The organism is Grimontia indica (assembly GCF_000333895.2).
GTDB lineage: Bacteria > Pseudomonadota > Gammaproteobacteria > Enterobacterales > Vibrionaceae > Enterovibrio > Enterovibrio indicus.
In genome coordinates this window covers 1-57,671 of the sequence record NZ_ANFM02000015.1, presented here as the reverse complement: position 1 = coordinate 57,671, position 57,671 = coordinate 1, and the positions used below count along the sequence as shown (strand labels likewise).

Genomic DNA, 57,671 nt, shown 5'->3' with positions numbered 1-57,671 from the left:
TGCGCGTAGATTTCTGCATACGCACGCAGGATGGAGTTTGAACCGAACACCAAATCAACACGGCTTGCGGTGTATTTCACTTCGCCGCTCTTACGTGAAACGATGTCGTAAGAGTTACGGCCCGTTGGTTTCCACGCATAGTTCATGTCGGTCAGGGTCACGAAGAAATCGTTACTCAGGGTGCCGACGCGATCTGTAAATACGCCGTGTGCAGAGTCACCGTGGTTGGTGCCCAGAACACGCATACCACCCAGCAGCACTGTCATCTCTGGTGCGGTTAAGCCCAACAGCTGTGCACGGTCCAGCAGCATTTCTTCTGGCGCGACAGCGTAGTGCTGTTTCTGCCAGTTGCGGAAACCATCTGCCAGCGGTTCCAGCACAGCGAAGGATTCCACATCAGTTTGTTCTGCCGTTGCATCACCACGACCTGCTGCGAATGGCACTTCCAGTTCGAAACCAGCAGCTTTCGCGGCTTGCTCCACACCCAGGTTACCCGCCAGCACAATCACGTCTGCGACGCTGATACCGAACTCGTCCGCGATTGGCTCAAGCACAGACAGCACTTTTGCCAGACGCTCGGGTTCGTTGCCCTGCCAGTCTTTCTGAGGCGCAAGGCGGATACGTGCGCCGTTTGCACCACCACGTTTGTCAGAGCCACGGAAGGTGCGTGCGCTGTCCCACGCAGTAGATACCATTTCACTGATAGACAGACCGCTTTCTGCGATTTTCGCTTTGACAGCTGCAACATCGTAATCCGCTTTACCTGCTGGGATTGGGTCTTGCCAAATCAGATCTTCTGCCGGTACATCTGGACCTACATAGCGAGATTTAGGCCCCAAATCACGGTGCGTCAGTTTGAACCAGGCACGTGCGAAGACTTCTGAGAAATAAGCCGGGTCAGCGTGGAATTTCTCTGAAATCTTGAGGTAATCCGGGTCGATTTTCAGCGCCATGTCCGCATCTGTCATCAATGGGTCATGACGAATGCTTGGGTCTTCCACGTCTACCGGCTTGTCTTCTTCTTTAATATCGACAGGTTTCCACTGCCACGCACCTGCGGGGCTCTTAGTCAGTTCCCACTCATGCTTCAACAGCATGTCGAAGAAGCCGTTGTCCCATTGCGTTGGGTTGGTCGTCCACGCCCCTTCAATACCACTGGTGACGGTGTCGCGACCCACGCTGCGGGTCGTGTGGTTCTGCCAACCAAAGCCTTGCTCATGGATATCTGCGCCTTCTGGCGCTGGGCCCAGATTTGCCGCATCGCCATTACCGTGTGCTTTACCTACGGTGTGGCCGCCTGCTGTCAGCGCAACGGTTTCTTCATCATCCATGCCCATGCGAGCAAATGTCACACGCATATCCTGCGCGGTTTTCAGAGGATCTGGGTTACCGTCTACCCCTTCTGGGTTAACGTAGATAAGCCCCATCATCACGGCAGCCAGTGGGTTTTCCAGATCGCGCTCGCCTTCTGCCGCGTAGCGACCATTCTCACCGCCGCTTGGTGCCAGCCACTCTTGCTCTGATCCCCAATAGATGTCTTTTTCTGGGTGCCAGATATCTTCACGGCCAAACGCAAAGCCAAAGGTTTTCAGACCCATGGACTCATAAGCCATGTTACCCGCCAGGATCATCAGATCACCCCAGCTGATTTTATTGCCGTACTTTTGTTTGATAGGCCAAAGCAAGCGGCGTGCTTTATCCAGGTTGGCGTTGTCTGGCCATGAGTTCAGGGGAGCAAAACGCTGGTTACCTGTGCTCGCACCACCGCGGCCATCACCGATACGGTATGAACCTGCTGAGTGCCACGCCATGCGGATCATTAAACCGCCGTAGTGACCCCAATCGGCAGGCCACCATTCCTGACTTTCTGTCATCAGCGCTTTCAGGTCAGTTTTCAGCGCTTCTACATCAAGCGTTTTGAGTGCCTCTCGGTAATCAAAGTCTTCACCAAGAGGGTTAGATTTGTTGTCGTGCTGATGGAGGATGTCCAGGTTGAGCGCCTTCGGCCACCAGGCCACGTTTGAGGTTCCGGTACTTGTCATTGCGCCATGTACTACAGGGCATTTTCCTGATGCATTGTGTTTATTGTCCATAATCCCGCCTTTTGTTTATTGTCTCTTTTGGTTTAAAGGTAGTCTGCTACTTACCTCAGCAATGCATCAAAAATAATCCCTTATTGATAATGGTAACAATTGCTTTTTCCTATACCTGCAATTGGCTTGATCTAAGTTAATTTTTGGAGGGGTTTTGGACACTTTTAATACACTGTATTCGTTAGTATTCTGTCGTAAAGGAAGTGCTGCTTGCTTAGGCAGGGGGAGTGTGAGTGGGTGTTTGGAGCTGGTCTGTGCCGGTGGAAGCGAGTAAAAATTTGGATATTGAGAAAAAGGCCACTTCACGTAGGGCATGAAGCAGCCAATGACATTATTTATCTACGTCATTTATCTGTATCGCCAGCCACACCTTCATGTGAAAGGTCGCCTGAAAGCTCTGCTTGGATTTCTGCCAGGCTTTCTTTTTCAGCGGCTACGATTTTGCCACTGACTGCATCAACTTCCACTTCGTAAGCTTGCTCGCCAGATCTTACAAACACGTCCCACTGAGTATCTGGTTCGTCAAAACGGATACCTAGCACTTCAACACCCACTTCCGCCAGCGCTGCTTTGATTGCCGCTTCTTCAGTAATCAATTTGGCGTCTGCTGCGTAGCTGGAAACGCTGAATGCGCCCACAGAAGCCAGAAGTGCACTACCTAAAATCAGTTTTTTCATTTGTCTGTCCTTAATTCCATTTTAATCAAAGTACCTTGCCTCATGAGGTGTTGAAGGTTTGAGTTCCTGAGAGCGCCTTCAGCAAAAATGGGCAATGCCTCGTATCATCAATGGCAGATTAAAAGACGTGGTGTGAAAAAAATGTGAAAGCGCTTTTTCACATTTTTCCACAGTGTGCTTACAGAGGAAGAGAAAGCACTTAAGCGATTGAAGTAATTGAAAATAATAGAAAAAGACAGACACATAAGATGTTGTGAATTGGGCACAACATGTATTGACTTGCTGTGTCTGTCTTAAATTTCTCTACCAATATTTAGTTTAAGCAGAGAGTTCTTTTCGGATGATTTCCGCACCTGCACTCAGTGCATTGAGCTTGGCTGTTGCCACTTCGCGGGAAAGCGGTGCCATACCACAGTTGGTGCATGGGTAGAGTTTATCGGCATCAACATATTTCAGCGCTTCGCGCAGCGTGTCAGCCACTTCTTCCGGAGTTTCGATAGTGTTTGTCGCCACATCAATGGCACCTACCATGACTTTTTTACCGCGGATAAGCGATAACAGCTCGATTGGCACGCGGGAGTTATGACATTCCAGCGAGATAATATCGATGTTGGATTGCTGCAGCTTTGGAAAGACTTCTTCGTACTGTCGCCACTCTGAACCCAGCGTCTTTTTCCAGTCGGTGTTGGCTTTAATGCCGTAGCCATAACAGATGTGAACAGCGGTTTCACATTTCAGCCCTTCGATGGCGCGTTCCAGCGTGGCAATGCCCCACTCGTTCACTTCATCAAAGAAGACATTAAATGCAGGCTCATCGAATTGGATGATATCCACGCCGGCGGCTTCCAACTCTTTCGCTTCCTGGTTCAGGATTTTCGCAAATTCCCACGCGAGCTTTTCGCGATCTTGGTAGTAGCCATCGTAAAGGGTATCAATCATGGTCATAGGACCGGGTAGCGCCCATTTGATTGGCTTGTCGGTTTGCTTACGCAGGAACTTGGCATCTTCTACAAACACGGACTTTGGACGGGAAACCGGCCCGACTACTGAAGGCACACTCGCTTCATAGCGGTTTCGGATTGTCACGGTTTCGCGCTTTTCAAAATCAACGCCATTTAAATGTTCAATAAACGTCGTCACGAAGTGCTGTCGTGTTTGTTCGCCATCGCTGACAATATCTACGCCTGCGACTTGTTGTTCCTGCAATGCCACACGAAGCGCGTCTTGTTTGCCATCAATTAATGCATCACCTTCTAATTTCCATGGTGACCATAGTTTTTCTGGTTCTGCCAACCACGAAGGTTTCGGTAAGCTTCCTGCTGTTGAAGTCGGTAATAGTATTTTCATAATAAATGCTGTCTTTTCTCTTTATTTGTTATTGTTTGATCGTAATTAGGCGTAATTCGCAGACCATTGCTCAAGAACATTTTGGTAAGGCTTGATGAAGTTTTCTTCTGCAAACTTACCTTGTTCAATCGCTAATCGACTGCGCTCTTCACGGTCATATACAATTTGCGTTAAAGAGTGGTCAGCATTTTTCAAGTTTGGCTGATAACATTTTCCGGCCACTGCATTGGCATTGTAAATTTCAGGGCGATAGATTTTCTGGAATGTTTCCATGGTGCTAATGGTGCTGATTAACTCAAGGTTGGTGTAATCATTCAGCAAATCGCCAAAGAAATAGAAAGCTAAAGGTGCAACGCTGTTTGGCGGCATAAAGTAGCGAACCTGAAGGCCCATTTTCTTGAAGTATTGCTCGGTGAGTGAAGACTCATTTGGCAGATATTCCACGCCCAGCACCGGGTGTTGGTTTTCTGTCTGACTGTAGACTTTGTTGTCTGACACGCTCAAACAGATCACTGGCGGCTTCTTGAAGTTTTGCTTGTAAGCCTCTGAGTTCACGAAGTGTTTGAACAGCTTGCCATGTAGCTCGCCAAAGTTCTCTGGGATGCTGAACTTAGGCTGGCCCTTGTTGTGATCAAGAAGCAGAACACTGAAATCATAATCACGCACATAAGATGAGAAGTTGTTACCCACAATACCTTCAATGCGCTCGTTGGTTTGACGATCAAGAATGTTGGTTTTCAGAATCTCAATAGACGGGAATGCCTCACCACTGCCTTCGATATCCATATCAACGGAGATAATTTCCAATTCAACAGAATAACGATCGCCTTTTGGGTTATCCCAATTAGCGAGAGAGTTAAAGCTGTTATCAATCATTCGCAGTGCATTGCGCAGATTACTCTGACGACTATCTCCTCGCGCTAAATTGGCGAAGTTAGTGGTAATTCGGGTATTGTCTTTTGGCTGATAGTTTTCATCAAAACTAATGCTGTTAATCGCGAACGTAAAATTCTTATTCATGGTGATCGGGTTCCTGATCTAAAGCTGACTTAATTCCTTACTGTTACTGGGCTTTATTTTTGATTGTCACTTTCCCAGTCAGTCGTATTCACTGTTTTTCAGTGATACTTGCATAGTGAGATTTATACGTGCCTCATGGATTTAATGAAAACTCTTTTCCTTCACCTTCATCATGAGAAATCTTCATGATCTATTTTTATTTGTTCGTGTAGGATTTCAGCCTCTTGAAAATAAGCAGAGATGAAATGGATGAGTGATTTGCTTTTATTGTTTATATATTGTGCGCTGCTCGGCAGCGGCGTAGGTTTTCTGGCAGGATTGTTAGGTATTGGCGGCGGGTTGGTGATTGTGCCAATTCTCAGCGTGATTTTGCTTCACTTTGACGTATTGCCAGCACAGCAGGTCGTGGTTGCGGCCATCGCGACTTCATTAGCCTCGATACTCTTTACTTCTACTTCTTCGGCTATCGCTCATCATAAAAACGGTAATGTTCCTTGGGATTTGGCCCCTTGGATCATGACTGGGGTGGCGCTTGGCGCACTTATCAGCGGTTTTCTGGCCGCCTTGTTACCTGAGCAAATTGTTCGCATGGTGTTTGCGGTGAGTGTGGTACTCATTGCATTGAAGATGATTTTCAGCGGCAAGAGCGATGATGACGCTGAGCGTAAACTGCCAAACAAACCCCTACTGACTTTCTTCACCACGATTGTCGGTGGCCTGTCGGCCATGATTGGTATCGGCGGTGGCGCCCTTTTGGTGCCTATGTTGAGCTTCTTTTCTATCGACATGAAGAAAGCGATTGGTTGTGCGTCAGCCTGTGGCATCGTTATCGCTTTGTTTGGCTCGGTAGGTTATATAACGTCTGGCAGTGCCCATTTTGCATTGAGCGACGGTTTCGCTGGATTTGTGTACTTACCTGCGCTGCTGGGTATCGTCTGCACGTCTTGGTTCACTGCGCCATTAGGCGCGAAGGCGACCCAAACCTTGCCTGTTGCCACGATAAAGAAAGTCTTCGCGCTACTTTTGTTGGCGATGGCGGCGAATATGGCGCTACGTTAAACGAAACTAAGGGGGAAAGATCGTCGGTATCTTTCCCTTTGTTTTCTCTCCACCTGCCTTTTGCTTCCTTTTTAGCTTCTTTTCCTGGGTCTCTTTTCAAAGTTACCGCTCTCTTTTATTTGCGATTGATTCTCATTTACATTAATTTGTATTTTTAATAATTCAATCAATAAATAACCTCTCTAATGGTTCAGTACACCTCTTGAAATTGTTATATCATAACAATTAATGTCAGCAGAATTCGATATAGTGCTTTCTTTTCAAAGTCTTAAAGGGAAACAGTTTTGGGTGTTTTTGCTTCTTGTCCTGGCTTTTGGATTGAGCACGGTTTCTGTGCTCCATGCATTGGAACACCATGAAGACATTCACGCAGGACATCAATGCACGATCTATGAGTCGATTCATCACGCTGTTTTGCACGCTGACTCGGACGTTTTGATTTTGCCGGAACCTCAACCAGTTAGGTCATTCGAAGATAAAACCACATTGAGAACGGCAAGTGTTCGCCCGAGAACCCGCTCTCCCCCAGTATCCTAAAGCACTCTCCTTTTAATACATGTAATACATCACTCAATTTTTTATGACGTTAAGGAATACGTTAGGGGCTGTTATGACTGAAATTTCGTACGCCAATGTGGCAAAGAAGAAGAAAATGGTTCGACTGGGCGTGCTCGCCGCAGTTGTTATTGCGGGTGCTGCGTTCTGGTTTTCAGGGCAAAAAACAACGGAACTGACACAAGATAAATCCAACACCTTGTCCATCAGTGGTCCTTGGGAGATAACCAGCTTGGACCCTTCTAAACAAGGCTACATTCTCACCCGTATGCAGGTGATTGAGACATTATTGAACGTTGACCAAAACGGTAACATCACGCCGGGACTAGCTTCAGAATGGACAGTTAGCGACAACGGATTGGATTGGACGCTCACCATTAAAGATGGCGTGACCTTTCATGATGGTACGCCAATGGATATCGAGGCTGTAGTAAACAGCTTAAACCAGTCTTTGGCTAAACACGGTACGCTGGGTAAAGCCTCTATCAAAAGCATTGATGCGTTGGGCAACAATCAGGTTGTGTTCCAACTGAATGAACCTTATGTCGCCTTCCCTGCCTTGCTGACCAACTATTCAACAGCTATCGTGGCACCCTCTTCTTTCAAGGAAGATGGTCAAGTTGAAACCCTGTATGGTACAGGCCCTTATGAAATGGCTAACTTCCAACCACCGCATAAGCTATTGGTGAAGAGGTTTGATGGTTACTGGGGCGATAATGCCAACATCCCCTTTGCTTCTTATCTGACGGGTCACCGCGCGGAAAGCCGGATCCTGCAAGCGAAATCCGGTGAAGCAGACATTGTTTTCACACTCGACCCATCTATGCTCCCGCAACTTGATGGCGCGGATCAGGTTAACGTTCATAGTAACCTCATCCCTCGAACGCTGTTTGTGAAGCTCAACAATGGGCATCCATTCTTGAAAGAAACCGAAGCACGTAAAGCACTTAGTATGGCGATTGACCGCAGTGGCATTGCAAAGAATGTACTTTATGCAGAAGGTTCTGAAACCGCGCAACTGCTTCCTAGCTCGATGTCCAAGTGGTATCTCGATGGTGTCACCAATCAAGAATATGACCTGAGCGAAGCAAAAGCGTTACTTGCAGGTCTTGGTTGGGAGTTAAACGAAGCCGGCGTGCTGGAGCGCGATGGCAAACCTTTCAGATTGACACTGATCACTTATGCGGACCGTCCTGAGCTTGCTACAGTCGCAACTGCCATTCAGGCGCAATGGGCTGAGCTTGGTGTGGATTTAAAAGTAGATATTACCAACTCAAGTATGATCCCTGCCGGTCATACGGATGGCTCACTGGAAGTCGCGTTGATTGCACGTAACTTTGGTTTTATCGCAGATCCTCTGCCTATCATCAGCACCGATTTTTCTAATGGTGGCGGTGATTGGGGCACCATGAACTGGCAAAACGCCGACGTTGACGCCGCGATTGCGGAGCTGGTGCAAACGCGGGATGCAGAAAAAAGCCTGATGCTCAGTCAAAAAGTCGCGAAGGCTATTCATGACGATTACCCTGTGCTGCCGATTGCGAGCTACAGCCAACACACATCGGTCAACAGTCGTGTTGCCAACTTCAGTTTCGACCCGTTCGAACGCGACTACTTTATCAATCAAATGGACATTAAGTGATCATGATTTCGCTGATTAAAAAGCGGCTGATCCAGCTTGTTCTTGTAGCGTGGGGGGTTGGCACCCTCACGTTCATTATGATGAGGAGCCTTCCGGGTGACATGGCGTATCGCATTGCCGCCAGTCGTTATGGTCAGGATAATGTGGATTCCAACGCCGCAGAGTTAGTGCGTAATGAACTTAACCTCGACCAAGGCTGGTTTAGCAGTTACGTCAGTTGGCTGACTGACTTGCTCCAGTTCAATCTTGGGAACTCTCTGGTGAGTGGTTTACCTGTGAGCGGTGAAGTCGCGCATCAATTGGGGTATTCGTTGTTGCTGGCAGTAGCAGGCATTTCCCTTTCTGTGCTGATTGCCATTCCCCTCGGTATCTGGTCTGCCAAAAAAGGGGGAGCCGTCAATACCACGCTTGTCTGGCTTTCGACCTTCACCAAAGCGTTGCCTGTTTTTGTGTTGGGTTTGGTGCTGATTTTGGTCTTCGCCATGAACTTCACGGTTCTTCCAGTCGCAGGTTTTGGGACCTGGCAGCATTTAGTCTTGCCTGCCCTCACGCTCGCTATTAGCTTGGCCGCGGTATCTAACCGTGTCGTGCATGTCAGCGCACTCAAGGTGTTTCGTTCTACCCTCTATCAATTTTCATGCATTAAAGGTTTAACCGAATCGCAGACGTTTTTGCGCCATGGCGTTCGCAATATGGCGGTGCCAGTAGTGGCGTTTATCGGCATTCAGTTAGTCGCTGTGATTGAAGGGATAGTGATGATCGAATCGCTATTCTCTTGGCCGGGCGTCGGGCACGGTTTAGCACACGCTATTTTTGCCCGCGATATTCCCGTGATTCAGGGCTGTGCACTCACCATGGGAGTTTTGTTTGTAGCGTTGAATGGCCTGATTGATATCGCCTGCTATTTGATTGATCCAAGGGGGCGACAAGAACAATGATTAAAACATTATCTGTCAGCCAAAAAGCAGGTATTTCGATCTTGTTGTTCCTGTTCGGCTTTTCACTATTGACCGGTTTACTCTCGCCCTATTCAATTGACCAGCAGAATCTCTCGGCAACCTTGATGGCACCCAGCAGTGAGCATTGGCTCGGCACTGACCATTTTGGCCGCGACATGGCGACTCGATTAGCCAGCGCGATTGGCTTGTCTTTCTCGCTGAGCGTGTTGTGTGTCATCACCGCTTCCGTACTGGGTGTCAGTCTTGGTGTGCTTTCCGCCTGGGCTGGCGGCAAAGTGGAGCAAGTATTGGATATCGTCGTCAATACGCTGTTGGCTTTGCCGGGATTGGTTCTGGTATTGCTGCTGGCTGCTATCGCTCCAGGCTCGTTCGTCATGCTGTACCTCGCTATTTCGCTGGTTCAGTGGGTTGAGTATTACCGAGTCACCCGTGCCATTACCCGCGCACAAGTAGGCAGCCCAGAAAGACAACTTTCCGCCATGATGGGATTTGGGAAGTGGTATCAGTTTAAACGCCATATCCTGCCAGCCATTCTTCCTTCAGTAATGACCATGGCAGCATTTGGCGGCGCTAACGCGGTTCTTATGATGGCATCGCTCGGCTTCGTTGCTGTCGGTATTCAACCGCCCCTTGCTGAACTTGGCTTAATGAGCGTCGAGCTATTCCCTTATTCCGTCAATTCCCCTTGGGCACTCGCGCAGCCATTGGTTGCCGTTGCACTGCTGGTATTGGGTTTTCATCTACTTACGGGGGCAGGTCGTGAAACCGCTGATTCAACTGAATGATCTTTCAATAACGGTTGGAGATACCCTATTGATCCAACCCGTTTCGTTAACCTTGTATCAAGACAGGCCGTTAACGATTCTCGGTGAAACAGGTTCAGGAAAAAGTCTGTTAGCACAGGCCATTATTGGAACTTTACCCGAGACACTCTCTCAGCACGGCGACGTGGAAATTCTGGAACAACAGCTTGAAGGGGATGCGCTGAAAGCACTTTGGGGAAAGGAAATCATTATGCTGCCGCAAGAGCCTTGGCGGTCACTGGACCCGCTGATGCGCGGCTATCAACAGGTTTCAGAAGTGTATGAATGTGTGCACGGTAATAGTCCTGAAGCCGCTTTCAACATCGCCATTGAAGATCTCGATGCAGTCGGATTGAAAGAAAGTGCGATGAAGAGGCCGGGCGAACTTTCAGGCGGTATGGCTCAGCGTTTAGCCGTTGTCGCTGCGAAAGCTGGCGGCGCTAAACTCATTCTGGCTGATGAGCCCACCAAAGGTCTCGATGCCAGCCGTCGTGACGATATCACTCGCTTGCTTAGAGAAAGTGCTCAAGGTGGAGGTCTGCTGACCATTACCCATGATATTGAAGTTGCCCGCCAGTTACAGGGAGACATCATGGTGATGAGAAGCGGTGAGCTACTGGAAAAAGGCTCGTCCTCTCAGGTACTTGAGAACCCTCAGCATGAGTACACCAAAGCACTGATAGCCGCTGACCCGTTACATTGGAATAAACATACCGATGCCAATCCTTTTACTGATCCTGTGATTAGCGCTGAATCGCTATCCATTGGGCGGGGCGGCAAAGCACTGGCGGACGATTTGTCTTTCACACTCCATGCTGGAGAAGTGATGGGTGTTGTAGGTGACAGTGGGTGCGGCAAAAGCACCTTGGGCGATACCTTACTGGGTTTGCTGCCTGCCGTGAAAGGCTCTATCTCCAAACGGACGCCAAACACGGCACCTTATCAGTGGCAAAAATTGTTTCAGGACCCGCCCTCTGCGGTCACTTCGAGCGTCACTCTGGGTACTTTGCTGGAAGATTTGGTTTCGCTGCACAATCTCGATCGCACCAAAATCCCGCCACTAATGGATAAGCTAAACCTCGCATCGGAACTGCTCGAAAGGAACAGCCTTTCAGTTTCAGGCGGCGAGTTGCAGCGTTTTTCCATCATGCGCGCGTTATTGCTCGAGCCTGTGTTTTTGTTTGCTGACGAGCCGACATCGCGACTCGACCCTATCACTGCTATGGAGGTCACCGATGTGCTGATCACTTTGGCGAAGGAACAAGGGTGTGCGCTTTTGCTTGTGAGTCATGATAAACACCTTGTCGAAAAGCGCTGCGATTCGGTGATTAAGATGAGCTAGTCACTCAAACCTCCGACGCTTTCAACCAAACGGGGCCTCGCTTAGTCGCCCCGTTTTTCTCTACAAGCTTTGCTTACCATTGAATAGGTATCCACTGCCTTTGTGCGTTATAAGTTCCAATCCTATGATTTAATTCATGAAACAATCTTGATTCATCCACAATTGAGACTCGCTTCGAATATGCATCTTTTCACCCAATGTTAAATTCACCGACTGATTCTCTATGAAGTCAGGGAGACTTCAGCCACTCGCTTTTAGCCGTTGGATAACATCGAACTCTCCCGCTCTTCCAAAATGACATGTGGTTTACCGATGAAAAGACTCTTTGTTGCTTTACTCCTTTTTAGCTGCCATTCCTTTGCTGACAACTACTTCTATGCAGGCACCAATCTCTCCGTTTACGACGATACCGAGTTGAAATACAACGATCTTAAGGTGGACGAAAATAACGCATTCGGCCTGAGCGGTTTTGTTGGATACGGTCTGGAAATTTCAACGGGCATGGAGCTTGGGCTGGAAGTGGAATACCAACACTTCGGTAAAGCGGAATTCGCGCAAGATGTTTCCATGGACGGCGAAGCCTACTATTTCAACTTAAGACCAAAATGGGTTGAGCCAGGAAACAATCTCTACAGTGCTTTGATCCTGGGTGTCGGCGGAATTAAAGCTCAAACCAATATTTACGGCGTTTCCCGCTCACAAACTGAGTTGGCTTATCAGGCAGGCTTCGAGCTGGGGTATATGTTCGACCAATTGGATGTTGGCATCGGCTATCGTTACCAAACCGGCGATTTCAATGACGTAGACCTGTCGATTCAAGGCGTATTGCTGACTGCGCGTTATAACTTCTAAATCAAATCGTCTTAGGGTCAGATTCGGTCAGTTTTGACTGAGTCTGACTTGTTTTGATATCCACCCACCTATCAAGCCCTCTTCGAGATTTAATGAAGCCCGTTTTATCTAGCCATCGCCTAGTATTGCGCTCTATCGCTCACTCTGATGCCAACGATTTATTTGAGATCTATGGTAACGAGCAAGTCATGGAGTTTGCGTCTGACCCTGTGTTCACCTCAATTGAAATGGTTCATCAAATGCTTGAAAGCGTGGCTCGATTGGAAGCCACAGAAGAATCCTTTGAATGGGCGATTGTTGAGAAAGCTTCAAACAAAGTAATTGGGACCTGCGAATTGCATAGTTTTAGCGAAGACCGCTCTGAATGCGAAGTCGGTTGTTTATTAAACGCTGCTCACTGGAACAAGGGTTTGATGTCTGAAGCATTGCCGCTTCTGTTTGGGTTTGCTGGCTCAGTGGGTGTTAAGGCGTTGATCGCTGATATCGATAATGACAACGTTCGTTCCATTGCCCTGTTCGAAAAACTTGGTTGTGAAGTCAGTGGAAAAGATTGCCAATTTGTACAATACCAAAAACATACCGGCAGATAACCTGGTTGTTAACTGCCGGCATACTAACTCGGTGACCGAAGTCGCCTCTGCTGAGGAGACTAACTCGAATGAGTTATTTTTTCAGTTCACTCCTGACTGTCTGCATTTTATTACCAGAAAGGTATCCGTCCTTGTATTGCTTTAACGCTTTCAAAGTCGGAAGCTCAATCATGCTTACATCAGATGCTTCCATCGCGCTTTCAATGACTCGATGCAGTTTCGTTTCATTGTCGTTTTCATCACTCTGAACTTTCACGACAGTTTGGAAATAGACAGGGGCTTTTTTCTTTCCCTCATTTAAATAGTTTTGGGCAACATAATAGATCGCATTGGTGTCATCAAAGAATGCGGCATTGTTATCTTTAGTTTCTTTATGTTCCAAACTGTTGTTGCCAATAATGCAGTTATCATTTTTTCGGCACGTATTGACAATTTTTCTCATTTTATCCTTAGCAAGCGGCCAGTCTTCCGTAAGTTTTTCACCCTCTGGCGGAGCAATCCCTGCATGGTTTGAATAGTCATTGAAGTGTGCGCGGGCAACAGATACCCATGTGTTTTCCCATGCGTTTGCAACGATGTTTATTTGCTTTTTCTGGCAGCTAAAGTCTTCTTCAAACGTCAGCCCGGCAGACATCAGTACACCGATATTCGTTAAGCCATCGTTACGATCCACATAGTTGTCGCCATTCTCTGCACGGTGCATGTCAGCACTTTTCATCATGCAGGCGGTAATTGAGATCTCTCTGAGGATTTCATTGCGCACATGGTCTTCATCGCCTTCTGGCTTGGCATCAAACTCTTCAGCAAGTGCTTGATGTAATGCCTTATATTTGTCTAGAAATGCATCTTTCCAGAAGTGCGGCAGCATACCGTCTCGACCTTTTCCTACCTCAGCATAGGCAACGTAAGTCGACCCGATATCCGGGTTATCCAGGATATGGTCTGGGCTATACTGGCCAGCAAACACTCTTAACTTAGCGCCCAAATTCACGCCATTAGCTTCGTTATAGTCTTTGATGTCATTTAAGGCGTCTTCAATCAATTGGAAATCATAAACGCCATCTTCAGGTTCGAGAGTCGCCCACTCAGCCTGAATCACTACACCGTCTACATACTTTGTCCAATCAGTAGGCTTGTTTTTATCTTCCTTACCAGGCTTGTCGTAACCATTTCTTTCGCCAATCGATTTACCGACATCACCACGAGTGATAAAACCTTCCAGGATCGCTTTACTTGGTTCAGCCAAAGCTGCACCTGAAACCAGTGTTACCAGTGCAACTCCAATTCGTAGTCCTTTACAGATATTGTCCATAATTCCCTCAAAAATATTATAAGTGCCAAATACCTTTATATATGAGACGCAGTATCAGCATCGGGAATTATGAAACCACATTCAAAATGACATCCATCGACTCACTTTTGAGACAATAAGAATCTAAATATATTGATTTGATAATTATGTTAGAAAGCAGCATGACTACCCAAGATATCAATCATATGAAATTCACTATATATTTGGTTTTATGGATTCTAATAATCACTTCAAGCACACTTTAATCGACTAATTATTCTTATCTAGTTTTCTGTTTATTACGTATTATTTTTGATACATAGGTGGTTGATAGTTCAATGACGTATCGTTTTTCATAAAAATATTGCTTGCCACCAAACTCCCGACGCAAACAAACCCCAGCGCGGACATAGTCATTGCATCCGGCACTTCGTTGAAGATGGGAATAGCCAGCAAAGTCGCGATCACTGGTGTCGCACTGCCGAATGCTGCACTTCGCTCTGCCCCGAGTTGTTTAACGGCATACAGATAAGTACAAGACGACACTATCCCTGCCCCGACACCTTGCAACAAGGTATGGGTAAACACTTGCTGCCATGGCCATTGTGATACTGAGGTTTGATGGAGTGTGCTCGGCAACCATCCAACAGTGATCGCCACAAACAGAACCAAGCAAGACATGATGGCTAACACGCCAGAACAAGCGAGAGCATTCAGGTTCGCTACCCGCGCACTGATCGTGAAAATAGCCCACACCAAGCTACCTAGCAGAAATAGCAAATGCCCTTTGGATTGCGCCCAGTCATAGATACCTTGCGAACTACTGATATTGCTTACGAGAAACAGAGCAGTGCCTATCGCTATTGCGGCAAGTCCAAGTTTGCGGTGTGAGCTTAATGGTTGCTGATAAAAGAGCACTGCAATGGCGGTGACAAACAAAGGTAAAGTACCCGGCACAAGCGCACTACCGTGAGAAACTGGGACATATTGCATCGCGTTACTTGCCACCAGAAGATACGGTAGCCCGCTTCCGACAAACATACCCAGCATATATTTGGCCGGAATAGCTACGATTTGCTTTCGTGCCTGATAGACAAAAGGAGTCAGTAACAGAGCGGGAACCAGGAAGCGCATGAGTGCCAGATCAGCAGGCAGCAAATCTGAATTCGCGCCGCCTTTTAGAGAGAGGAAAAAACCTGCCCAAACCAATAGCGTTGCCATCATCGACAAGTAACCTGCCGTCTTGCCCTGTGTCGTCCTGTTTTTTGCGCTCGAAGCCATCACTGTTCATCTCTGTCCTTGATGTTGAATGGCTATTATCTGGCACAGCGATTAGCGTTAGTTGGCAACTTTCTATATTAATTACACAATAATTGATGGTTTCCGCTAATATTTCCAAAAATCTTGATGAGTAAAAGCGTGCACACATGGATCGTATTGATAAACAGCTTCTGGAGCTGATGCAAAAGGACGCGAGACTGACAACCGCAGAACTTGCGGATTTAGTTGGTCTTTCCCCCTCCCCTTGCGCAAGACGTATTAAAAGGCTGGAGAAAGAAAAGATTGTCGCGGGTTATCACGCTTCGTTAACGCGGGATAAAGTCGGCATAGCCATGACAATGTTTGTGGAAGTCAGCCTGAACAATCACCAAGTGACATCAGTAGATGATTTTGAACAAGCGATTGGTGATATGCAGGAAGTCGTCAGCTGCCACGTGGTGTCTGGTGCTTATGATTACCTACTGGAAGTGGTTGCCAAAGATCTCTCCGGCTACGAGCAATTCACCCGTAAACTGCAATGCCTACAAAACGTAAAAGACATTCATACACAGCTCGCGATTCGTAAAGTGAAAGACCGTGGGGCGTTGCCGATTTATGTCTAATAGCGCGGCTAGAGTTTAGTACGGTAATACTTCACTCGACGTTCTTTGCCCTGCATGCGATTGGTTCGTGTGTCAGTATATTTCACACCCAGTTTGTTAATCACAGACTGGGACTGCTGGTTCTCTTCCAGGTGCATGACTTCCAAATACCTCATGCCGAGGTGTTCTTTCGCAAAATCCACCAAGGCACGCGACGCTTCATAGGCATAACCGTTGCCCCAGTAAGGCACGCCTATCCAGTAACCTAGAACGCCTACGTCCTCTTCAATGCTGGGAAAACTGACGGTACCGATAAGCTGTTGATTGCTCTTCAACGTGACCGCATAGGCGACACCCCTTCCAGACTCCCACTGGCTTTGATGGGTAGCTATCCAAGACTCAGCCATATGCAATTCATACGGATGGGGAATATTGGCGGTCATATCGGCAATGCGTTTATCGCCCGCTAATTGAGCAACGATTTCACTATCTTCTTCTGCAAACGGGCGAAGGGTGAGGCGTTCAGTATCAATGTTAGGTTGGCTATTCAATTTAAACCCACTTCTTAACTCACTAATTTTTAGATGATTATTCAGTACCACAAAGAAAATGTACACCCAACTAGATAGATATCATCATTTGTTGACCATTCGACCCCCTAGTTATGGTTAAAAGCGACCTACGCGGTCCGCATTTACTGCCTTTTGCGGGCCGCGAGCGCCAAAACTGAAAATGAGGATCCAAATGATGAGCAGAGTAAAACAAGAAGTTGAACACGCGAATCAAGAATACGTCGCGAATTTTGGGGATAAAGGACAATTACAAATCCCACCGAGCCGAAAGTTTGCCGTTCTTACCTGCATGGACGCACGCCTTGACCCCGCTAAATTCGCTGGGTTATCTGAAGGCGATGCACACGTCATTCGTAACGCGGGCGGAAGGGCCAGTGACGACGCCATTCGCTCATTAGCTCTATCGCACAAGCTACTTGGAACCAACGAGTGGTTTGTCGTTCATCACACTGATTGCGGCATGCAGAAATTTGATCAGAAAACCATGGGTGATTTGCTTGAAAATAGCTTAAATACCGCCGTACATAATGGTGCAGAATGGGTCAACACAACCGAAGAAGGCGGTTCAGTTGAAGGACACTTTGTGAATTGGCTGACATTTAGTGATCTGGAAGCTAGTGTTGTTGAAGACGTAAAACGAATTAAATCAAGCTCTTTGGTGTCTAAAGATATTCCCGTTTATGGCTATGTCTTCGACTGCGAAACAGGAAGGTTGATAGAAGTCGAAGAGGCGACCAAAGCCGGCACAGCAATTTAAGAGAATTTAAGCAGAGGTGGTGGTCTTTACGTGTTGCTCTTGGAAATCAATTAATCATTAAAGGCCAACACTTCATCCGCAATCCAGCGATGCAGCATTTGCCCAAACTCAACGGACACATCGACATCAGGAAACTGCGCCTGTAGATGTGCGCCGAGATCATTGAGATTCACACCTTTCTGAATCATGGAAATAGCGGTAGATTCTAATGGCGAAATACTTCGGAAATGTGGAGAGTGCCCTTTTCGCCAAACCAGTACATCGACAGCTTGCGGTAATGGCGCAACTGTTGGTGGTGTTTCTTCTTTGTCGATGGCATGCCAGATATCAAGGGTATTACAGGTATGTGTGGTTAAGGTGAGGGTCGGCACTGCACACAACTGGATGTTTTCCGGATCAGCGGTTGCCATTGCCTGAAGTGATTCCATGGTCATTACGTCACTGTCTTCGCCGTCAAACGCTCTTCTGAGCGTCCAATCAAGTTCTGCCAACTCTGCGACTTCAAGATCATCGGGAAGCTGCTCGGCAATAAAGCTGGCAAACAAGTGACCATAGTAGCCAATATTGGTGTAAGTCGACGGGTGGGTTTGCACGTAGTCCGCAGCCAGTTGGTTAAACCAATCATCGCCCAGGTAAACCGCGGTATGTTCAAAGTTGTCACGCAAAACATCGATAAGTCGGATACGGTAAGCATTGTAGTAAATGGCTAAGCGATCTTTTGATGGCAGACTGCCTGCCCTCTCATTTACCCAGTCAGCCTCAGTGCATTGCTGGCTGAGCACGATGGTTTGGAAACTGTCCTGAAGGGATTGAAGGCTCATGCTGCACCCTCCGTTTTCAAAGCGTTTACTGCAATCTTGCGCGCGACATCCAACTCATCCAAAAGCTCACCCAAAGGTGGGACATTATCGTCACGTTCAATCATGGTCGGTACATTGCCGTAGCGGGTTAGCGCGTATTCATACAAATCCCACACACCTGCACAAACCGGATGATCATGGGTATCAATCAGGTGGTCGCCGTTGTTTTGGTGGCCGGCGAGATGGAATTGGCAGATGTGCTCTTTCGGTACACCATCGATAAACTCAAACGGTGAAAAGCCGTGGTTAAATGCGCTGACATAAATGTTGTTGATATCCAGCAAAAGCTGGCAGCCTGTTGCATTGCAAATCTCGCTCAGAAACTCCCACTCAGTCATCTCTGAATCTTTGAATTCAACATAGCTTGAGACATTTTCTACCACCAACGGACGCTTCAAAACATCCTGAGCGTGGTGAATGTTTCTCGCCACCACACCCAGCGCTTCTTGCGTGAATGGCAAGGGCATTAAATCGTGAAGTTTGCGTCCGTGGACGCCGCCCCAGCAAAGGTGATCAGACACCCACATGGGTTCGATACGCTGTTCGAGCGCTTTGAGGCGTTTGAGATAATCTTCATCCAGGCCATTGACCGAACCAATCGACATGGAAACACCATGCATGGTCATTGGATAGTCGGCGCGGATGCGGTCGAGTATGGCCAATGGCTTACCACCATTGACCATAAAGTTGTCAGAAATGACTTCCAGCCAATCGACAGGTTGTCGTGCATTCAGAAACTCGTTGTAATGCTGAGTGCGTAAACCCAGTCCAAAGCTAGAAGTCATTTCATTCACTCCAGGCAATCAATTAGAGATCAGAGATCACGCCACCTTGATCAAGGCATTCTTTCGCTTTCATCGCTTTAAAACCGTGGCCGCCACAAGCGTTTTGACCTTTGCACTGGTGCTCGGCAGTTTTACAGTCTGACTGGCCTTTACAAGAGTGGATACCGTAGCAGTGAACTTTGTCGCCAGCACCGATTGCAGCGCCGGTGCTGCCTGCTGGTGCTTCTGCGGCAAACGCGCTTGCGCTCATTGCTACTGCCAGTGCTACTGATGCGAAAGTGGCGCTCTTTTCAATCTTATTCATTGTCTGTACTCCAGTATTTGTAGGTTGGGTAACCGACAAATTGTCCATTCACGGGTGTTCGGTTACCTTGAGGTTAAGACGCATGTCTAACTCCCCCAAACAGACCCAAGCATTTTCGTGAATATTTCGCAGACGAATAAGCCTTGTGCCAAATTGAATGCTATCTCAATGTTTTATAACAATTAAAAAGTTTGAAAAATTTTCAATATGAACATGCATTCACACACGGATTTCTTAATGAAATGACTAAAAAGAGAGAATATTTGAGACTTAGAAACTGGCACCATTGACGTATCGAACGGGAAGGTTTTCGAGCGTATGTTTATCGGCCATTCGCATGTTGATCGCAATAATTTTGGCTGCGCATTTGGGCGTGGTGACATAGTGGGTAACACATCCGCAATTCGGACAGTAATGGAATTCTATATCTTCGTCTCCCCAGCAATACGTTTTGGGTGAGCTACTCCTGACCGAAACGTTCACTTCATCCAACCCGTAATAAGACCAGGCTGCCGCATATCGCCGACATATCGAGCAATTACAATGAGTCACTTCTGTGGGTGGGTATTCAGCGGAAAGCGATACATTGCCGCAGTGGCATTGGACTTGGATCAACATGTCTTCCTGCAAAACCCGACATACTGATAATCCTAGCGTTGTTAAGCTATTCGCCGCGGAAGCAGGCGCTCATTTTTCACATAAAGACAGGTCAAATTGGCTCAAATCTATTGGGGATAGTGCTGAAGCCTGGAAGTAGCCCCAAACTGACAGAGCCAACACCAAAATGGCAGGCAGCATTTGAAACACAGAGAACAGTTTACCCTGGACTCCAACTTTAATACGTGTGCGACGAAAGACCTTTGTACCTATTGGCGGAAACTGTCCCTGCATCCACCCTTTCACTCCCAATGGGACAAATAACATCGCGGGAATGAATATCGATAAAGGAAATCCGACAAAGACGAGATACCAAAAGTAGTTAACAAGCTGGATGCCAAAAATCGAATAGCAATGTGGGCGTTCAGCGAAGTTGTCTATCATTGGCAACAGCCAAAATTGCGCAGTCAGAAACAACAAAAAGCCGCCGCAACCAATCAAAATTAGTCTCAGCAGCTTTTCCCGTTTGGAGAATTCCGGTGCGTATTCGATGAGATTATTTTCCGCTCAACAATCCGTTTAATTTCTCTTGGTCCAGATGCTCCGCATAATTGGAAATAGTTGCCATCACTTCTGGATTTGTCATCAATTCCTGCATGGCGACTTTACCAACAAACTCGAATGCCTGATTCACTGCCAATGGGTTTTGATTGAAAGCAACCACCAACTCCTCAGAGCAATCTTCAATCAACAGCCGGTTGACCAAATCACCCATCACTTTGTCAGAGACGTCACGGTCTTTATCCGTCACTTTCGCAAAAGGCGCCATCTCAGGGTGTGCAGCAATCGCGAAGTACACCCACTGTGCAAGCTGTTTGCGCTCTTTGCCATTCAATGAGTCCACCATGCAAGTGGCGAAGGCATCAACATTGGCTTTCGCTGGCATAGCCAACATCATCATTGCGCTGACTGCTGCTATCGCGATTTTCTTGATCATTGTTATCGTCCTTGTTTGCATCAACTCAGACAATAGTGACGAAATTTTCGACAACCTCCTACTATAGAAAACCAAAATACACGCCAGCTCTCGTTTATATGTCCTGTTTACATTTCTAACGAGTGCCAGTGTTTAGCATGCACTAACCGTCACTTAAAGACTTTCCTAGAGATTTAAGCCAGCGTTTAACCTCTGCCGCTTCGCTGCTTAATGGCTTGTTGCTCTCATACAACAAACCGTAGTAAGAACCGTCTTTGGCAAAACCCAAAGGGCTAACTAATCGCTGTTTCTTTAGCTCATTGATCGCCAATACTTTTGGGCATATCGCCACACCCAGACCATTCACGGCCGATTCAACCATCAGAAAATGGTGATCCAGAAAACGGTATTCGCGAGGAGGTTTCGCGTCTGGGCAGAGAGCCAACCAGTCTCGCCATGCGTCTGGACGGGTTTTACTGGACAAGGCAACGTAATCACCTTGTTCAAATAACTCACGCTGTTTTTCTGTCATCACGGGGCCCATTTCTTCCTCAAACAACGGCTCGACCTTCCAACGCGGGTCAACACTGAAATCCATTCTTCGAAGCGCTAACGTGATGCCATCCCGCTTAAAGTCAAAATGCCCTCCCCCAACGGAAAGATTGATTTCAATATCTGGCCTCGCATCCTGAAACTGACTGAGATGAGGGATAAGCCAATGCATCGCCACCGAGCGCTCACAAGATAGCAACACAGGTGGTGAAGGGATTGGTGTTCGGATTTCTTCTAGTGTATCGGCAAGGTCTTCAAAGAACCCTTGCATCAATCCAAACAGTTTTTCCCCTTCAGAAGTTAGCTTTACGCCTCTTCCCACAGGCTCCAACAAACTTACTCGAATGTCCTCAGAGAGCTTGCTGACGCGGCGACTGACCGCACCATGAGTGAGGGCCAAATCGTCTGCCGCAGCCCTGACCGAACCCAGCCTGCCCACTGCCTCAAAAGCTCGCAAGTCATCCAAAGACGGGATATCTCTCCGTTTCATGTCATTCCTTAACGCTTCGGTATTTCATTTTTACTTTAGCAAAATTGGTGATTATATATCACCAATACCTGTCAGTTATTGTCGATATTCGTCAGAGCAACATTGCCTTAGCATTTCCCCATGATTTCAATGGAGGTATGCAAAGGATGAAAGTACGTATCATTGCTGACGATTTAACAAGTGCTGCAGACGCTGCCTTACCTTTCTATGAAAAGGGTAAACATTGCGAAGTGGTGCTTAATCATCACCAAAATCCAAGCGCACAAGTTGTCTCTATCGACACGAACTCTCGCAGTCTGACCGAAGAGTTGGCTTACGAGATAACCAAACAGGCAGCCGACAATACGCAAGAAAATGAACTGATCATCAAAACTATCGATTCCACGTTGCGTGGGCACATTGAAGCGGAGATCCGCGCCGCTTTTCATGCCAGTAGAAAACAGCATCTTGTTATCGCCCCCGCCTTTCCAGACGCTGGGCGCATAACCAGAGCTGGCGTTCAGTACGTTAATGGCACTCCTGTTGCTGAATCCAGTTATGGGAAAGATCCGGTACACCCTGCGCTCACATCTTCGATTGTTGAGTTGGTTCCCGCAGATATTGGCGCTATCGCGGTATTGGCGGGAGATGCTTCTTCCGAAGCCGTTAATGAGGCATTGACGAGTAACAAGGTGCTCATTCTGGATGCCGACTCTCAGCCAGCACTGGATTTATTGGTCAGTCATTTCCCAAACCCTGAAAAGATTCTTTGGGTTGGCTCGCAAGGCTTGGCTCAAGCGCTGGCCGTAAGGTTTGAGAGTCAACCCTCTGAGAGTTCGTTTCCCTTTAAGGCTTCCAGATTACTCGTGGTGATAGGCAGTGCAAACGAAGTTAGCCACCAGCAAAAGGCGCAGCTCGAATGCACATCCATTGGCTTAGAAGAACAGAATTCCCACGCGCATGAGCTCGCTATGCTCGCCGCACCATCAATAAAAAACGCAGACCCAAAAAGCGTGTTGCACAAGCTATCAAGCGAAGCAGCTCGTCTTATTACTCACGCGCGCTATGACGGATTGATCGCAACAGGCGGTGAGACTTCCCGCGCTATTTTGGATCGAATTGGCGTGACCACTATGACGCTGTGTCACCAGTTGGAGAAAGGCTTTCCGGTTTGTCACGCCGTTCTGCCCCATTCAGAAACACCTTTTTTTATTGGCATAAAAGCAGGGGGATTTGGCCAACCAGACTCCTTGAAAAATGCCATCCGTCAATTCGGATTCAACCACAAAGGAGAACGTCATGTTAGCGAATGAAAAACCGGTTGCTATTACCATGGGCGATCCTTCCGGCATCGGGCCAGAAATCATTCTGAAAGCCCTGAACAGCTCAGAACCATTGCCAAGTTGCGTGGTGATCGGAGACCTGACCGTCATCGAGTCGGCATTGGCTATCTATCAACCTCAAATGAAGCTAAATGTGGTCACTCATCCTCGTGATGCTCGACATCAACAAGGCGTTGTGAACCTGCTGGTCAGCAGTCATCTCGACAAACACCCACGCGTAGGCCGCGTACAACGTGATAGCGGAGAAGTAGCATTTAAAGCCATTTTGAAAGCCATCGAGTTAGCAAAAAATGGCGAAGTTTCTGGCGTGGTAACTGCGCCCATCAACAAAGAATCGTTAAGTCTTGCCAAGGTGCCTTACCCAGGACATACCGAGATTTTTGCAGATTACGGCGGTGCCGATGACGTGGCTATGATGCTGTTAAACGAGAGTATCAAAACCGTGCTCGTCACTGTGCATTGTTCCTTGCGAAATGCCATCGAGCAGGCTGATTTCAACGCGCAATGCCGTGCGATTGAACTGGCACATAACGCCTGCATTCAGTTTGGCATTCCTGCTCCTCGCATTGCGGTCGCGGGTCTAAACCCACACGCGGGAGAAAACGGACTTTTCGGTGATGAGGAGAAGAACATCATCAATCCCGCTATCGAATACGCAAAGCGCAAAGGCATCAATGCCTCTGGTCCATGGCCCGGAGACACTGTGTTTATGCAGGCCAGAGAAGGTAGATTCGATATCGTCGTCGCCCAATATCACGATCAGGGACTGATACCGGTGAAGTACATGGGGCTAGATGAAGGCGTGAATGTCACGCTTGGATTACCCTTTATCCGCACCAGTCCAGATCACGGAACAGGTTTCGACATTGCAGGTAAAGGCATCGCCTCACCCTCCAGCCTATTGGCATCTATCCGATGCGCCCATCAACTATCACAAAACAGAGATACACTGAACCAACCAGAGGAGAGCCATCATGAGCTTTGATTTTATCTTTATGCTGACAGAGAACGACAAAACCATCCCTGACGCGCGCGAGAGAGTAAAAGAGGTGATTGATGGCGGGGCGATACATATCGGCTTCAAAGATGTCGGTTTGCCTTTCGAAGAACTACAGTTGCTGGCTGAGGACATTCGTCAGGCAGGAGCGTTTGTTTATCTGGAAGTGGTGAGTTTGGATCAGGAAAGTGAAATCCGATCGGCGAAAGCGGCGATGACCTTGAACGTCGATTATCTGCTTGGTGGAACCAGGCCGGAACTGGTCGCTCCATTGGTGAGAAACCACCCTCTTAAGTACTACCCTTTTGCAGGAGAAATACAAGGACATCCAAGCATCCTGAGTGGCAGTGTCGAGAGCATTGCCCAGCATGCAGAAGAGATTTCAGCGATCGATGGGGTCGACGGACTAGATTTGTTGGCGTATCGTTTTTCGGGAGATGTACCCGAGTTAATGCGCAGAGTATGTGAAGCGTCATCAAAGCCGGTCATCATGGCGGGGAGTATTGATAACCAAGAGCGTATTGAGGCGGTATACCAATCAGGTGCCTCAGGCTTCACAGTGGGTACGGCGGCCTTTGCTGGTGCATTTCCATCAGAAAAGCCGGGGTTACAAGGTCAGGTCAGCGCCATCTCCAAGACATGTCTGGAAGTTCAGCAATCACCTCGACCGACTGGATAGCACCAGGAGAAACTCATTGATACCAACAAGCCTGCTTTAATGCAGGCTTGCTTCTTTCGTCCCTCGTCTAGGTCTTGAACTGCATCGTGAGTTTAGACAGCTCACTCGACTGACTGCTTAGCTGACCGCTGACATGACTGGTGGTATTGATGGCATCAGTCAATGACTGGCTCCCGCGCTTCAATTCCCTTCTTCGCTCTGTCAGGTGCTCTATCTCGCGGTGCTGGGAAGTCAGTGCCACACCAGCTTCTGCACTGAGTTGTTCCAAACCTTCAAACGTGCGGTGCATTTCACTGAGATATTGTTGAAGCTGCACACTCGCTTGCTGGTTGTTTTCACTCGCCACCTTAGTTTCACTCAATAATGAGCTTGCAGCTTCAACCTGTGAAATCAGATCGTTAATCCAGTTCCGAATGTCTCCCGTCGACTCAGACGTGCGTTTCGACAAACTACGAACTTCGTCTGCGACAACAGCAAACCCTCTGCCCTGCTCGCCAGCACGTGCGGCTTCAATAGCCGCATTGAGCGCTAACAGGTTGGTTTGTTCAGCAATGGACTCAATCACATCAGTCACCCCAGAGATTTTTTCACTGGTGGCTCTCAGAGTTTCCATCGTGATTGCCACTTTGCCAACAGAATCAACACTGTAGGCAATCGACTTCTCTGTCGCGGTCATCTGCGCCTGAAGATCACCATTGTCTTTGGCCATTTTGCCGATACATTCACGCGTGTTGTTAACTGCCGACACGATGTCTGAGGTCGCCGTTTCCATCACAGTCAAAGACTGAGCCACTTCATTGATTTGTGACTGAGTGTCTTTGTTAATGTCCGACACCCTGTGGCTCTGGCCATCGAGCGTACCGGATTGTTCATCCAACTCCCCGGTTCTGGTGTGAATGTGCGTGACGAAATGATTGAACTTCTCCAGCAAATTATTGGATGCTCGGACAATCGCTGACACTTCATCTTTGTAATGGTCTTCAAGACGTACAGTGAGATCAGATTCCGTATCAATATTGGTCAGCGCCCTCGAAATCCTATTCATACGAATGATGACGGTGTGATGCAGCCACAACATCAAGATCACAGCGACAATGGTCGCTATACCGATTGCGGCCATGATGAACATCGACTGTTGCTTTAAAAAGGCGATCAATCCACCTGCAGAAATATTTGCATATTCACGCCGCTCCGCCAGCTTCTCACTTATCGCAGCTAACATTGGATCTACAGCGGGATACAAATCAAAGTCGACCACTCGCCCAGCGTCGTAGAAGCTTTTGTCTTTAATCGCGCGGGATAACTTTATGACATAAGCATCAACTTTCTCTTTGTTTTCCGCGTTGGCGTGAACCCATTCACTAAGGGAAGGATGCTGGTAGAGTTGCTCCCAACTCGCTTGGTAATTTGCTTGGAAGCTCTCAAATTGCGGTGTGATTTCGCCCCAGAACAGGAGCTGAGCTTTAATCTTTTGAGAAAGGGTTGAGAGGTCTCGATGATCTCTTTCAAGCGCCAAGAGCGCCCATACTTCAGGAAGCTGTTCGTTCACGTATTCCGAATACGCATCGGTCGAACGGGATGAAATCCACAGCGCCAAACTGCCGAGTCCTATCGTTGACGCGAGAAAAAGTGTGAATGCCACCAGCAATCGCTGACGTACGCTCATAGTGTTTCCTTTCACTTACCTACTGCTTTTGCTGGTAAGCCTAGTAACGCTATATTTCACATTGGTTACAAATTTATCACTAAAAGCGACAGTGGACTGATATGCGATTTGAATCACATTTGAAAATTCACATACTACTTGTAAAACAATAGGCTAAAAAGCGCCCAAAGGCGCTTTTTAACCACTACCAAAGTTCTGGATTGTTCAGTGCAGGTACACAGCCTGATTCACCTGAAATGGCCTCTAAAGCTTCGCCATTTAGCGACTGTCCCAGCCAGCCTTCTGGGAAACTCAATGGCAATGGCGCTTTGATAACGTCTTCGCTGATTTGTGCAAATCCCACCTTACTGTAGAAGTTAGGATCGCCATAGGTCACCGCAATGTCGACGCCTTGGGATTTCAGGATACCCAATGCATGGTTAATCAGCGCCTGGCCAATACCTTTGCCCTGCACTTCTGTGCTCACGGCCATTGGTGAAAGCAGCTTGGCTGTTTTGTCACTCTTCAACGTGAGCGTGGAGAACATCACGCCGCCAACAATTTTTTCTTCGTCTTTGGCAATGAATACCTGTAAGTCTTGCTCAGGTGTCGTTTCCATCATCGCGCGAGCAAATACGCCAAGCATTTTTCCTGCTTCTTCACCTTCAGAGTTGGCAAATGTCGCTTGAAGCAATTCAATAATCGCTTCGACGTCGTTCTTTTGGTAAGTGGTGTAATTCATGATTAATTTTCCTTAGCGGCCTTTCTTCTTCAGTACAAAGACCTGATAACTAAATTCGTTTAAATATCGGTTGTAGATGTTCAGTTCAGTCTGAATATCCTTCAGTGCCGCAGATTCCGGCATGTCTGCTTTCAGCGCATTTACTCTTGCTTCCAAAGGTTTGAAGTAGTTTTTCCAAGCTTCTGGTGCAAGGGTAAAACTCTCTAACACTTCGTAGCCCGCTGATTTTGCCTGGGCTTCACGCTTGGCAATGGTGCCGATATCTGGGTATTCCTGTAGCCAGAATGTTTTGGTTTCGTCACTTGGCGTGTCGGTCAGCCAGACCAAATCACTTAACACCAGCACTCCCTCTTGCTTAAGTGATGGACGCCATGCTTTCAGTGCGTTTTCGACTCCCATAATGTAGGCACAGCCTTCTGCCCAAATCAGGTCAAAACTCTCAGGGTCAAAAGGCAATTCCGTCATGCTGGCATTCACTGTTGCTATGCGATCTGAAAAGCCAAGCTCTGCTGCACGCTCATTCAAGCGGCTGAGCGCAGAAGGCTCATTGTCCAGCGCGGTAATCGCTGCGTCGGTATGTTTTGCCAACACAGTCGTCGCAATGCCTTTACCACAACCAATTTCAAGCAATGTCTTCGGCGAAGACTTCACACTGCTGAGTGCACGAAGTGTTTCCTCTTCCGAACCTGGCCCCCAGCGATCCAGTGTTTCGAAAACACGCATAAAGTCAGCCATGTAGCGGTCATGTTCATTCATGTCTTTTGATAACCATTTCAAGTGCAGCGCCTCTTTTTCAATGAAGCCCTGCTTTATTAACCAATCGAGATGCGCGTCTGGCGCTATTTTGTCGACAGACTCATGCCAAGCTTTTAAGTCCCCTTCACCCAGCAGTGCTGCTAACAATTGACGTGATTGTTGTTTGTGCGCGATCTCTTCATCTAACTGCTTCAGGCGACTCTGTAGAAGCTCACGGTCAACCTTGGCATTCAGGCAAGCTTTGCATTCCTTGAGCGTTAAACCTCCAGCCTGAAGCTTCTGGATCAAACGAACACGTTGAACATCTTTGTCACTGTAAACGCGGTAACTGTTTTCCAAACGCTTACCCTGAATCAGTCCCTGCTTTTCGTAATAAAGCAGCGCCGTGCGGGATAATCCGACTAAATCCGCCAGCTCGGAAATACGGTACATGCTTGCCTCCTATGCCCATCAATGTCGCCACCTTAAACTATAAAGCTGTAGACAGGTCAATAAGAATTGTTATGCAGAAATAGAAAACGCCGACACCAAATGCCGGCGTTTGATCGATAAAATGAGGTTTAACGGTTTATCAGATCTTGTGCCAATGCCAGCGTAGACTCAGATACATCTGGCGCTTCCAGAATCTTTCGGGCAATCGATTTGTTGAGTTCTGATGGCTCGGTATTGTTGGCGAGAAAGGCGAACAGTAAATCGCGGGTAGGAGTTAAAATATCTGACGCACCAATCCTGTTTCGCAACTGCGCCTGATAGCTCTCTGAAAGCTGCAGATTCTGACTATTAGTTTCAATGCCTGAACTGATCGCTTTCACCACACCAGGGTGGTCATCATTCAACATTTTATTAAGAAGATGGGACTGCATTTCCGGGTTTCGGCTGAGCATTTTCGCCGCTACTTGCCTCTCATCTGCATACTCACTTTCCAAATATGGCACCACGCGATTATCTAGCTCTGCGTTGCCTAGATTCGCGATGGCAACGAGTTCACTGTAACCCGCCCTACTCGACGAAAGCTTGTTAGCAAGAAAGCCAGTGACTTCGTTGGTCATACGTGGATTTTGCTTACCCAAAATGCCGATATTCAGCATCGCTGTCTGTGCTAACAGGCTGTTGGAATGAGTGAGCATATCCTGAAGGGTACTGAGCGCAACCTGACTGTTCACCTCGCCCATTTTGGAGATAGACATAATTGCCCGAAGACGATCTGTCTCTCCCAAGGAGTTGTCTTCAATAATGGAAGACAGTAGGTATTCGCCTTCTTGTTCACCGGAACGTTCAAGTGCGAAGATCAGACTCGAACGCATACTGTCGGTGATATCGTCCGATACGAGAAGGTCACGGACAAAACCCCAACCTTGGCTAACCAGATAAATCCCAAGAGCCTGAGCAGTATCTAACGTTGGATTAGCATCAAATAACACCAGCGTCTCCATAAAGTTTTCGTCGGTCACTTCTAGTTCTGGCGTAGTGTCTGTGAGGGCGACTTTGTAATGACTGTTTGCTCCAGCACTATAGTTTGCCAACGTGAATAAGTTGCCTTTGGACGTGATGGGTTTGATGATAATTTGCTGATCCAGTTGAAGTTCGGAACCATCCATGACGATGGTTTTTCGCGTGCTGAGTTTTAGCCGTTGAGGAAAGAAAAAACGATCGGTCTTCAGTTGCCAAAAGTCACTGTCTTCTAGGGTTTGATAACTGGCTGAGCTGCCAATTTCAGCCGCTTTCTGTCTGCTGACCGCATTGCCGTGGATCTCGTAGAGGTAAGTGTGGGTTCCGTCCGGTAGTTGCAGACTCTGAATGCCTTCGTAGTATGAAAACTGCTGAAGTAATGCCGTCATCAAATTTAGTGGATGCATGGGCTCTAACCCCAGCATCGACACGTTACTGAAAGCGCCATCATCATACTTAAAAGTAAAACCAAGGTACGGCGGAATTTGGGTGTTCGGATCCTCTGACTCAAACTTCACATCAAATACAACGCCTTTGCTTGGGGCCCCACCCTCCATATCAAGCTCAAAACTCAAAGCATTGGTAAAATCTGCTAATAGCGTTTGAGAGGTTGAAAGCTTTGAGTTCACTATTGCCTTATATGCCCTGACAGAAGGTATTTCTTCCCCATCTTGCGGGATGGAGTCGGCTTCACTGTCGTTTAGCTTCATATATTCAGTAGATTGTGTGACAGTGTCACTATTGGTGTTGTTAGAAAATGTAATATTGGTTGTCTGTACTTCTGGCTCGGTATCAAACCATACGAAAGATGCTGCCAGCGCAGAGCAGGCAATTAGAGAAATAAGAATAATATTCCTGTTCATGACTTATCCATTGAAGAAATAGGAGGCACTAATGCGCCCCCATAAATATTATTTATTAAAAGATCATAAATATTATTAATTAGAAGTAAGCCGTTTTTTCATAAATCGTATGTTCAAATTCGTAAATCGGCGACCAACTAATTAAGTCAGTTTCTGCATAAAATATCCGCGCAAGGCCAAATAGTTTAACGTCGCAGTACAAACCAATTTTACCGTTACCACCTTTTGCACTTGCATCCCATTTCAGCTTGGTATAGTACTGGTAATCTTTTGTTTGATCACACTCACAATCCGGTTCGTAGGAAATACCAGCTTCAGCGTAAGCCTTCGTTCCCGCATTAATTAAAGTCAGCGAGCCCTTTACGCCTTTTTCAACGGTTTTAAATAAGAGATTTAAGCTGGCATAGCCTTTCGCCGTCGCATCTCCAGAAATAAAGGGACGAACACTGGCATAGACAAAGTCTGGACGACGCTGGCCATTGATTTCGATGGGTTTGTTAGGCTTATCGAAACCACCAACCTCAAGACCTGCTGCAAAATCAGCCCCAACTTTTAACGCCGCGCCGACTTTCACTCCGAGGCGAAACACGCCTGCTGGATCGATAGGCACCTCGGGAATAGGCACTTCTGCTTCTGCCACTGTGTGACTGATTGTGCGATTGATATCAGCACGTAACAGGGCGTCACACGTTGGGCTCAGAGATAACGGAACGTCACTGCCTACGCTGAGTGAAAGATGCAAACCACGCACGCAATTCAGTTCTTCAGGATTAAAGTTCAAGTCAACACCGCCAAGCACAGAACCCAAAGTGGTGTTGTGGGGTCCCACTGTCACTTTGAACTCATTGTCGGTATTACCAATCACTTTCCCCCCGGTAAACTCCACATAACCAAAACCCTTACGTGTTTCCACGAAGTTTTTCACCACGTTGTGTGTGTTAGCACGATGTGATTTGTTAAGTACCTGCCCCGCGTAGAGGCCCACTGCCTGAGTTTGAAAAGATGAAACCGAGAGTACCGCTGCACAGAGCAGACCCCCTATCTTCCTAATCTTCATCATAATTTCCTAATATTATTAAAATGTAACTTGGATTTTGCCTCAAAAATTCAAGGCAAAAAAAATGTAATCCACAAAAGGGAAAAAAGTGCCGAATGAAGATGCTTTTAGAATTAATTGATAGTTTTGTACTAGTAATCAATTACAGACCACGTATGAGTTTGGCATTATTTTAAGGAAAGCATTATTTAGAAAAGATTAATTTTACAGAGTATCTTCTTCTTAAGAATAACAAAAGATTATAGCTAAAATTGAATTGTGTTATTCATGTATGAAATAAAAAACGGCCAGGAATATCCTGACCGTTTTTTACAATTCGAATTATATATTATGCCGCATTGGAAAAATGCTTTCCTAGCAGCGCATGATAAAAGTCGTTATCAGATAACACACCAATAACTTGGTCATTCTCCGTTAATAACAGGGGTAAACCTGTTTGATAGCGAATTTCCAACGCATTGCGCATCGATATATCAGCATTTGCCATAACGATGGTGTCTTTTGACAAAGATGCGATGGCTGAGCTTTCCTGCCAATGGGCAATCCCCAACGATTCAGTCCCACGCATCGCACCTTGCAATTCACCTTTGTCATCAACAATTAGCTTGGTGCCTTCATGCTTGTTCAGAACCAAAGCCGCGCCGACTTTTTCAAGGTCGCCTAAAGCCGTCATCAGGGAACGACCACGAAGCACATTCAATGGGTTAGTATGCGCAACGAAATCTTCGACATACTGGGTTTCTGGGCGCAGCACAATGTCTTCCGGTTTTCCGTGTTGGATGATTTTTCCTGATTCCATAATGGCAATGTTATTGCCGATTTTCAGGGCTTCATCCAAATCATGACTCACAAACAGAATCGTCTTGTTGAGTTTACGTTGAAGCTCCAACAACTCGTCCTGAAGCTGGTTACGGATCAGTGGGTCTAGGGCTGAGAATGGTTCGTCCATCAATAGAATGTCGCTGTCCATACAGAAAGCACGCGCCAAGCCTACTCGCTGCTGCATGCCTCCGGACAGCTCGTGCGGCAGCTTATCATGCCACTCACTCAAGCCGACCATGTCCAGCTTTTCCATGGCGCGTTTGCGGCGCTCTGCTTTACCCATGCCTTGCATTTCCAGGCCAAAAGCAACGTTGTCTACCACGCTGAGCCAAGGCATCAGTGCGAACTTCTGGAACACCATGGAAACGCGGTGTGAGCGGAGATCACGAAGCTTGTTTGCATCAATGCCGTTAAGCTCCACCATCTCTTCGCCATCTCGTACTTTCAGAGAGCCGCGGGTCACTGGATTTAAGCCGTTCACAGCACGCAGCAAACTGGATTTACCGGAGCCGGACAGCCCCATCAATACACAAATTTCGCCTTCGTCGACAGAAATGGTGGCGTTACTGACACCGACCACGTTGCCAGTTTCTTCCTGAATTTCCTGACGGGTTTTACCTTCGTCCAGCATGGAGATGCTGCGCTCAAGCCCATGACCAAAAATCACGTCGAGGTTTTCAATCGATACTGCTTTCATGATTAACCCTCTTTACCTTGTGAAGCCGGCGCTTTGCAGAGACGGTCGAGAATAATAGCGACTAATACAATCGCGAGTCCTGCCTCAAAGCCTTGTGAGATGTTCACTGTATTCAGAGCGCGGATAACAGGTTTACCCAAACCGTCCGCACCTACCAGCGCAGCGATGACCACCATTGAAAGTGACAACATGATGCACTGGGTAATGCCTGCCATGATGTTTGGCATGGCAGCTGGCAGTTCCACTTTGAACAGCAACTTGCTTGGTGTAGCGCCAAACGCTTTACCCGCTTCTATCAACTCTTCTGGCACGCTTCGGATACCGAGATAAGTCAGGCGGATAGGTGCAGCAATGGCAAAGATAATCGTGGAAATCAGACCCGGCACGACACCCAGTCCAAACAGAACCAGTGTAGGGATCAAGTAAACGAACGTTGGTATGGTCTGCATCAAGTCCAGAACCGGACGCATAAAGGTATACAGCCAAGGTCGATGCGCGGCGAGAATACCCAACGGCACGCCAAGTAGTACCGACAACATCGTAGCAGTAAGCACCAGCACGAAGGTTTCAATCATCTCCGTCCAGTAGCCCAAATTCAAAATCAGCAGAAGCGCTGCAACAACAAAAATCACCAGCGATACGCGTCGGTGAAGCAGCCAGGCGATGCCCGCAGTCAACGCAATAGGCACATAAGGTGGGAACCATTGCATCACATCGACGAGGGAAAGAATCAGCCATTCAAGCGAAAGTGAAAGCGCGTCGAAAAAGCCCGCTGCATTGTAGGTTAGCCAATCGACAACGGTTTCCATGTAGTCGCCGAGTGGAATTTTATTATCTGTAATCCAGTTCATGTGTACTCCAAAATCCATATTGATGTGCTGGGCTGATGGTAAGCCCAGCACCTGCTTTCGCGGTTACTGCTTGCGAAATGCAGTTGGGTTTACTGGATATTGAGGTGAGCTTTCACCGCTGGCAGTGCATCTTTGCCGTCTTGTGTTTTCACGCCGTCCAACCATGCAGTCAGTACGTCAGGATTGCTTTGCAGCCATTCCTTCGCAGCCACTTCCGGTTTCTCACCGTCGTTCAGAATGCCGTTCATGATTTCGTTTTCCATTGGCAGGGTGAACTTCAGGTTGGTCAGCAGTTTGCCGACATTCGGACATTCCGTTGTGTAGTTCTGACGTACGTTGGTGTAAACATTCGCGCCGCCATAATTAGGGCCGAAGTAATCATCACCACCGTCCAGGTATTCCAGCTCAAAGTTGCTGTTCATTGGGTGTGGCGCCCAGCCCAGGAACACAATCCACTGGTCACGTCGCACGGCACGTTTAACCTGAGACAACATGCCCGCTTCGCTTGATTCAACCAATTCAAACTCTTTCAGTCCGAAAGCGTTGGCATCAATCATGTCCTGAATCAGACGGTTACCGTCGTTACCTGGTTCGATACCGTAGATACGGCCTTTGAAGTTGTCTTCAAACTTTGCGATATCAGCAAAGCTCTTTACGCCACCTTCAAAAGCATACTTTGGTACGGCCAGGGTGTATTTAGCACCTTCCAGATTCATACCGATGGTTTCTACGGTGCCCGCCTCGCGGTATTTCGCGATGTCACCTTCCATGGTCGGCATCCAGTTACCGAGGAATACGTCGATGTCGCCATTTGCCAGCGAGGTATAGGTAACAGGGACAGACAACAGTTGGATGTCAGTGTTGTATCCCATACCTTGCAGTACAAGCGTGGTCGCAGCGGTCGTCGCGGTAATATCCGTCCAGCCCACATCAGAGAAGCGGACTGTTTCACACTGGTTTGCCATTGCTGGCATGGCAGTAAGACCTGCCGCCAGAGTGATGCTCAAACCTGCCAGTCGCTTGGTCTGTTTATTATCCATGGTTACTTCCTCTTCCTTTCTTTTTGGCTGAGGGCGCAACGACTTGCTGCGCCCTTCCGTTTTTACTTGGGTGTTGCTGATGTTGCTTGTCGCCTTAACCTCGCATACTGCATAGCTCGCTTACTGCAAAGGATTCAGGCGTTGCTGGGTTTCCCAGTTTGGGTCAATCCACACCGACACATCCGTCGGCGCCTCCATGGGCTGCCCCAAAATCATGTCTGCAGCACGCTCGGCGACCATAATGGTTGGGCCATTCAGGTTGCCGTTCGGGATCGTTGGGAACACAGATGAATCCACTACACGGAGGTTGGCAATACCGCGAACCCGAAGTTCGTTATCGAGCACGGCCATGTCATCGCTGTCCGCCCCCATTTTGCAGGTGCACGATGGGTGATAAGCGCTTTCCACATTCGCCTTCACCCATGCATCAATTTCTTCGTCGGATTCAACTTTCATACCCGGTTGGATTTCGCCATCGCGATAAGGCGACATCGCTTCCTGCGCCAGAATCTCGCGGGTTAAGCGAATGCAGTCGCGCCAGTCCTGTTTGTCCTGTTCGGTGCTGATGTAGTTGAAGATGATTTCCGGTTTGTCATTGGTGTCGGCACTTTTAATGTGCACATGGCCACGGCTTTCCGGTTTGTTTGGCCCAACATGAACCTGGAACCCATGCCCCTCCACCGCAGACTTTCCGTCATAACGGATTGCTGCCGGCAAGAAGTGATATTGAATGTTTGGCCATTTAATACCCGCGCGGCTTCGGATAAATGCACAGGATTCAAAGTGATTGGTCGCTCCGAGACCATCTTTGAACAAAATCCAGCGAGTACCGATCAAACCTTTACTGACAAGTCCCAGCTTGCCGTTCAAAGTGATGGGTTGTTTGCAGAAGTATTGGAAATAAACTTCCAGATGATCCTGCAGGTTTGCACCCACACCTGGCAGATCATGTTTTACTTCCACATTTGCATTTTCCAGCACGGATTTCGGGCCCACACCAGATACCTGCAACAGTTGCGGAGAACCGACAGAGCCAGCAGCACTGATCACTTCTTTACGTGCTTTCACCTCGAACGACTGACCGCCTTTTTCATAGGCAATACCTGTTGCGGCTTTGTTCTCTATCAGGATTTTCTTGACCGTGACGCCCTTAATCAGTGTCAGGTTGTCACGCTTTAACGCACGGCGAAGATAGGCATTTGACGTAGAGGCACGCACACCACCATCCACGGTCATGTGCATGGGTCCAAAACCTTCCTGCTGATAACCGTTGTAGTCTTCTGTGACCGGATAGCCAGCCTGCTCACCCGCATCAATAAACGCGCGATACAGCGGGTTAAGCGCCATATCGTTACCGTTGCAGGTGCCGACAGGGCCGTTGCCGCCGCGGTATTCGTCTTCGCCGCCAATCCAGGTTTCCGCACGCTTGAAATACGGCAGACAGTTTTGATAGTTCCAGCCAGCTGCACCATTGGCTTCCCATTCGTCAAAATCACAGGCGTGACCTCGAACGTAAACCATGCCATTGATAGATGAACTTCCACCTAAAACCTTGCCGCGAGGACAATGCAGCTTCCTGCCATCCAGTCCTTCTTCCACTTCCGTTTCAAACTGCCATGCATACTTTTCAGTGTTCATTGGATACGACAGTGCTGTCGGCATCTGAATGAAAATGCTTCTGTCAGTGCCACCCGCTTCAAGGATCAGCACCTGATGCTCACCTGACGCACTCAGGCGATCTGCCAGTACACACCCCGCCGATCCAGCACCAACAATGATGTAATCAAATTCTTTGTTCGACATTCCAGCCCCGATCTCTTATGCGTAAGGACTGTCTACATCGCCCAATTCGACGTAAACACTCTTGGTTTGGGTGTAGCTGCTTAGGGTCTGGATACCGTTCTCACGACCAATACCGGATTGCTTGTAACCGCCAACCGGCATTTCCGCCGGGGATGCGCCCCAGTTGTTTATCCAACAGATACCCGCCTGAAGCTTGGCAATCACGCGGTGTGCGCGGGAGAAATTGGTGGTGAATACGCCTGCTGCAAGGCCATAAGAGGTGTCATTCGCTCGGGAAATGACTTCCTGTTCGTCGCTGAACCGCAGGACAGACATCACAGGGCCGAAGATTTCATTTTGAACATGTGACATGTCATCGGTGCAGTTCGCAAACACGGTAGGTGCAACGAAGTTTCCTTTCGCCAGTTCACCTTCTGTCACTTGGTATCCACCACACAACAAGGTCGCGCCACTTGCTTTACCCTTTTCGATAAAGCCGAGCACTTTGGATAGGTGGTCTTTGGAAATCAGTGCGCCGATTTGGGTTTCTGGGTCGGTAGGGTCACCCACCACCAGTTGTTCCGTGCGAGCTTTCAGTTTCTCAAGGAAAGTGTCATACATATCGTCATGGACAAAAACGCGGGTACCGTGTGTACACACCTCACCTTGGGTGTAGAAATTTGCAATCATCGCGCCAGATACTGCGTTATCAATATCAGCATCGTCGAAAACGATCAGTGGCGATTTACCACCCAGCTCCATGGTGACAGGCTTTAGCGTACCCGCGGCATCAGCCATGACCTTTTTGCCCGTACCGCACTCACCGGTGAAAGACACTTTCACTATATTTTCATGGCGCGACAGCATTTGACCCACGCGGTAGTCGCCTTGAACCACGTTGAATACGCCATCTGGCATACCTGCTTCGGTAAAGATTTCTGCCAGTTTCAGCGCCGTTAGCGGTGTTTCTTCCGAAGGCTTAAACACCATGGCATTACCTGCCGCAAGAGCAGGGCCCGCCTTCCACATCGCGATTTGGATCGGATAGTTCCAGGCACCAATGCCTGCACACACGCCGAGAGGTTCTTTGCGCGTGTAGAAGAATTGATTTTCGCTCAAGCTTTGCTGTTCGCCCTGAATAGCCACAGCAAGACCCGCGTAGTATTCGATAACATCCGCGCCAGTGACCACATCAACATACTGCGCTTCCTGCATTGGCTTACCGGTATCCAACACTTCCAGTGCAGCCACTTCGTCATTGCGTTCACGCAGGATTGCTACCGCTTTGTTCAGAATGCCGCGACGCTCTGCAGCACTCATTGAAGACCAAACCTTGAAGCCTTCCCATGCGGAAGTCACAGCGATATCGACGTCCGTTTGGCTTGCTTGTTGTACTTCAGCAAGCGCTGCACCGGTAGCAGGATTTAATGTGGTAAAGGTTTCGCCGGAAGTCGCATTTACATACTGTCCGTGAATGTATAACTGTTTAATATCCATTTAGTTTTTGCCTTTTGATACGGATTCAACATCTTTCAGCTGAAGCTTGAGATAATCTTCGACTGTCGCCATTGCTGCACGCGGATCAATACCTTCCGGCGCAAGCGCACCACGAAGCCATATTCCGTCGATCAATGCTGCAATGCCTTGGGCAACGAAGTTAGCGCGCTCAGTAGACATCAGCTTTTTCAATTCAATGCGAAGGTGGGATAAGAGGCGTTTTTCATTGACACGCTGCAATCTAAAAAGCACAGGTTCATGCATTGCGTGCGACCAGAACGCCAGCCAGGTTTTGGTGACCGCTGTATTCACCTGATTCGGACCAAAGTTGCCTTCAACAATCGCCAGAATCCGGCCATATGCATCATTTGGCGATGTACCATTGAGACGCACCTGCACGCCTTGAGAAAGCTCTCGCAAAACGGAACGCATCGTTTCTTCGAGTAATCCGTTTTTGCCGCCAAAGTAATGGTTGATGATGCCTGCCGACACACCCGCTTTACGGCTGATCAGTGAAACGCTGGCACCTGCCAAGCCTACTTCATCTATCACCGCCATGGTGGCAGCAACAAGCTGCGGGCGGCGAATTGCTGGCATCCCTACTTTTGGCATTCCGCTCTCCTTTTTTCTTGCATTCAATCTCCCTAAACACCATCACATTTAGGTTAAAAATGTAGCGCAGATGTTTTTTGATTGAACGTTCAATTAAAAATAGACTTACAAATTAAACATTTGTTGTCAAAATAATATTTGATGTGTAAAAGTGAAAAATGAACAACCTAAAGAATTTAACACTTTACATTCAATGATATACAGCTGATTACTGGCGTAATGGTGAAAGGAACGATTGAACAATATTTAGCACACTAAACATTTTTGAGGGCACTTAACCGCCCTGGCACTCTCATATTGAGAGTGCTGTTCCATGCTGAAGTGTACGCCTAAACAATCTGAAAGTGGGTCACTGAACCATGCGTTTGATGATTTTGACCGTGATTAGCGGGTAAACGATCAACGAAACCAAAATCATCAAAAATGCCATGCCAAGGAACAAGGATTGATATTCAAAAGTGGAAGGCAGCAACAGAATCAAAGCTACCGATACGGCTCCCCTCGCACCGGAGAAATTCAACAGCCAGAATTCATCTGTAGACAGTGCTTTATGTTCTACACGCATGACTGGTTTTAAAGTACCTAAAGCAATAAACCGCGCAGCGAACAATAGAATGAGAGCGAGTACGGTGTAAAAAACAGGCAATGTGGAATCTGATGTCAGTGTGAAATAGCTGGTGCCCAACAGAAAAAACAGCAAGGCATTCGCCGCATAATCCAGGTATTCCCATACTTTTTCTTCTGATTCACGGTTCTTGCTGTCGTGATCCGGCTTGTAGCCGTATGCCAACGCCGCAGCGAATACCGCCAAGATTCCCGAGAAGTGAAGGAATTCAGCCAGCACAAAGCTACCATAAGCCAATGCCAGCGTAATATTGGTGGTAAGGATGTAATGCGAAGTGTGCATTAGCCTTAATACCCATCTCGCAACCCTTCCAAGCACAGCCCCAGAGATCAGTGCGCCAAAAATGTGAGTAACAAAACTGAACCCTGTTTGCAGAGCATCGAAGCCTTCATCGCCAAATGTCAGAAGCGCGAGAATCCCCGCTACGGTTACCACAAACCCGTCATTGAGAATCGACTCTCCCTCAATCAGCAGCTTTTGGTTTTCCGTCACGGCTTCATTCCCTTTAAACAGCGCACTGACAGCTAGCGGATCAGTCGCGGAGATGATCACGCCAAATAGCAGTGCAGGAAGCCAATCCACGCCAAGCAGAAGATACAAAGCACCACCAACAACAAGCATGCTGATGATAATACCTAGCGTGCCTGCTAACACAGCAGGCAGCAAAATAGGCCGAAAATGGAACAAGCACATCTTCTTGGTAGAAGCGAAAATCAGTAGCGGAACAAATACATAGAGGACAACTTCCGGATGCAGTACCAATTCAGGCAGTCCTGCATCAGAGGCAGAGGCGACCCACCCATAAAGCAACCCGGCAAGCAGAATCCAAATGATGTCAGAAAATACCATCCAACGTTCGGATACATAGAAAATAGCATTCAACGCAACCCAGCCAAGCGCGGCGTACGTCACCAGAGCAGGAACAGATTCAGTCATAAGGCTCTAAAAGTTCAGAAGAGGATTGAGTTAACCCTAGCCAGTTTTTAGTGACGAGAGCCACCTTCTCAGAGCAAGAAAAGAGAGATTGATTCCTTGGGTGCAGATTTTGAAAATGTGGTTAGAAAAGGGGCTTGAGCCCCTTTTAGATTGACTCCGGAAGCATTGGGTTTATGTTTAGTTTCCCCAGAATGTGTCTTCTGAAACCTGATCTGCCGAGTAAAGCCAAGCTTCAACAATCTTTCCATCCTCGATAGTCAGCATATCGACACCGACCATACGCATTGATTGGTCTCCACGTGCAGCCGAAAACTCGACGATCACAGCGACATTGTTTTTATTGCCACCAACAACGTTAAAGGTTTCAATTTTAAATGAGCCTTGTGACACTTCCATCATGCCGCCAATCATGCCAAAAACTGCTTGCGCACCTTCGTGCTTTCCCGAAAAGTGATTGTTTCCTGGTTGGTACCAAACAACATTTGGTGCTATCAGCGCACCCAGTGTTTCCAGATCACCCGTTTGTACTGCCTGAAAATAAGTTTTGGCCACTTCCAAGTTCTTGCTTACATTGCCTGCATCCATCTCAATGTCCTCTTAGATTTTAAACTCGCGACTTTTTGGGGCTGTTGACCTTTTGTTTACGAATTAAATCTTATGAGGCAACTCGATAGCGAAAAACCGTATAAAATGAACACACTGTTTACTATTTGGATTCAATGTGAACTTAACGCATCTAGAAACCTTCAAGGCCGTGGCTCAACTAAGCAGCTTCTCAAAAGCGGCAGATTCAATGGGCGTATCCAAAGGACTGGTCTCACGACACATTCGTGCTTTGGAGAGTGAGCTATCGTGCAGGCTGTTCTTCAGGACAACACGTTCCGTCGTACTTACAGAACCTGGAAAAGAGCTCTTCAGCGCCGCACAGCAAATCGAAACGATCTCCCAGAAAGCGACGCAAAGTATCAACATGTTGACTCAAGACGGCTATGGCTACATCCGGTTTACTGCACCAGATGCGCTAGGCCCTCTTATTGCCCAATCAGCCCTTCCCGCCTTTGCCAAAGAGAATCCCAACATACACTTAGAACTGGATTTCACTACGGACATTAAAGATGTTGAATTTGGTGAGTCCGACGTGGCGCTGAGATCTCAAAAAGCCCTACCTGACAACCTAGTTGCGAAAGATATTGGCGCTTTGAAAGACATACTGGTTTGCTCACCTTCGTTGGTTAATCGTCACCCAATAAATACTTTGAGTGATCTTCTCAACGTGGCATGCCTTAAAAGCTCATTTGATGCATCTTGGAATGATTGGTCATTGCACTCTGAAGACGGGCAAAGGGTTCAACTCACTATTCATGGGCAATACGCCAGCTCAAGTTATGAGGGGCTCATATCACTGGCGATGGGAGGCTTAGGAATCGCCTGCATTCCTCTGGCCTTGGTTGAGAAATCACTGGCAGATGGCAGTCTCGTTCGTGTCTTACCGAATTGGTCAGCCAGTCAGCATCATTTAAACCTCGTCTATACACACCAGCGTTTCTATCCCAAAAAGTTAAGGGAGTTTATTGATGCGGTGCTAGCGTGGAGAAAAAGCAACAGCCATTGGTTCATTGCATAATCGCGACTGTATCATTTCCGAAGAATAACCCTTTTCCTTACTGCTCTATGCTGAAAACGTATTCGAACGAAGGAAGCAAGCGATGGCCGAGCAAGCGGGAGGAGAGCAGGAAATTACAACACCACGTAACCCCCAATCAGGAGTAATGCGTCGATTTCTCGCCAGCCATCAAAGCTCGCTTCCTATTCTTTTCCTTGCGGTATTCGTTGGCTTATTAGCAGGGCTGCTCTGTACTTTCTTCGATATCGCCATTGATTGGGTCATCACGCAACGTAATGAATGGTCAAAAGCCCATGGCGAAATGTCGCTGCTGACCATAGTTACAGTTGTCTTCAGTAGCGCTTTGCTCTCTGCATTCGGCTTCCTTTTGGTAAAGAAAATCGCCCCGGAAGCAGCCGGCTCTGGGATCCCTGAGATAGAGGGCGCACTTGATGGGCTTCGTCCCGTTCGTTGGTGGCGGGTAATTCCAGCGAAGTTCTTTGGCGGTATAGGTGCCATTGGTGCAGGACTGGTTCTGGGGCGCGAAGGGCCTTCGGTGCAAATGGGCTCCAGCGTCGGCAGAATGATCACTGATATATTCCGGCTCAATGATGATGAAAGTCGCCACACCTTGGTCGCTTCTGGGGCTGCAGCAGGTTTAGCTGCAGCCTTTAACGCACCACTTGCAGGAATTATGTTTGTCGTTGAAGAGATGCGCCCTCAGTTTCGCTATAACCTGATTTCGATTAAGTCTGTCATGATTGCCGCAATTGTCGCGACCATTACCTACCGATATTTTCAAGGCCAAGGCGCCATGATCCCCCTACCAGCGCATACTGATGTGCCTTTGGAAGCACTGGGACTTTTCTTGATCCTGGGGCTGATGTTTGGTGGTTTTGGCGTACTGTTCAACCGAATGGTGATTTGGAGTATGGACGGTTTCGAGCGCCTCCACCGACATGAGACTAAACGGTTTATTGGCATTGGCGCAGCACTCGGAGCCATGTTTGGTGTGATGATCATTATTCTGCCTCGATTAACTGGCGCAGGTGAAAATCTCATCACAGATGCCGTTGGCGGGTCGTTTACGCTTTCGATGCTTCTACTGCTATTCGTGGCCCGAACCGTCACCACGCTCGCGTGTTTTTGTTCCGGCGCGCCTGGCGGTGTTTTCGCTCCTATGCTTGCACTGGGAACGCTCTTCGGTACCTGTTTTGGTGCCGCTTGTATGTTGGTATTTCCGGACTTTGACATCACTATCGGAATGTTTGCTGTCGCGGGCATGGGCGCGCTGTTTGCTGCTACTGTTCGCGCGCCCATCACCGGAATACTTCTGGTGATCGAGCTCACCCATAACTATGAGCTGATCCTCCCTCTTTTAATTACGTCTCTCGGTGCAACCATGACGGCGCAGGCCATGGGTGGAAAACCGCTCTACAGTCAGCTATTGCAACGTACACTGAGTAAGCAAAAAGCGGCCGACAGCACTGAAACTCAAAATACGTCGACATAAAAAAGCCGCTTCAAAAAGCGGCTTTCTCGAGGGGGAGTCTGTTTATTTTAGGCCGTCTGCGCCTGTCGGTTGCCGTAAGGGCTTTTTAAGTCAGTCAGCACTTTCGCACCATACATACCGCGATAGAAAACCCACAGGTAAGTGACACCCGCAGTCAGCATACCAATACCCAATGGGATCAGCAGCAGGTTCATCAACGCCAGAGGCACAGCAATCCAAAAGGTGCGAATAATCCAGCGGAAATGGTCGACATACATGTCTTCCCCGGCTTCCAGAGCTTCTTTGCGCTTAAAGTATGCAAATGCAGCACCCGCAATGCTGAAAACACCAAAGGTCAGCAGGCCACTAAGCAGCAGCATGTAAGCGATCATGGCAGAAGATTTGAACTTTGAAGGCTTTGTATCTGTTGTCATTATATTTGTACTTATTTTTACGTGAGCGTGAAAAAAGCGCATGTTAATTCATTAAATTGACCCAAATCAACACATCAATAAACATTTAGATAAATCACGTTACAAACCCAATTTTTTGTTCATTTAACAAGCAAAAATGAACAACTGAGATAAATTTACCGCCCAAATATTATTTTTCGTGCAAATATTCATCAAAATTGTGTTCTCAATTACCCTTCCTTTGCCGGTAACGCCTTTGAATAACCTTTGCCATATAGCCAATCACAACCAGGTTCATACCCAACGCTAGATATGCCATGGTTTTGCCTGTAGTGATCACTTCATAGACTTCGAAAGGCAAATATATCGCCCCACTTGCCAAAGCAAACCACTCTGTCCAACCGAAGGCTCGCCACAGTCCATAGGCTTCGACAAAACGGACACTGGCATATAGCACCGTTCCCAAGGCGAATAGGGTCAGGTTCCTGTCATCAACACTTGCCAACGCTTTATGAATCACACTTGGAATTTCTCCAGCGGGATTAAGCCGCAAATGGCGCAGCATCTGTTCGCAGAGCGCTTGGATTTCAGCACCACCCAATTCATGCAAAGCCAAGCCCACAATCAAGGCAAGTAAACCCTTCCCTGCCTCCAAAACGGCAATGGCTCTCAACCCTTTGGGTTGGTGACTCTCTATCGTTTGATGACTCACATTCAGGTACTCACAGCAAAAGCTTATTAAGCGTGGGCAGTATCGTGATGAGATGCAGTCACAGAGACAAGAAAAAGGGCTCATAATGAGCCCTTTAGGAAATGAACGTCGGTTAAATCGAGTAGATGAAGTAAAGCTGGGCTTTCATTCGGATGATGATGCCACGAATCACATCAAGGAAGCTCATGAAGCCGATCGGTTTCTCACCTGATACCCACGCCAGTCCCACTGCGCCGACAGGAATGTCATAACCTTCCGGCTCTTCCAGTTTCAGCCTGACAAAATGGTGCTTGTTGGCAAGATTTGAACCTGTAGTCATGCGTACATTGTCGTCAGTGGCAATCAGTCGTGCCTGAGATTCTCCTGTTGCTTCAACAATCCCCTCTACTTCTGCTTTAAAGATCTTACCTGGGTAAACCGGGCTCGCGAATTCAGCATACTGCCCCACTTCCACATTACGGATAGCCTGATGGTTCACCCGCATCAGCACATATTTTTCGTCGGTGTACATATGGATGCGAGGAACCATACCTACATACTGACCTTCGCGCATGATGAAGTTAGTCACGTAACCATCTGCCGGCGCACGTACTCGGGTTTGTTCAAGGTTCCACTCAGCCTGCGCAGTATTCTCTTTTGCACTTTCCAAGTCTGCTTCTTTAGTGGCGACTGCCAGCATCGATTTTTCTTTGTTCAGACGCGCTTGCTCAACCCCAATCTCCGCCTTTTGTATCTGCTTTTCGAGCGTCGTGATTTGCGCTTCGGCAAGTTGGACTTTATTGCGTTGCTCATCCATCACAGATTCCGTGACTGTATTTGGTGCACGCTTATTCTGAGTGATGTATCGGTTTAGCTGGTTGGTCTTCCATTTGGCATCTTCTTTTGCTGCTACCAACTGGCTTTCAAGCACATTGAGATCAGCTTTCGTTGCTTCATATTGCTGTTCATTCAAAGAGACATCCTGAATCGCCACTTCGAGTGCCACGTTTGCCGCATGCTCGGCAACAGCGGCACGATTAAGAGCGATTTCGTAAGGTTCAGCATCAAGCGTGTAAACAAGCTGACCCTCTTCAACACGTTGGTTTGGATTAACGTAAATTTGATCCACATTGCCACGAATTTGATTTGAACCCGGGCGCAATTGAATATGCGGAGACTGCACCACAGAACCGCCAGTTAGGTCCATCGGCGTGAAATTCAATAATCCAATCCAAACAAAAATCAGCCAAGAACCACCGCCAATGTATGCGAATGCCTTGCTATAAACGTTCCATGGCATGCCAACCAGGCGAAGCAGGTAAATAAAGAGTGCCCATACGGCCAAACCTTCAAGCATGATTTTCCTCCTTCTCGCTAACTGCCTTTGTGGCAATTTCGGTTTCATTGACTGGCGCACTCGGTTCACGCCAGATGTCCCGGATCTTTCTCAGTGCTTTTTCTCCATCCACAAACGCGAGAATCACGGCAACCACCCACACCCAATGCCAGATAAAACCAATCCATGTCAGGGCGGATATCAATCCCATTTGGTGGTGCTGCTTTTTACGGGCTTTGCTGACAGGCAATTCATGGACTTTCCAGAAGCCAAACGCGATTGCACCAACCGATCCCAAAAGAACAACCAGCGCGACCACATGAAGGACTGTATCCGTGGTGGTATCTACAAAAGGGGTTGCCAACAGGCTCATTCACATACTCCGATATTTATTCAATGCGTGAATGCTCACACAGGAAGATTATCGGCACCTGAATATGGATTGATTGCGTTAAAATTACGTATATATTGAACTCTTCTATCCACATTAAAGTGATATGCATGTTCGACATCTCATTTATCCGTATCGCCTATATCCGCCCTCTGATCAGCGGAGCATGTTCGAAATATCACTTAACTCCGGAACAACTGGGTATTCCATCCTCGCTGTATAGCGATGAAATGGCGCTCGTTCCCCATGCAGTAGTCAATGGATGGCTAACAAAGATCGCCGAGCTCTCTGGCAACCCGTCTTATCCACTCGCCATTGCAGATTCCCTGGCGATTTCCTCCATTGATGTGAAAGCAAATTGGTTTATGTCTGCACCGGATTTGGCAGTCACCTTCAGGCGAATCAACTATGGTTTGAGCTGCTTTCACTCAGGCGCTCACTACGTGGGAAGGCAATCAGGAAAGTTGTTGAAGTGGTGTTATGACAACGAATACTCAGGAACAGCGGCAGTTATCGATTCACTGCGCGTCGCCATTATGATGACTTCCGTTCTTCGCCATTTTACCCATGAAGGTTTTGCACCGCTGGCAGTCAGGATCAAAGGGACGGATATCGATATCAACGCTGCAAGCGAATGGTTTGGATGTGAAGTGAAGACAGGTTGTGCCATGACGGAAGTCTGGTTCGATAATAAACTACTGCTTTTGGAACATGCCGTGCCACGCGACCATAACAAAGCAACACTGATTTCTTTGTTTGATTTGGATGAACTGGTCAATATGCCGCAACGCGATGATCCCACCAAAGCGCTGTATGAAGTCGTGAACTTCACCCGTCATTACGGCATGCCCTCTTTGGAAACGGTCGCATCAACATTGGGTCTTTCCACGCAGCAATTGCAGCGGCGATTACATCGACTGGGTTTCAGTTTCTCGTCCATGCGGGGTTATGTGCTGAATAACATTGCGGCGAGGTACATGTTAAAGGGCTATGCCCCGGATGAGGTTGCCCGTCTACTTGGCTACAGCAACCCACAAAGCTTCACCAAAGCCTTCCAACGCGTCCGTGGGTGTACGCCGAAAGAGTACATGCGACGTATGGAACACTGATCGCGCAAACAATAAGCATGCAGCCGATCTGCCCTTCCCTTTTCTATTGAAAACACAGTAATATTTGTTTGCTCATTTTGAGCATTATTCTCAGGGCGGGGCGAAATTCCCCACCGGCGGTATGTCAGCACGCAAATCATTGTAAGACTGGCGAGCCCGCGAGCGCCCAGGCGCATGCTTGGGGTCAGCAGACTTGGTGAAACGCCAAGGCCGACGGTTATAGTCCGGATGAAAGAGGATGATAAAAATGCACCGATTCACGGCGGCGTTCGCTTAGCCGAAGATCGGTGGATTGCGCATAGCTGCGTTCGCAGTTTGCGCTCATCTATGCCCTGATTCTGGTATTTAAACTTAGGAGTTACCATGAATCAGACTCACACATCTCTACTTTCTGGCACCCCATTTGAGCGCGTTGAAGCGGCGCTTGAAGCACTGCGTTTGGGTAAAGGCGTTTTGCTTCTCGACGATGAAGATCGCGAGAATGAAGGTGACATCATTTATTCTGTAGACCACCTAACCACTCAGCAAATGGCACTTATGATCCGCGAATGCTCCGGCATCGTTTGCCTGTGCCTGCCTGAAGAACAAGCCGATAAGCTCGAACTTCAGCAAATGGTGGCCAACAATAACAGCGCCAACCAGACCGCTTTTACCGTTTCCATCGAAGCGAAAGTGGGCGTCACAACCGGCGTTTCTGCGGCTGACCGCGTCACTACGATCAAAACCGCCTCGAACCCAGATGCAAAACCTTCTGATCTGGCGCGTCCTGGCCACGTGTTCCCACTCCGCGCACGCAAAGGTGGTGTTCTTGTCCGTCGTGGTCACACCGAAGGCACTATCGATCTAATGCAAATGGCCGGCCTTTCGCCTGTTGGTGTTTTGTGTGAGGTGCAGAATGAAGATGGCTCCATGGCAAAAGCGCCAGAGATCGTCGAGTTCGGTAAGAAGCATGACATGCCAGTACTGACCATCGAAGACATGGTTCAATACCGTCTCGCGTCAGCGGAGAAGATCGCTTAATCTTTCGAACGATAAGCAATTTTGAGATCGCTCACACTTTTAGATTGATGAGCGGTCTCTATTTTGTAAAAGAATAATTCCTCTCATCGTGCAAGCTATCACCAAATTGTTAACCCCACTCCTTCTTTCGGAAAGCAAAATTCACCCAACACAAGAACCACTCGTCATTCCATTCACGCAGTGAATTTCATCAATCCTTTTTATCTTCAGCATCCAATAGCTGAATTGATATGGATTGCATTCATCATGAGAATTTCTAGATACAACACTGTGAACTGGAAGTTTATTTTATGAAAAAACACTTTGAGCTCATCGACAAGCCGACTTTCTTCGGTGCGTTGGGGCTGCTGTTTTCTGTCATCGTTCCATTGCTGGTTTGGCCTGACCAAGGCGCAGAGTGGATTGCGATTGCAAAAACCTTTATGACAGACAAGCTGGGCTTTATGTACCTGGCTCTTGGTATCGCTGCCTTCTTTTTTATGGCTTACATCGTTTTCAGCGATATCGGACAAATCAAACTTGGTGACGCAGACGAGAAACCAGAGTTTGCAACCGGCTCTTGGGCTGCGATGCTTTTCTGTGGCGGTATCGGTGCCAGTATTCTTTACTGGGGCACTATCGAGTGGGCTTACTACTATCAAAACCCTCCTTTCCAACTGCAGGCTGGCAGTGAAGAAGCCGTTCGTTGGGCGGCGACCTACGGTATTTTCCACTGGGGGCCAATTGCTTGGTCTATTTACCTGATCCCCGCTATTCCAATTGCTTACTTCTTCTACGTTCGTAAACAGCCTGTACTGAAAGTATCTGCGGCGCTGATGCCAGTGATTGGAGAAGCACGCAGCCACGGTAAGCTGGGCAAGTTCATTGATGTACTCTTCATCTTTGGTCTTCTGGGTGGTGCTGCAACCACATTAGGTCTGGCCGCACCATTGATCAACGAAGGTATCAGCTACCTGTTTGGCATTCCTTCTACCACAGTGACTCAAATCGGTGTTCTGCTGCTTTGTACCGCGCTGTTCGCCTACTCGTCTTACAAAGGTATGGATGAGGGCATCAAGGTTCTGAGTAACATTAACTTTTGGGGTGCACTCGGTCTGCTGGCATTTGTACTGTTTGCTGGCCCAACGCTGTTCATGCTGGAAACCGGTTTGGACTCCATCGGTCGTATGCTGTCGAACTTCTTCGTCATGGCAACCTGGGCAGAACCGTTTGGTGGCTACGGCACGTTTGAAGACACCCACTTCCCGCAAGATTGGACTATTTTCTACTGGGCATGGTGGCTGGTATTCGCGCCAAGTATGGGTCTGTTTGTGGCGCGTATTTCGCGTGGCCGTACTATCAAGCAGATGGTCTCAGGCTCCATCTTCTTCGGCTCGCTGGGCTGTGCGCTGTACTTCATGATCCTGGGTAACTTTGGTCTGTCGCTGCAACTGTCAGGTCAATTGGATGTTGTTTCTATCCTGAATGAGAAAGGCGCGACAACGGCGATTTTCTCAATCCTTGAGCAGCTGCCTATGAGCACTGTGGTTATCGCTGTGTTCACGATTCTATGTATCATTTTCACCGCGACCACGTTCGATTCCATCTCGTTCATTCTGGCTTCTGTAGTACAGAATAACGTGACTGAAGACCCGCTGCGCTGGAACCGTCTGTTCTGGGCATTCACCCTGTCTGTGATGCCTTCTATCCTGATGTTTATGGGTGGTCTGGCAACGCTACAAACGGCGGCAATCGTCGGCGGCTTACCTCTGCTGGTGATTGCGGTCATGCTGATGATCTCGGGTGTGAAAGCAGCAACGCTCGACCTTTCACATCAGGAAGGCTACGAAGACCCAACCATCAACATCGAAGAGTTTCCGGAGGTTGACCCTTGGTCTCGTGAAGGTATGGCTATGGCAAAGTTTGAACGACTGAAAGACGAAGCGATCACAGCGGCAAACGAAGAGCGTGAGAAGTTGGATGCTATCTGGGACCTCAAGAAAAACATCCGCGCAGAAGCGTTGTCGCGAGGCGAAACTGGCATGGAATTGGGCGATGCTCCTCAAGAGCAGCTGGATGAAATCCAACGCCTGACTGACGAAGCCATGGCCGCCAAAGAACATAAGCTTCAGGCTTCTGAAGCAGCGCAACAAGCACGTATCGAGTTCAATGAACTGATGCGTGAGAAGAAGCGTTTAGAGCAAGAAGCGGAAGAGCAAATGGCGTAAACCGCCAACATGGCATGATAAAGGGCACAATTTGTGCCCTTTTCTTTCATCTAAATGTTTCTATCTCAGAAACGACTGTTTTTCGTTCAAAGCCCAAAGCCCGTTCAGACTTTTTTACAGAGTCAGGCTCGAAGATTCTGAATTTGTTCTTACCCATATCTTTTGCTTCATACAAGGCTTCATCAGCAAGACGAACCAAGCCATCGCTATCTATACTGTGGTCTGGGAATACGGCAAACCCGATGGAAAGCCCCACCTGAATCTCAATATCATCCACATAAATGGGTTTACCCACTGCTTCGATTAAGCGTTGGGCGATATCCGGCAACATATCCCGGCTTTCGGGTCCGTTATAGATAATAGCGAACTCGTCTCCACCCAACCTCGCAACCGTGTCTTGCTCCCGGCATTGTTTAAGCAGCCGCCCAGCGACGATTCTCAAACATTCATCACCGATCGGGTGTCCGTGCAAATCGTTGACGGGTTTGAAGTCGTCCAAATCCAAGATGGCCAGGGCAACATGACGTCCCTTCAAACTTGCTGCATGCAAAGCCAGCTTTAAGTCATCACTAAACCGAATGCGGTTAGCCAGCTTGGTTAGAGGGTCGGTCATTGCCAGTTCGGTAATTTTCTCCTCGGCTTCCAAGCGTCGTCGGATTTCTTGCTTCAAGCGAAGGTTCCAGTAATAGAAAAGGCCTATCGTAGTGGCAGAGCAGATGAAAATGGCGAAAATCACTGACCAGAACAATCCCCAATCTATCCCTGTTTCATAGCGAACAGGGAACCAGCGTTCAAAAATCTCTTTTCGTTCTAGCGGAGAAATATCATTGATGGCGATGTTGAATAGGCCTACCAGTTCTGGTCTGTTTTTGTTCACCAACATCGAGAGCTTGGCGTTGGATGGCAACACACCACCGATTTTCACATTGGTGATGTGATGATCCTGAATCACATACACCAATGACCCCAGCACAGAAACAAATCCAAACAGCTCTCTGGATTCTACTTTCTTTAATCCTTCCTCTGTGCTTTCAAATGTCTGGACGGTTAAGTGCGGATAAAGCTTTGGGATCACTTCGGCTGCAGGCGAGTTAGCCAGTACGCCGATTGTTTCGTCACCAAGGTTGACCAAGTCATCAACAAAGGGAGCGTCGACATGCGTTGCCAACGCACGATGTGAAATAAAATAAGGTTCGGTGGCTAAATAATCTTGAAGTTTTTGTTCGGTCGCTACGTCTGCAACAATGAAATCACAGACACCTGCTTTTAAGGCTTGCAGGCTTTCGTAATAAGACGCTGTGGGGTGAAGAACGAAAGGAAGACCAAGTTTTAGGCTGATTAACTCGGCATAGTCTGCCAAAACGCCGACGTATTCTCCGTCATTATTTATTGCTTCAAAGGGTAACCAGTTCGGTTCCACACACATGGAAACATGGCCTAAAGCACGAACTTGGAGTTTTTGTTGGTCGGTCAACTGTTTTGCGCGCGCGACTTCAGAGAACATCACCATACAAAACAGGATAAAAAGATAACGCTGATACTGCCCAGAAATCTGTGAAATAACCGGTGAAAGTTTGGCCATGGCTTCCTCCCCAAAAAAGGTTACCGATTTGCCGCAACCCTAGATGTATTCTGCCATGGAGCAACACGAACATTGTGTATCAATAATAAAACAATCGTTGCATTGATTGAATTATCATGAGAAATGAAATTGCCTTCAAATCATCACACCAAGCATTATCCATTCATATAGTGAATACCTCCAACCCATAAGCGTAAAACTAGATTATTATTCTTTTAATAATTCTCGCTCAAACTCAAATTGATCAAATACTCGATTAGCATGGATGCATTTTTTCTTTTTTTATTAGTTAGATAACAGCATTACACCCCATGAAAACGCTTTCATTACCTATCAGAATTTTCAACTTCATTTATTAGGGTTTCATAAACAATTTTCCCACTCGAATTTCAACAAATTTCTGATTGATGTTTCATTCACAAAAAAGAAAATTCTGTCATAACAACACAATGCATATACCCACAGCCCACATTTCTATAACGACTCGCCACGTTTCTACCCGTCTGAGAGGTCCGAAATCCGTTTTGTACGTCGCCGGCGACTTCTCATTGCGAAACCAGAGTCTATTGAGCTTCCTCTGGATTTATTAGAGTAATAGCTCTAATATGTTCGCAACTTCCTCATGCGGAAACCATTATGCTTGCCAGAAAACCCCTCCTTGTCCGTTTGATCATTGCATTGATGCTTTTGCCCAGTGTGAGCAACGCTGAGCCCATGACCTTTGAGCAGGCATGGCAATCAGTCCTGACCCGAAATGATGCGATAGCCGCTGAACGCGCTAACGTTCAGCGCGCCGAACACATGCGAAACGCCGCATCGGCACATCACCTTCCTGCGATTTCACTTAGTGGTAACTACACGCGCTTGGACCAGGACGTTGAACTCAAACCGTCTCAGCTAGCTCACCATATGAATGGTGGCGATGCATTAGGCCAATTGGCTGGTTCCGTTCCTCAATTAGCTCCGCTGATGGGGAACCTCGATAACCTGCTGACCACCACGTTGGCCGACCGCGATATCTACACCAGTTCGATCCGCGCTATCTGGCCGATCTTTACCGGCGGCCGTATTCTTGCAACGGAAGACATTGCCAACGCCCAGCGCGACGAAGCCAGCTTCTTGATGCAAATGGCTCAACAGGCGAAGTTTGAAGATCTAACGAAAGTCTATTTTGCGACCGTGCTTGCAGAGCAGGTATTGAACACTCGCATAGAGGTGGAGCAAGGGCTCGAAAAACACCTCGACCACGCGAAAAAGCTGGAAGAACAGGGGCAAATCGCGCGCGTTGAACGCTTGCAAGCGGAAGTCTCTTACGACAAAGCCAAGACCGAACGCCGTAAAGCCGAACGCGACCTGGAAATCGCGCAAGCTGCGCTGCAAACACTGGTGAAAAGCGATGCACCGGTGACGCCATCCAGTGCCCTATTTACTCAGAAACACGCCCCTGCGATGGCGCCATTCATGCAAAAAACACTGGCGGATTATCCCGGCCTGAAAGTGTTGGACGCCAAACGCGAACAAGCTGATGGCTTGGTTAACCTAGAGAAAGGCAAGTACTACCCGCAGGTTTATCTTTACGGTAACTACAACCTCTATGAAGGTGATTCCTTGACCGCTGAATTGGCACCTGACTGGGCAGTTGGCGTGGGCGTAAGCATTCCCCTTATTGACAATGGTGGCCGTTCAGACAAAGTGAAAGCCGCTCACAGCACCGCACTTCAGGTTCAGCACCTTCGCGCCCAAGCGGAACAAGACCTTTCACTGCTGGTTGAGAAAACATGGCGAGAAGCAGGACAAGCACTGGAAGAGTACCAAGGTTTGGCTTCAAGCATTTCCCTTGCACAAGAAAACCTTCGCTTGCGTGAAAAAGCCTTCGCACAGGGGCTTTCCACTTCACTCGATGTCGTCGATGCTGAGCTTTATCTCGCCAGCATCAAAACCCAGCAGCTTGCAGCGTCATACCAATACGTGCTGTCGCTTTCCCGTCTACTCGCTGTTAGCGGCGAGATGAATCGTTTCCCAGAATTTCAGGCGGCATCACTCCAATCAACCCAACCAATAAAGGGATAAATCACAATGAGCAAATTGAAATCTATTGCGCTGGCCTTGCCTGCTGCTGCCGTTATTGGTTGGATTGGCTACAGCTTTTACCAAGCTTATCAACCCGTGCCTGAGCGTTTTCAAGGTCAGATTGAAGCGCAGCAATACAGCATTTCATCGAAGGTCGCTGGCCGTATTGATAATGTGTTGGTGCGTAAAGGTGAAACCGTGAATAAGGGCGATTTAATTTTCACCCTTTTCAGCCCAGAGTTGGATGCCAAGCTGGAGCAAGCGAAAGCCGGACAACAAGCAGCAGACGCCATGGCAGAACAAGCTGAAAGCGGCGCTCGCGAGCAGGAAATCAGCGCTGCGCGCGACCAATGGCAAAAGGCCCGTGCTGCGGCACAACTGGCGGACAAAACCTACAAGCGTGTCGATGCGCTCTACAAAGAAGGTGTTGCCGCCGAACAAAAGCGCGACGAGGCTTACACCCAGTGGCAAGCGGCGAAATACACAGAAAATGCCGCGCTCCAAATGTATGAACTGACGAAAGCCGGTGCGCGCTCTGAAACCAAACGGGCAGCGCAGGAAAAAGTTCGCATGGCAGCCGGTGCAGTTGCAGAAGTGGAAGCCTATGCCAAAGACACCAAGATTCGTAGCTGGTATCAAGGTGAAGTCAGCCAAATCCTGCTTCACCCTGGCGAGCTGGCACCGCAAGGTTTCCCGGTTGTCACTGTCATCGACATGAAAGATGCCTGGGCAGTCTTCAATATTCGCGAAGACAAACTACGTCAATTTACAAAAGGCGCTCAGTTTGAGGCGAACATTCCCTCTCTGGGAGAACGGGCTTATGAGTTTGAAGTCACCCATGTTTCCCCTTTGGGGGATTTCGCGACCTGGCGTGCCACCAATAGCCAGAACGGCTATGACATGCGTACCTTTGAGGTGGAAGCCCGCCCTTTAACACCTATTGAAGGTCTGCGCGCAGGCATGAGTATTCTGGTTTCCGAGCAGACTCAGGGTTGATCACCATGGAGAAACCTTCGTTTGCATCGCGGCTTCTAGATGAGTGGCGATTAACTTCATCAGATAAGTGGCTAACCACGCTGCTGGGCTGGTTACCACTGGCGTTGTTTCTGTTGGTGTGGGCGATTTTCTCATCAGGCACAGGTCGCAATTTGCCCATTGGCGTGGTCGATCTTGACCATAGTGCCATGTCGCGGAGCCTCACCCGTTACTACGACGCCAGTCCTACGTTGGAAACTCAGAGTTTCTCCAGCGTTCAAGAAGCTACCGCTTCACTGAACAGTGCGGAGACTTACGCTACCGTCATCATTCCCTCGGACTTTGAGAAAGCCACTCTTCGCGGCGAAAGCCCAGAAGTGACGGCCTTCTACAACAGCCAATATATTCTGATTGGTAAGCTGGTGAATGCGGCGATTACCCAAAGCCAAAGCACCTTTGCAGCCATGGTCGAAACCAAAGGGAAAATGCTGCATGGCACAACGGTTTCCTCACAAGCAGCAGGACAGTCTGTGCCTGTCCGTTTTCAACTAGTGCCGCTGTTTAATAACGGCACTAACTACGCGCAGTTTCTTGTCTCCGCAATTATTCCCGCACTTTGGCAAATTGTGATTGTCGCGAGCGGCATGCTTTCCATGGCACTGACCGACAAACGCATAGGGCTGGAAAATCACTTCAAGCAAGGTTTGTTCTCGGCGCTAATCGCAAAAGTAGTAGGCTTGCTTGTTCCGCTCTGGCTGATGGGCGTTGTCTTCGCCACCGCCATGCACTTTGGGTTGGGCTGGCCGATGAACGGAAGCTGGACGTTACTTTTCGCCTCACAAGGCTTGATGGTGTCAGCAGGTCTCGCGGTAGGTTCCTTGCTGTATTTAGGCACACGCGATGCAACCCGTGCGATGAGTTTGGTCGCAGGTTTTACCGCGCCGGCCTTTGCGTTTATGGGAGTGAGCTTTCCAGCCAGTGACATGCCGTTTCTGGCGCAGTGTTGGCGCGCAATGTTACCAGTGAGTCATTACATCACGGTGCAAATTGGCCAGTTCAACTATGGCGCCACCCTGCTACAAATGCAGCCCATGCTTCTCGCTTTGGCAGCTTTCAGCCTGATTTGGCTACTTGTCGCCACTAAACTCAAGCGGCTCTGCCGCTCAGCGACGCTAATTCAGGAGGCTGGCATATGAGTTGGGCTGCGTTGTTTAAGCAAGAACTGAAAGCGCTGTTTACCAATCCGGCAGTGGTTTTCACCGTGTTTGGCGGCATCATTATCTATTCGCTGCTTTACCCATTGCCGTATGAAAACCAACTCCCGCGCGAACTTCGTGTTGCGGTAGTCGATCACGATAACAGTCAGGAAAGCCGCACGATCGTTAGAATGTTGGACGCCACCCCACAGCTTTCTGTTGCGATGCGATTGAGCACAGAGAGGGAAACCAGCGCTCAAATTGCCGGTGGTAATATCGAAGGTGTCGTTGTGGTTCCGCAGCACTTCTATCGCGACCTATTGATGGGCAAAAGCCCGGTCATTTCCGTTGGAGGAGACGCTTCTTTCTTCCTGACCTACGGCACTATCGCAGAAGGTGTCGTCAATGCGGGCAACACACTTGGCGCGTCAGTAAAAACGACGCGCGCCATGATGCAAGATACGCCAATGGAAGCAGCCACCAAGCAAGTAACTCCGTTCTCACTAAATATGGTGCCAGTTTATAACCCAACGACTGGCTACGGGAATTATGTTGTTCCCGGCGTGTTTATCCTGATCTTGCAGCAAACTTTGCTGATCGCTTCCGGCATGCTGGCCAGCGTAAACTCACATAACGGGGCGAAAAATCTTATCGTGCGAACCTGCATTCTTACTGCGATTTACAGTGTAATGGCAATGTACTATCTGGGCGCAAGCCTTGAGATAAACGGGGTTAATCGTTTGGCTGAGCCTGTAAATCTCATCATCATTATGATGCCTTTTTTGCTGGCGACGATAGGCCTAGGTACGGTGATTGGAAAGTGTCTTTCAAGGCCGGAAATCATTACCTTAACGGTCTTGTTAAGTTCGATGCCTCTGCTGTTTACATCGGGATTTGTCTGGCCAAGCAGTGAGCTGCCAGTGTGGTTGAACTCTTTGGCGCAAATCGTACCTTCCACACCCGCTATTCAAGCGACTATTCAGCTCAATCAAATGGGCGCGACTATTCAGAGTCAGCTAGGACACCTTTCTCAACTATGGCTACTAACTGTAGTTTTCGGCGCTATCGCCTTGCTGGCAAAAACTAAGCGTACAGCAAACCAACCCCAATAAAAAAAGAACCCTGCTAAAAGCGGGGTTCTTTTTAAATATACCCAAATAGCCTGAAGATGCCGGATTCAGCGAGATTGACTGGCGTTGTGATCGCGGCGTTCCTTTGCAGGTGTAGTC

Annotated in this window: 52 protein-coding genes and 1 riboswitch (1 of these 53 running past the window's edge); of the genes, 21 read left to right on the top strand and 31 right to left on the bottom strand. The window is 48.0% G+C overall.

Annotated elements, in window-relative coordinates:
* The 4 genes from katG to D515_RS09550 form a co-directional block, all read right to left on the bottom strand.
* Positions 1–2,093, bottom strand: the 5' portion of a protein-coding gene (gene katG / locus D515_RS09565) for a catalase/peroxidase HPI (protein ID WP_002538067.1). 85 nt of this gene lie to the left of the window's left edge; 2,093 of the gene's 2,178 nt are visible here — the first part of the coding sequence; its start codon is at positions 2,091–2,093; its stop codon lies beyond the left edge, outside the window.
* Between the two features lie 344 nt (positions 2,094–2,437).
* Entirely contained in the window at positions 2,438–2,770 is a 333-nt protein-coding gene (locus tag D515_RS09560; RefSeq protein WP_002538066.1) for a PepSY domain-containing protein, read from the bottom strand.
* 318 nt (positions 2,771–3,088) lie between these two features.
* The gene (locus D515_RS09555) at positions 3,089–4,117 is read right to left on the bottom strand and encodes a methionine synthase (RefSeq protein ID WP_002538064.1); all 1,029 of its coding nucleotides are present in this window, start codon (positions 4,115–4,117) and stop codon (positions 3,089–3,091) included.
* Positions 4,118–4,162: 45 nt separating this feature from the next.
* The gene (locus D515_RS09550; protein ID WP_002538063.1) at positions 4,163–5,137 is read right to left on the bottom strand and encodes a DUF1852 domain-containing protein; all 975 of its coding nucleotides are present in this window, start codon (positions 5,135–5,137) and stop codon (positions 4,163–4,165) included.
* A 249-nt stretch (positions 5,138–5,386) separates the two neighbouring features.
* Here D515_RS09550 and D515_RS09545 point away from each other — a divergent pair, with 249 nt between their 5' ends.
* The 7 genes from D515_RS09545 to D515_RS09515 all read left to right on the top strand — a co-directional run bounded on the left by D515_RS09545 (position 5,387) and on the right by D515_RS09515 (position 12,939).
* Positions 5,387–6,196 (top strand): sulfite exporter TauE/SafE family protein, encoded by an 810-nt coding sequence (locus D515_RS09545; RefSeq protein WP_002538062.1) that lies wholly within the window; start codon positions 5,387–5,389, stop codon positions 6,194–6,196.
* A gap of 610 nt (positions 6,197–6,806) precedes the next feature.
* Positions 6,807–8,393, top strand: coding sequence for an ABC transporter substrate-binding protein (locus D515_RS09540; RefSeq protein WP_002538061.1), 1,587 nt, complete (start codon positions 6,807–6,809; stop codon positions 8,391–8,393).
* 2 nt (positions 8,394–8,395) lie between these two features.
* Positions 8,396–9,331 (top strand): ABC transporter permease, encoded by a 936-nt coding sequence (locus D515_RS09535; protein ID WP_002538059.1) that lies wholly within the window; start codon positions 8,396–8,398, stop codon positions 9,329–9,331.
* Complete coding sequence (locus D515_RS09530) at positions 9,328–10,137, top strand: ABC transporter permease (RefSeq protein ID WP_002538058.1); 810 nt, start codon at positions 9,328–9,330, stop codon at positions 10,135–10,137. Before D515_RS09535 ends, D515_RS09530 begins: the two co-directional genes overlap by 4 nt.
* Positions 10,112–11,497, top strand: a complete 1,386-nt coding sequence (locus tag D515_RS09525; protein WP_039849854.1) for an ABC transporter ATP-binding protein — start codon at positions 10,112–10,114, stop codon at positions 11,495–11,497. The genes D515_RS09530 and D515_RS09525 overlap by 26 nt, the downstream gene beginning before the upstream one ends.
* Before the next feature lie 312 nt (positions 11,498–11,809).
* Complete coding sequence (locus D515_RS09520) at positions 11,810–12,349, top strand: outer membrane beta-barrel protein (protein ID WP_002538056.1); 540 nt, start codon at positions 11,810–11,812, stop codon at positions 12,347–12,349.
* A 92-nt stretch (positions 12,350–12,441) separates the two neighbouring features.
* Positions 12,442–12,939 (top strand): GNAT family N-acetyltransferase, encoded by a 498-nt coding sequence (locus D515_RS09515; protein WP_039849853.1) that lies wholly within the window; start codon positions 12,442–12,444, stop codon positions 12,937–12,939.
* Positions 12,940–13,012: 73 nt separating this feature from the next.
* On the opposite strand, the gene D515_RS09510 is transcribed toward D515_RS09515, so the two are convergent.
* Positions 13,013–14,251: a hypothetical protein gene (locus tag D515_RS09510; protein WP_002538054.1), complete on the bottom strand. Its 1,239-nt coding sequence runs from the start codon at positions 14,249–14,251 to the stop codon at positions 13,013–13,015.
* A gap of 285 nt (positions 14,252–14,536) precedes the next feature.
* The gene (locus tag D515_RS09505; RefSeq protein ID WP_039849852.1) at positions 14,537–15,511 is read right to left on the bottom strand and encodes a DMT family transporter; all 975 of its coding nucleotides are present in this window, start codon (positions 15,509–15,511) and stop codon (positions 14,537–14,539) included.
* A 146-nt stretch (positions 15,512–15,657) separates the two neighbouring features.
* On the opposite strand from D515_RS09505, the gene D515_RS09500 reads away from it, so the two are divergent.
* Complete coding sequence (locus D515_RS09500) at positions 15,658–16,113, top strand: Lrp/AsnC family transcriptional regulator (RefSeq protein ID WP_002538050.1); 456 nt, start codon at positions 15,658–15,660, stop codon at positions 16,111–16,113.
* Between the two features lie 8 nt (positions 16,114–16,121).
* Here the strand turns inward: D515_RS09500 and D515_RS09495 are convergent, their stop codons facing one another.
* On the bottom strand, positions 16,122–16,643 hold the full coding sequence (locus D515_RS09495; RefSeq protein ID WP_039849864.1) for a GNAT family N-acetyltransferase: 522 nt from the start codon (positions 16,641–16,643) through the stop codon (positions 16,122–16,124).
* Between the two features lie 193 nt (positions 16,644–16,836).
* Between D515_RS09495 and D515_RS09490 the strand changes: the two genes are divergently transcribed.
* Entirely contained in the window at positions 16,837–17,421 is a 585-nt protein-coding gene (locus D515_RS09490; protein ID WP_002538047.1) for a beta-class carbonic anhydrase, read from the top strand.
* 50 nt (positions 17,422–17,471) lie between these two features.
* Here D515_RS09490 and D515_RS09485 read toward each other — a convergent pair whose 3' ends face one another.
* The 6 genes from D515_RS09485 to D515_RS09460 form a co-directional block, all read right to left on the bottom strand.
* Positions 17,472–18,242 carry an HvfC/BufC N-terminal domain-containing protein gene (locus D515_RS09485; protein ID WP_002538046.1) on the bottom strand — a complete coding sequence of 257 codons (771 nt, stop codon included), beginning with the start codon at positions 18,240–18,242 and terminating at the stop codon, positions 17,472–17,474.
* Positions 18,239–19,066 (bottom strand): MNIO family bufferin maturase, encoded by an 828-nt coding sequence (gene bufB, locus D515_RS09480; protein ID WP_002538045.1) that lies wholly within the window; start codon positions 19,064–19,066, stop codon positions 18,239–18,241. The genes D515_RS09485 and bufB overlap by 4 nt, the downstream gene beginning before the upstream one ends.
* 22 nt (positions 19,067–19,088) lie before the next feature.
* Entirely contained in the window at positions 19,089–19,370 is a 282-nt protein-coding gene (gene bufA2, locus D515_RS09475) for a BufA2 family periplasmic bufferin-type metallophore (RefSeq protein WP_002538044.1), read from the bottom strand.
* A gap of 270 nt (positions 19,371–19,640) precedes the next feature.
* Positions 19,641–19,988, bottom strand: a complete 348-nt coding sequence (locus tag D515_RS26055; RefSeq protein ID WP_338035031.1) for a GFA family protein — start codon at positions 19,986–19,988, stop codon at positions 19,641–19,643.
* A 535-nt stretch (positions 19,989–20,523) separates the two neighbouring features.
* Positions 20,524–20,964, bottom strand: a complete 441-nt coding sequence (locus D515_RS09465; protein WP_002538040.1) for a hypothetical protein — start codon at positions 20,962–20,964, stop codon at positions 20,524–20,526.
* Between the two features lie 142 nt (positions 20,965–21,106).
* Positions 21,107–21,985, bottom strand: coding sequence for a LysR substrate-binding domain-containing protein (locus tag D515_RS09460; protein WP_002538038.1), 879 nt, complete (start codon positions 21,983–21,985; stop codon positions 21,107–21,109).
* Between the two features lie 146 nt (positions 21,986–22,131).
* On the opposite strand from D515_RS09460, the gene D515_RS09455 reads away from it, so the two are divergent.
* The 3 genes from D515_RS09455 to D515_RS25990 are packed head-to-tail and all read left to right on the top strand — an operon-like array spanning position 22,132 to position 24,983.
* Positions 22,132–23,277, top strand: a complete 1,146-nt coding sequence (locus tag D515_RS09455) for a four-carbon acid sugar kinase family protein (protein ID WP_002538037.1) — start codon at positions 22,132–22,134, stop codon at positions 23,275–23,277.
* Positions 23,264–24,292, top strand: coding sequence for a 4-hydroxythreonine-4-phosphate dehydrogenase PdxA (gene pdxA / locus D515_RS25995; protein ID WP_039849851.1), 1,029 nt, complete (start codon positions 23,264–23,266; stop codon positions 24,290–24,292). Before D515_RS09455 ends, pdxA begins: the two co-directional genes overlap by 14 nt.
* Complete coding sequence (locus D515_RS25990; RefSeq protein ID WP_002538036.1) at positions 24,282–24,983, top strand: beta/alpha barrel domain-containing protein; 702 nt, start codon at positions 24,282–24,284, stop codon at positions 24,981–24,983. Before pdxA ends, D515_RS25990 begins: the two co-directional genes overlap by 11 nt.
* Positions 24,984–25,050: 67 nt before the next feature.
* Here the strand turns inward: D515_RS25990 and D515_RS09440 are convergent, their stop codons facing one another.
* The 13 genes from D515_RS09440 to D515_RS09380 form a co-directional block, all read right to left on the bottom strand.
* Positions 25,051–26,649, bottom strand: a complete 1,599-nt coding sequence (locus D515_RS09440) for a methyl-accepting chemotaxis protein (RefSeq protein ID WP_002538035.1) — start codon at positions 26,647–26,649, stop codon at positions 25,051–25,053.
* Between the two features lie 184 nt (positions 26,650–26,833).
* A complete protein-coding gene (locus D515_RS09435) occupies positions 26,834–27,370 on the bottom strand; it encodes a GNAT family N-acetyltransferase (protein ID WP_002538034.1) in 537 nt (178 codons plus the stop codon).
* A 12-nt stretch (positions 27,371–27,382) separates the two neighbouring features.
* Complete coding sequence (locus D515_RS09430) at positions 27,383–28,558, bottom strand: MerR family transcriptional regulator (RefSeq protein ID WP_002538033.1); 1,176 nt, start codon at positions 28,556–28,558, stop codon at positions 27,383–27,385.
* A 128-nt stretch (positions 28,559–28,686) separates the two neighbouring features.
* The gene (locus D515_RS09425) at positions 28,687–30,438 is read right to left on the bottom strand and encodes a HEAT repeat domain-containing protein (protein ID WP_002538031.1); all 1,752 of its coding nucleotides are present in this window, start codon (positions 30,436–30,438) and stop codon (positions 28,687–28,689) included.
* A 79-nt stretch (positions 30,439–30,517) separates the two neighbouring features.
* Complete coding sequence (locus tag D515_RS09420) at positions 30,518–31,495, bottom strand: hypothetical protein (RefSeq protein ID WP_039849850.1); 978 nt, start codon at positions 31,493–31,495, stop codon at positions 30,518–30,520.
* A gap of 328 nt (positions 31,496–31,823) precedes the next feature.
* On the bottom strand, positions 31,824–33,014 hold the full coding sequence (gene choV / locus D515_RS09415) for a choline ABC transporter ATP-binding protein (RefSeq protein WP_002538029.1): 1,191 nt from the start codon (positions 33,012–33,014) through the stop codon (positions 31,824–31,826).
* Positions 33,015–33,016: 2 nt separating this feature from the next.
* Positions 33,017–33,865: a choline ABC transporter permease subunit gene (gene choW / locus D515_RS09410; RefSeq protein ID WP_002538028.1), complete on the bottom strand. Its 849-nt coding sequence runs from the start codon at positions 33,863–33,865 to the stop codon at positions 33,017–33,019.
* Positions 33,866–33,954: 89 nt separating this feature from the next.
* Positions 33,955–34,905 carry a choline ABC transporter substrate-binding protein gene (locus tag D515_RS09405; protein WP_002538027.1) on the bottom strand — a complete coding sequence of 317 codons (951 nt, stop codon included), beginning with the start codon at positions 34,903–34,905 and terminating at the stop codon, positions 33,955–33,957.
* 120 nt (positions 34,906–35,025) lie between these two features.
* Positions 35,026–36,708, bottom strand: coding sequence for a choline dehydrogenase (gene betA / locus D515_RS09400; RefSeq protein ID WP_002538026.1), 1,683 nt, complete (start codon positions 36,706–36,708; stop codon positions 35,026–35,028).
* Positions 36,709–36,723: 15 nt separating this feature from the next.
* A complete protein-coding gene (betB, locus tag D515_RS09395; RefSeq protein ID WP_002538025.1) occupies positions 36,724–38,184 on the bottom strand; it encodes a betaine-aldehyde dehydrogenase in 1,461 nt (486 codons plus the stop codon).
* On the bottom strand, positions 38,185–38,796 hold the full coding sequence (gene betI / locus D515_RS09390) for a transcriptional regulator BetI (RefSeq protein WP_002538024.1): 612 nt from the start codon (positions 38,794–38,796) through the stop codon (positions 38,185–38,187).
* Between the two features lie 349 nt (positions 38,797–39,145).
* A complete protein-coding gene (locus tag D515_RS09385) occupies positions 39,146–40,357 on the bottom strand; it encodes a cation:proton antiporter (protein ID WP_002538023.1) in 1,212 nt (403 codons plus the stop codon).
* A gap of 177 nt (positions 40,358–40,534) precedes the next feature.
* Positions 40,535–40,942: a nuclear transport factor 2 family protein gene (locus D515_RS09380; protein ID WP_002538021.1), complete on the bottom strand. Its 408-nt coding sequence runs from the start codon at positions 40,940–40,942 to the stop codon at positions 40,535–40,537.
* 136 nt (positions 40,943–41,078) lie between these two features.
* Between D515_RS09380 and D515_RS09375 the strand changes: the two genes are divergently transcribed.
* Both D515_RS09375 and clcA read left to right on the top strand, forming a co-directional pair.
* The gene (locus D515_RS09375; RefSeq protein ID WP_002538020.1) at positions 41,079–41,981 is read left to right on the top strand and encodes a LysR family transcriptional regulator; all 903 of its coding nucleotides are present in this window, start codon (positions 41,079–41,081) and stop codon (positions 41,979–41,981) included.
* 82 nt (positions 41,982–42,063) lie between these two features.
* Positions 42,064–43,473, top strand: a complete 1,410-nt coding sequence (clcA, locus tag D515_RS09370) for a H(+)/Cl(-) exchange transporter ClcA (protein ID WP_002538018.1) — start codon at positions 42,064–42,066, stop codon at positions 43,471–43,473.
* 47 nt (positions 43,474–43,520) lie between these two features.
* On the opposite strand, the gene D515_RS25010 is transcribed toward clcA, so the two are convergent.
* The 4 genes from D515_RS25010 to D515_RS09350 all read right to left on the bottom strand — a co-directional run bounded on the left by D515_RS25010 (position 43,521) and on the right by D515_RS09350 (position 46,265).
* The gene (locus D515_RS25010) at positions 43,521–43,886 is read right to left on the bottom strand and encodes a DUF4870 family protein (RefSeq protein ID WP_051997490.1); all 366 of its coding nucleotides are present in this window, start codon (positions 43,884–43,886) and stop codon (positions 43,521–43,523) included.
* Between the two features lie 205 nt (positions 43,887–44,091).
* Positions 44,092–44,577, bottom strand: a complete 486-nt coding sequence (locus D515_RS09360) for a DUF2127 domain-containing protein (protein WP_239643955.1) — start codon at positions 44,575–44,577, stop codon at positions 44,092–44,094.
* 112 nt (positions 44,578–44,689) lie between these two features.
* Positions 44,690–45,913 carry an HlyD family secretion protein gene (locus tag D515_RS09355; protein WP_002538012.1) on the bottom strand — a complete coding sequence of 408 codons (1,224 nt, stop codon included), beginning with the start codon at positions 45,911–45,913 and terminating at the stop codon, positions 44,690–44,692.
* The gene (locus D515_RS09350) at positions 45,906–46,265 is read right to left on the bottom strand and encodes a hypothetical protein (RefSeq protein ID WP_002538011.1); all 360 of its coding nucleotides are present in this window, start codon (positions 46,263–46,265) and stop codon (positions 45,906–45,908) included. The genes D515_RS09355 and D515_RS09350 overlap by 8 nt, the downstream gene beginning before the upstream one ends.
* A 128-nt stretch (positions 46,266–46,393) precedes the next feature.
* Here D515_RS09350 and D515_RS09345 point away from each other — a divergent pair, with 128 nt between their 5' ends.
* From D515_RS09345 to D515_RS09335, 3 genes are all read left to right on the top strand, one after another.
* The gene (locus tag D515_RS09345; protein ID WP_039849849.1) at positions 46,394–47,392 is read left to right on the top strand and encodes an AraC family transcriptional regulator; all 999 of its coding nucleotides are present in this window, start codon (positions 46,394–46,396) and stop codon (positions 47,390–47,392) included.
* 82 nt (positions 47,393–47,474) lie between these two features.
* A riboswitch (FMN riboswitch) is annotated at positions 47,475–47,636 on the top strand.
* A gap of 119 nt (positions 47,637–47,755) precedes the next feature.
* Entirely contained in the window at positions 47,756–48,412 is a 657-nt protein-coding gene (gene ribB, locus D515_RS09340; RefSeq protein WP_002538010.1) for a 3,4-dihydroxy-2-butanone-4-phosphate synthase, read from the top strand.
* Positions 48,413–48,702: 290 nt separating this feature from the next.
* Positions 48,703–50,619, top strand: coding sequence for a BCCT family transporter (locus D515_RS09335; protein WP_002538009.1), 1,917 nt, complete (start codon positions 48,703–48,705; stop codon positions 50,617–50,619).
* 46 nt (positions 50,620–50,665) lie between these two features.
* On the opposite strand, the gene D515_RS09330 is transcribed toward D515_RS09335, so the two are convergent.
* On the bottom strand, positions 50,666–52,201 hold the full coding sequence (locus tag D515_RS09330) for a diguanylate cyclase domain-containing protein (protein ID WP_002538008.1): 1,536 nt from the start codon (positions 52,199–52,201) through the stop codon (positions 50,666–50,668).
* Positions 52,202–52,837: 636 nt separating this feature from the next.
* Here D515_RS09330 and D515_RS09325 point away from each other — a divergent pair.
* From D515_RS09325 to D515_RS09310, 4 genes are read left to right on the top strand one after another with little or no spacing between them, the layout of a single operon-like run.
* The gene (locus D515_RS09325; protein WP_002538006.1) at positions 52,838–54,271 is read left to right on the top strand and encodes a TolC family protein; all 1,434 of its coding nucleotides are present in this window, start codon (positions 52,838–52,840) and stop codon (positions 54,269–54,271) included.
* A gap of 6 nt (positions 54,272–54,277) precedes the next feature.
* Positions 54,278–55,267 (top strand): HlyD family secretion protein, encoded by a 990-nt coding sequence (locus D515_RS09320; RefSeq protein WP_002538005.1) that lies wholly within the window; start codon positions 54,278–54,280, stop codon positions 55,265–55,267.
* Positions 55,268–55,272: 5 nt separating this feature from the next.
* A complete protein-coding gene (locus tag D515_RS09315; RefSeq protein ID WP_002538004.1) occupies positions 55,273–56,442 on the top strand; it encodes an ABC transporter permease in 1,170 nt (389 codons plus the stop codon).
* On the top strand, positions 56,439–57,554 hold the full coding sequence (locus D515_RS09310; RefSeq protein WP_002538002.1) for an ABC transporter permease: 1,116 nt from the start codon (positions 56,439–56,441) through the stop codon (positions 57,552–57,554). The genes D515_RS09315 and D515_RS09310 overlap by 4 nt, the downstream gene beginning before the upstream one ends.
* Positions 57,555–57,671: the final 117 nt, after the last annotated feature.

Coding starts and splice junctions, on each gene's coding strand:
- D515_RS09560 (WP_002538066.1), bottom strand. CDS start 2,770: ATGAAAAAACTGATTTTAGGTAGTGCACTTCTGGCTTCTGTGGGCGCA.
- D515_RS09555 (WP_002538064.1), bottom strand. CDS start 4,117: ATGAAAATACTATTACCGACTTCAACAGCAGGAAGCTTACCGAAACCT.
- D515_RS09550 (WP_002538063.1), bottom strand. CDS start 5,137: ATGAATAAGAATTTTACGTTCGCGATTAACAGCATTAGTTTTGATGAA.
- D515_RS09545 (WP_002538062.1), top strand. CDS start 5,387: ATGAGTGATTTGCTTTTATTGTTTATATATTGTGCGCTGCTCGGCAGC.
- D515_RS09540 (WP_002538061.1), top strand. CDS start 6,807: ATGACTGAAATTTCGTACGCCAATGTGGCAAAGAAGAAGAAAATGGTT.
- D515_RS09535 (WP_002538059.1), top strand. CDS start 8,396: ATGATTTCGCTGATTAAAAAGCGGCTGATCCAGCTTGTTCTTGTAGCG.
- D515_RS09530 (WP_002538058.1), top strand. CDS start 9,328: ATGATTAAAACATTATCTGTCAGCCAAAAAGCAGGTATTTCGATCTTG.
- D515_RS09520 (WP_002538056.1), top strand. CDS start 11,810: ATGAAAAGACTCTTTGTTGCTTTACTCCTTTTTAGCTGCCATTCCTTT.
- D515_RS09515 (WP_039849853.1), top strand. CDS start 12,442: ATGAAGCCCGTTTTATCTAGCCATCGCCTAGTATTGCGCTCTATCGCT.
- D515_RS09510 (WP_002538054.1), bottom strand. CDS start 14,251: ATGGACAATATCTGTAAAGGACTACGAATTGGAGTTGCACTGGTAACA.
- D515_RS09505 (WP_039849852.1), bottom strand. CDS start 15,511: ATGGCTTCGAGCGCAAAAAACAGGACGACACAGGGCAAGACGGCAGGT.
- D515_RS09500 (WP_002538050.1), top strand. CDS start 15,658: ATGGATCGTATTGATAAACAGCTTCTGGAGCTGATGCAAAAGGACGCG.
- D515_RS09490 (WP_002538047.1), top strand. CDS start 16,837: ATGATGAGCAGAGTAAAACAAGAAGTTGAACACGCGAATCAAGAATAC.
- D515_RS09485 (WP_002538046.1), bottom strand. CDS start 18,242: ATGAGCCTTCAATCCCTTCAGGACAGTTTCCAAACCATCGTGCTCAGC.
- bufB (WP_002538045.1), bottom strand. CDS start 19,066: ATGACTTCTAGCTTTGGACTGGGTTTACGCACTCAGCATTACAACGAG.
- bufA2 (WP_002538044.1), bottom strand. CDS start 19,370: ATGAATAAGATTGAAAAGAGCGCCACTTTCGCATCAGTAGCACTGGCA.
- D515_RS26055 (WP_338035031.1), bottom strand. CDS start 19,988: ATGTTGATCCAAGTCCAATGCCACTGCGGCAATGTATCGCTTTCCGCT.
- D515_RS09465 (WP_002538040.1), bottom strand. CDS start 20,964: ATGATCAAGAAAATCGCGATAGCAGCAGTCAGCGCAATGATGATGTTG.
- D515_RS09460 (WP_002538038.1), bottom strand. CDS start 21,985: ATGAAACGGAGAGATATCCCGTCTTTGGATGACTTGCGAGCTTTTGAG.
- D515_RS09455 (WP_002538037.1), top strand. CDS start 22,132: ATGAAAGTACGTATCATTGCTGACGATTTAACAAGTGCTGCAGACGCT.
- pdxA (WP_039849851.1), top strand. CDS start 23,264: ATGTTAGCGAATGAAAAACCGGTTGCTATTACCATGGGCGATCCTTCC.
- D515_RS25990 (WP_002538036.1), top strand. CDS start 24,282: ATGAGCTTTGATTTTATCTTTATGCTGACAGAGAACGACAAAACCATC.
- D515_RS09440 (WP_002538035.1), bottom strand. CDS start 26,649: ATGAGCGTACGTCAGCGATTGCTGGTGGCATTCACACTTTTTCTCGCG.
- D515_RS09435 (WP_002538034.1), bottom strand. CDS start 27,370: ATGAATTACACCACTTACCAAAAGAACGACGTCGAAGCGATTATTGAA.
- D515_RS09430 (WP_002538033.1), bottom strand. CDS start 28,558: ATGTACCGTATTTCCGAGCTGGCGGATTTAGTCGGATTATCCCGCACG.
- D515_RS09425 (WP_002538031.1), bottom strand. CDS start 30,438: ATGAACAGGAATATTATTCTTATTTCTCTAATTGCCTGCTCTGCGCTG.
- D515_RS09420 (WP_039849850.1), bottom strand. CDS start 31,495: ATGAAGATTAGGAAGATAGGGGGTCTGCTCTGTGCAGCGGTACTCTCG.
- choV (WP_002538029.1), bottom strand. CDS start 33,014: ATGAAAGCAGTATCGATTGAAAACCTCGACGTGATTTTTGGTCATGGG.
- choW (WP_002538028.1), bottom strand. CDS start 33,865: ATGAACTGGATTACAGATAATAAAATTCCACTCGGCGACTACATGGAA.
- D515_RS09405 (WP_002538027.1), bottom strand. CDS start 34,905: ATGGATAATAAACAGACCAAGCGACTGGCAGGTTTGAGCATCACTCTG.
- betA (WP_002538026.1), bottom strand. CDS start 36,708: ATGTCGAACAAAGAATTTGATTACATCATTGTTGGTGCTGGATCGGCG.
- betB (WP_002538025.1), bottom strand. CDS start 38,184: ATGGATATTAAACAGTTATACATTCACGGACAGTATGTAAATGCGACT.
- betI (WP_002538024.1), bottom strand. CDS start 38,796: ATGCCAAAAGTAGGGATGCCAGCAATTCGCCGCCCGCAGCTTGTTGCT.
- D515_RS09385 (WP_002538023.1), bottom strand. CDS start 40,357: ATGACTGAATCTGTTCCTGCTCTGGTGACGTACGCCGCGCTTGGCTGG.
- D515_RS09380 (WP_002538021.1), bottom strand. CDS start 40,942: ATGGATGCAGGCAATGTAAGCAAGAACTTGGAAGTGGCCAAAACTTAT.
- clcA (WP_002538018.1), top strand. CDS start 42,064: ATGGCCGAGCAAGCGGGAGGAGAGCAGGAAATTACAACACCACGTAAC.
- D515_RS25010 (WP_051997490.1), bottom strand. CDS start 43,886: ATGACAACAGATACAAAGCCTTCAAAGTTCAAATCTTCTGCCATGATC.
- D515_RS09355 (WP_002538012.1), bottom strand. CDS start 45,913: ATGCTTGAAGGTTTGGCCGTATGGGCACTCTTTATTTACCTGCTTCGC.
- D515_RS09350 (WP_002538011.1), bottom strand. CDS start 46,265: ATGAGCCTGTTGGCAACCCCTTTTGTAGATACCACCACGGATACAGTC.
- D515_RS09345 (WP_039849849.1), top strand. CDS start 46,394: ATGTTCGACATCTCATTTATCCGTATCGCCTATATCCGCCCTCTGATC.
- ribB (WP_002538010.1), top strand. CDS start 47,756: ATGAATCAGACTCACACATCTCTACTTTCTGGCACCCCATTTGAGCGC.
- D515_RS09335 (WP_002538009.1), top strand. CDS start 48,703: ATGAAAAAACACTTTGAGCTCATCGACAAGCCGACTTTCTTCGGTGCG.
- D515_RS09330 (WP_002538008.1), bottom strand. CDS start 52,201: ATGGCCAAACTTTCACCGGTTATTTCACAGATTTCTGGGCAGTATCAG.
- D515_RS09325 (WP_002538006.1), top strand. CDS start 52,838: ATGCTTGCCAGAAAACCCCTCCTTGTCCGTTTGATCATTGCATTGATG.
- D515_RS09320 (WP_002538005.1), top strand. CDS start 54,278: ATGAGCAAATTGAAATCTATTGCGCTGGCCTTGCCTGCTGCTGCCGTT.
- D515_RS09315 (WP_002538004.1), top strand. CDS start 55,273: ATGGAGAAACCTTCGTTTGCATCGCGGCTTCTAGATGAGTGGCGATTA.
- D515_RS09310 (WP_002538002.1), top strand. CDS start 56,439: ATGAGTTGGGCTGCGTTGTTTAAGCAAGAACTGAAAGCGCTGTTTACC.